A 55,018-nucleotide genomic window follows, 5' to 3' on the forward strand; every position below is an offset into this window, starting at 1 on the left:
TCGCCTCGACCACGGTGAGTTCGGCGACCAACCGAGCAGCCTCGGGCAGGACGGCGTCCGGGGTGGCGCCGGGAGCGAGCGCCCCGACGGCCAGGGTCACGCGGTACGACGGCATGCACCAACGCTAGCGGGGTCAGGGGCAGGATCCGGGGCCCGCCGTGGGCGGAGGGGGCGGCGTCGCACAGGGGAAGCGACGCCCACGCCCACGACGGGTCGCGGGATCCAGCGGGGCACGACGATTCAGGGGGTGCCGTGCCCCGCGCCGGACGCAGATCAGGGGCAGCGTCCGGTCGTCGCACCGTCGGGTCCGCAGGGGGACGGACCCGACGATGCTGGTCCTCAAGGGTGTTCGGTGTCCTCTCGGTACCGGTCGGTCTCGGTCGGTGCGGGCATCGACCGTCGGGCCGCCGCCGGTCGGACCATGGGGAGCAGCGCGCTCCCGATGGTCGCCAGCGCACCGACGACGGCGATCAGCCCGAGCGGGGCGCTGCCGAGGTCGTGCTGTGCGGCGAGGACGAGCGCGACGACCGTCGCGGGTGCGGGGAGGAGCTGGACCGCCCGGAAGTGGTCCTCCTGCCGGACCCGAGTCGTCATCGCGTTTGCCATGTGAACACTCTGACGCAGATCCGCTGTCCGCAGAAGGGGGGACACGACCCCACTCATGGAGTAGAACGTCTAGTACACCTTGAGGCCGGTCAGGCGAGGGATCGCACGGCCGCGACCGAATCCGCGACCGCCCCGACCACGACGGGGACGTCCGCCTCGGTCAGGCTCGCGTCGAAGGTCAGTCGGAGTGCTGTGCGGGCGACCTCGTCGGACAGTCCGAGCGCCGTGAGCACGTGTGACGCCTCCGTGCTGCCGGCGGCGCAGGCGCTCCCCGACGACGAGACGACGTCCCGTTGCTCCAGCTCGAGCAGCACCGTCTCGCCGTTCACGCCGGGGAAGCAGAACGACGCGTGTCCCGGCAGCCTCGCGGCCCGCGACCCGGTGACGAACGCCCCGGGGACGACGGCGAGCACCCCGTCGAGCACGGCGTCCCGGGTCGCGGTGGCGCGCACCGCGGAGTCCGGTCGGGTGGCGGCCAGCAGGCGCAGCGCCGTCGCGACCGCCACGGCACCGGCGACGTCCTCGGTGCCGGACCGTCTCCCCCGCTCCTGGCCGCCGCCGTGCAGGAGCGGCTCGAGCGGAACGCCCGACCGGACCGCCAGCACACCGGTGCCCTTCGGCGCGCCGACCTTGTGCCCCGACAGCGACAGGGCGTCGACACCGAGCACGTCGAGTCCGATCGGGAGCCAGGGCGCCGACTGCACCGCGTCGGTGTGGAACCGGGCGCCGACCTCGTGCGCGACCGCGGCGAGCGCCCGGACGTCCTGCACGGTCCCGATCTCGTTGTCGGCGTGCGCGATCGACACGAGCGTGGTATCGGGTCGGAGGGCGTCGCGCAGGACGTCGGGGTCCACCACGCCGTCGGCGTCGACGGGCAGGATCGTCAGGTCGAACCCGTGGAAGCGCTCGAGGTAGCGGCAGCTCTCGAGCACCGCTTCGTGCTCGATCGCACTCGTCACGACGTGCCGGCCGCGGGGCGCGGCGAGCGCGATGCCCTTCACCGCGGTGTTCGCGCCCTCGGTCCCGCCCGTGGTGAAGACGACCTCGGCCGGTCGGCACCCGAGGACCCGTGCGACGGCGGTCCGCGCGTCGGCGAGCCCCCGAGCAGCCGCGTCGCCGACCCCGTGTGTCGACGACGGGTTGCCGAACGTACCCGTGAGGTACGGCCACATGGCCTCGAGCACCTCGCGGCGCACGGGGGTCGTCGCCGCGCGGTCCAGGTAGAACACGGGGCCGGTCAGACCGCGACGTCGATGTCGAGCCCGAGGTCGAGGGCCCGGGCGGAGTGCGTCAGGGCCCCGACGGAGACGACGTCCACCCCGGTCGCGGCGATCGCGGCGACCGTGTCGAGCGACACACCACCTGATGCTTCGACGAGCGCACGACCGTCGGCGAGCGCGATGCCCTCGACGAGCATCTCCGGCGTGAAGTTGTCGAGCATGATCGTGTCGACGCCGGCCGAGACCACGGGTTCGATCTGGTCGAGGCGGTCCACCTCGACCTCGAGGTGCACGGTGTGCCCGAGGCGCTTCCGGGCCGCCACGATGGCGTCACCGATGGCCGTCCCGCCCGCCAGGAGCACCGCGAGGTGGTTGTCCTTGGCGAGCACGGCGTCCGACAGCGAGGTCCGGTGGTTGTGCCCACCACCGCACCGCACCGCGTACCGCTCGACCGCCCGGAGCCCCGGGGTCGTCTTCCGGGTGTCGACGATCCGCGCACGCGTGCCCGCGACCGCTGCGACGTAGGTGGCCGTCGCGGTCGCGATGCCGGACATCCGCTGCGCCAGGTTCAGCGCGACCCGTTCGGCACGGAGGACGGAGCGTGCCGGACCGCTCACCGTCGCCAGGACGTCCCCGGCGACGAACCGTGTGCCGTCCGCGACGTGCAGCTCCGCCACGATCGACGGGTCGACGGCGTGCATGACCGCCACGAAGACCCCGCCGCCGCTCAGCACGCCCGGCTCCCGCGCCACGAGGGTCGCCGTCGCGGTCGCCTCGGCGGGGATGAGCGTCTCGCTCGTGACGTCGCCCCACGGCGCGTCCTCCTCCAGCGCGGTCTCGATCACCCGGCGGAGGGCGTGCGGCGGGATGGTCCCGGGGTCGATCGGTGCGGTGTCGACGGTCATGCGGGTACCTCCTGCGGGACGGCTGCGTGCTGGGCGACCCACGCGTACGACGCGGGGGCGGTCGGGTCGGTGTCGGGGTGGTCGGTGCGGGCGTGGGCACCGCGGGACTCGGTGCGGGTCTCGGCGGCGAGCGCGACGACCCGCGCGAGGTCGAGGAGTGCCCGGTCCTCGTGGTCGCGCACCCCGGCGGGGTCGGCGACGCGCAGGGCGTCGAGTTCGCGGCGTGCGGTCGCGAGTCCGGTCGCGTCGCGGAGCAGGCCCACGCGGTCCGTCATGACGGACTGGACCGCCTGGCGGACGTCCGTGACGTCGGTGCGGCGATCCGCGCCTCCAGGCAGGGTCGGACTGGGCCCACGCCTGCCGGTTCCGGCGCGCTGCGGAGCCTGCGGAGCGGCGTGACGGCCGAGCAGGTGGGGAGAGGAACGGATCACGTCGGCCGCGCTGCTGACGGTGGTGACGTGGAGGCCTGCGTCACCCCGCAGGCGCAGTCGGCGGGGACGCGTCGCGTCGAGCGCGTCCGCTGCACGGACGGCGAAGACGAGCCCCTCGAGGAGCGAGTTCGAGGCGAGCCGGTTCGCTCCGTGCACCCCCGTGCAGGCGACCTCGCCGACGGCGAGCAGTCCGGGGAGGCTGGTGCGTCCCTCGGCGTCGGTCGCGATGCCACCCATCGAGTAGTGCGCGGCCGGCGAGACGGGCACGCCCTCGCGGGTCCAGTCGAACCCGGCGGCACGGGTGGCGCGGGTGAGCCCGGGGAAGCGTCGGACCAGGAAGCCGGCGTCGAGGCCCGTCGCGTCCAGCAGCACGGGTTCGCCGCCCTGGTCGCGCACCGCGGCGGCGATCCCGCGCGCCACCACGTCCCGCGGGGCGAGCTCGGCGTCCGGGTGCACGTCGGTCATGAACCGCCGGCCACGGGCGTCCCGGAGCACGGCGCCTTCGCCACGGACGGCCTCGGAGACGAGTCCCCCGCCGGACACCGCGAGCCGGGTCGGGTGGAACTGCACGAACTCGAGGTCGGCGAGGACCGCACCGGCACGCCACGCGGCGGCCACGCCGTCGCCCGTCGCGACGAGCGGGTTCGTCGTCTCGCGGTACAGGTGCCCCGCTCCCCCGGAGGCGAGCAGGACCGCGTCGGCGTCGAGCCGCCGCGGCTCGCCGAGCAGGTCGAGCACGTCGACCCCGAACACCGCGCCGTCACGGACGACGAGGTCGGTGAGGCAGGTGCGCTCGAGGATCGTGACGTGGCGCCGGTGCAGCGCGTCGATGAGGGTGCGCTCGATCGCCGCTCCGGTGGCGTCGCCGTCCGCGTGCACCACGCGCCACCGGCCGTGCGCGGCCTCGCGACCGCGGGCGAGGTCGTCGCCGTGCCGGTCGAGGCTCGACGCGTCAGCCGTGCGGTCGAACGGGACGCCGAGGGACAGCAGGTCACGGACGCGTGCCGGGCCGTCCGTGCAGAGCACCTCGACCGCGCGGGCGTCAGCGCTGCCGGCCGCCGCGACGTGCGTGTCGGCCTGGTGGAGCGACGAGGAGTCGTCGGCACCGAGCGCGACCGCGACGCCGCCCTGGGCGTACGCGGTCGCGCTGTCGGCGAGGGCGCCCTTCGTCACCAGGGTGACGTCGTGGCGCGCGCTCGCGCGGATCGCTGCGGTCAGCCCGGCGATGCCGGAACCGACGATGACGACGTGCACGGTCGCTCCGTCTCAGTCTCTCGGCTTCGCGGCGAGCATGCGCTCGAGGGCGACCTTGGCGTCGGCCTGAACGTCGGCGGGGACGACGATCTCGTTGAGGACCTCGCCGTCGACCAGGGCCTCGAGCACCCACGCCAGGTACCCCGGGTGGATCCGGTACATCGTCGAGCAGGGGCACACGACGGGGTCGAGGCAGAAGATCGTGTGCTGCGGGTACTCGGCCGCGAGCCGGTTCACCATGTTGATCTCGGTACCGATCGCGAACGTCGTCGGTTCGGTCGCGGCGGCCACCGTCTTCCGGATGAGGTCCGTGCTGCCGGCTGCGTCCGCCGCGTCGACCACGGCCATCGGGCACTCGGGGTGGACGATCACCTGGACGCCGGGGTGGTCCCGTCGGGCCTGTTCGATCTGGTCGACCGTGAAGCGGCGGTGCACCGAGCAGAAGCCGTGCCAGAGGATCACCTTCGCGTCCTGCAGGGTCTGCGCGTCGTTGCCGCCCAGGGCCTTCCGCGGGTTCCACATCGGCATCAGGTCCGTGCTGATCCCCATGGCCTTGGCGGTGTTCCGCCCGAGGTGCTGGTCCGGGAAGAAGAGGACGCGCTGCCCACGCTCGAACGCCCACTCGAGGACGGTCGCCGCGTTCGACGACGTGCAGACGATGCCGCCGTTCCGACCGCAGAACGCCTTGAGGTCGGCCGCGGAGTTCATGTAGGTGACGGGGATGACCGGCACCCGGCCGTCGGCGTCCGGCTCGGTGCCGTAGACCGCCGTCAGTTCGGCCCACGCGGCCTCGACGCTGTCGATGTCGGCCATGTCCGCCATCGAGCACCCGGCGGCGAGGTTCGGCAGGATGACGCGCTGGTCGTCGCGGGCGAGGATGTCGGCCGTCTCCGCCATGAAGTGCACACCGCAGAACACGATGGCCTCGGCGTCGGGCTTCGTCAGCGCCGCGTTGGCGAGCTGGAACGAGTCGCCGAGGAAGTCCGCGTGCCGCACGACCTCGTCCCGCTGGTAGAAGTGCCCGAGCACCACGACGCGGTCACCAAGGGTCGCCTTCGCCCGCTCGATGCGCTCGTGGAGTTCGTCCACCGGCGCGTTCTTGTACTCGTCCGGGATCACGCCCTGTCGCGGCGCGGAGGTCGGGATGACGTCGGACATCGACGAGCCCGGGCCGTAGCCGGGGCGCGCGTCGAAGTCCCAGGTCGGCATGGCGAGGTCGGGCGTGCAGGTGCTGCCGGCGGCCTGGCCGTTGGAGATGAGTTCGATGGTCGTTGCGATGGACACTGCGGTGTTCCTATCGGTTCTGCGGTCGTGTGCCCTGCTGCAGCGGGCCGTTGTCCGCGTAGGCCAGGTCGGGGTTCGAGCGGTACAGCCGGGCCGGACGGTGCCGTCCTCCGCTCGTGGTCTCGTCGGTCGGCAGGATCGCGTCGGTCTTCTCGACCTGCCGCCGGAAGTTCGCCGGGTCGAGCGCACGCCCGAGCACCGCCTCGTACACCCCGCGGAGCTCGGCGAGGGTGAACCGGTCCCCCAGGAACGCCTGGGCGATCCGGGAGTACGACATCTTGTTGCGCAGTCGCCAGAGGGCGTACTCGACGATGCGGTCGTGGTCGAAGGCGAGCGGTGGGTGCTCGTCCGCCAGGAACCAGCGCACGTTCCAGTCGTCGGGCACCGAGCTCGCCTCGTCCGGGTGCACCAGGGCCCAGTACACGATCGACACGACCCGGCTCGGGGACCGTTCGACGTCGCCGAAGGCGTAGAGCTGCTCGAGGTAGCGCGGCTGGACGTTCGTCGTCTCGCGGAGGCGTGCGGCGGCGGAGTCCTCGAGTCCCTCGGCCGGCTGCACCCACCCGCCCGGCAGCGCCCAGGACCCCTCGAACGGTTCGGCGACCCGGCGGACGAGCGGCATCCAGAGCGCGGGTGCCCCCGTGTCGGGGTGCGGGCGCAGCGCGACGATCACGGTCGAGACCGCGACGCGGATGCGGGGTTCGGAGGGTTCGCTGGTTTGTGTCATCTTGACTCGAAGTGTTCGGGTTGCAATGACACTATCACCGGGTTTCACGAGACGGAAACAGCGACGAAAACTCCTGGTCGGGCCGCGCGCCTACATTGAGGCGCATGACAACGGTGACGAGGATGCACGCCGTGGTGTCGGGGACGGTCCAGGGGGTCGGTTTCCGGTACTGGACCGCGCGGAAGGCCGACGGACTGGAACTCGCCGGGTACGCGCGGAACCTGTTCGACGGGACGGTCGAGGTCGAGGCGGAGGGGCCGGCCCCGGCGGTCGACGCGCTGATGGCCTTCATCCGGACCGGACCGCCCTCGGCGACCGTCACGGACGTGGCGTGCCGGGCGGTCGTGCCGCACGGTGACGTCGACGGGTTCGCCATCCTGCACTGACGGTGCGCGGCGCACGTCCCGGCGCGGATGTCGGTGCGAAGCGGAATAATCGAATCCACTCAGGCGGTTGCCCTGTCTGCGCGTCCTGCGCCACCTCGTTCCACCAGTCGTGATCCACCAGGAGCCCCGCATGTCCCAGGCCGTCGATTCCGCACCCCGCACCGGGAGCGTCGCGCAGCCCTCCCCCGGCGAGACCCGGCTCGTGATCGGGCTGCTCCTCGTCTCGGCGTTCGTGGTCATCCTCAACGAGACGATCATGGGCGTCGCCCTGCCCCGACTCATGGACGACCTCCACATCAGCGCCGCGACCGGTCAGTGGCTGACGACCGGCTTCCTCCTCACCATGGCGGTCGTGATCCCGATCACCGGGTTCCTGCTGCAGCGGTTCAACACCCGGCCGGTGTTCGTCTGGGCGATGAGCCTGTTCTCCGCCGGCACGCTCATCGCGCTGCTCGCGCCCGGGTTCACGATGCTGCTGCTCGGCCGGATCGTGCAGGCGAGCGGGACGGCGATCATGATGCCGCTGCTCATGACGACGGTGCTCACGCTCGTCGAGCCGGCCCACCGCGGCCGCGTGATGGGCAACATCTCGATCGTCATCTCCGTCGCCCCGGCGATCGGTCCGACGATCTCGGGCCTCATCCTCAACGCGTTCTCGTGGCGCTGGCTGTTCGGGTTCGTCCTGCCGATCGCCCTCGCCGCGCTCATCCTCGGCATGGTGAAGGTCGCGAACGTCTCGACCCCGCGCAAGGCACCGCTCGACGTGCTCTCGGTGATCCTGTCGGCCTTCGCGTTCGGCGGGATCGTCTACGGGCTGTCGAGCATCGGCGAGATCGCGACCACCGGTCCCGTCGTGCCGATCACCGCACTGGTCGTCGGCGTGGTCGCCCTCGCGGTGTTCGTCCTCCGCCAGACCCGGCTGCAGCGCAGCGACAGTGCCCTGCTCGACCTGCGCACCTTCCGGACGAAGGGCTTCACCATCCCGATCGTCGCGATGGCACTGAGCTTCATGGCGATGTTCGGCACGCTCATCCTGCTGCCGATCTACCTCGAGCGCGTACTCGGGCTCGAGGTCCTGCAGGTCGGGCTGCTCCTGCTCCCCGGCGGACTGCTGATGGGGCTGCTCTCGCCCGTCGTCGGCCGGATCTACGACCGTCGTGGCCCGCGCGTCCTGCTCATCCCCGGCTCGATCATCGTCAGCGCCGTCCTCTGGGCGCTGTCCACGGTCGGCGTCGACACGAGCGTGTGGTTCGTCCTCGGCGCCCACGTGGTCCTGAGCATCGGGCTCGCCCTGACGTTCACGCCGCTGTTCACGGCGGCGCTCGGCGGGCTCCCCCCGAAGCTCTACTCGCACGGCAGCGCGGTCCTCGGCACGGCGCAGCAGCTCGCCGGGGCCGCGGGGACCGCCCTGTTCGTGACGCTCCTCACCATCGGCGCCTCGGGCGCCGTGGCCGGCAGTGGGGCCGACGGACTGGCGGCCGCGACCGCGTCTGGCGTGAAGACGGCGTTCCTCGTCGGCGCGGTCATCTCGCTGTTCGGCATCGCGACCTCCGCGATGGTCCGGCGTCCGGCGACGCCCGAGGGTGCGCCGGCACCGTCGATGCACTGACCAGCGCACGGCATCGCCCGCGCTCCGGGTCGCCCGCGCTCCGGGTCGCCCGCGCTCCGGTTCGCGCCCCCTTCCGAACATCGCGCCCCGTTCCTCCGGGGCGCGATGTGCATCCGGGGGCGCGATCCGATCCGCGCGTGGCATCGTGGGCGGCATGCGGTCGACGACGAGCGAACTGAACTGGTCCGGCACGGTCACGTACACGGCCGAGCGGGTCCTCCGCCCGTCGTCGATCGACGAAGCAGCCGCGATCGTCGCCCGCGAACCCCGGGTCCACGGGCTCGGGACCCGGCACTCGTTCAACGACTCCGCCGACGCCCCCGGGGTGCTGCTCGACCTGACCGGGATCCCGACGGACCTCGAGGTCGACGCCGCCCACCGCACCGTGACGATGGGGGCGGGCACCCGGTACGGCGCCGTCGCACCCGAGATCGACCGTGCCGGGTTCGGTCTGCACAACATGGGCTCGCTCCCGCACATCTCCCTCGGCGGAGCGATCGCGACCGGCACCCACGGCTCCGGCACGGCCCTCGGGTCGCTCAGCACGGCGGTCCGCTCGTTCGAGGTGCTCGGACCCGACGGCACCGCGCGGAGGATCGACCGCGACGACCCGTCCTTCCCGGGGGCCGTGCTGCACCTCGGACTGCTCGGGATCGTCACCCGCGTCACGCTCGACGTCGAGCCGACCTACGGCATGCGACAGGACTCGTACGGGCCGGTCCCCTGGGACGTCTTCACCGCGAACGTCGCCGCGATTAACGCCGCGGCCACCTCGGTCTGCTCGTACACCGTCTTCGGCGACGAGATCAGCGAGGTCCTGCTGAAGTCCCGCGTCCCCGACGGTGCCGCCGACGTCGCCGTGCCCGAGGAGCTCGTCGGTGCGCCGAAGCTCCCGGGGTCACCGGGCGACGGACACCACACCGCCCGCGACGGCTCGGTCGGGCCGTGGTGGGACCGCCTGCCGCACTTCCCGATCGAGTCGGTCCCGAGCCACGGGTCCGAGGTGCAGAGCGAACACTTCGTCCCGCTCCGGCACGCGGCAGCAGCGCTCGACGCCGTCCGTGGTCTCGCCGACCGCATCCAGCCGCACCTGCACGTGTGCGAGCTCCGGACGATGGCGGCGGACTCGTTCTGGCTCAGCCCGACGCAGGGCGAGGACGTGCTGTGCATCGCCTTCACGTGGAAGAAGCACCCGGCCGAGGTCGCGGCGCTGCTCCCGGACCTCGAGCAGCGGCTCGCACCGTTCGACGGACGACCGCACTGGGGGAAGATGAGCTCCCTGGGACGCGAGGCGATCGACGGCCTGTACCCGCGCCTCCAGGCCTTCCGCGACCTCGTCGCCGCAGCCGACCCGGACCGGAGGTTCGCGTCGGCGTTCGGCGAACGCGTGCTCGGGGTCTGACCCACCCGCGTCTGGCCGAGGCGGGACGCCGCCCCAGCATCGAGACGCCGTCCCGGCTCGCGAGACGCCGCCAGAACCGGCGGCGTCTCGCGAGCCGGGCGGCGTCTCGCGAGCCGGGCGGCGTCTCGCGAGCCGCGCGACCACACCGACCGCCTCAGCCGACCGGCGTCACCGTCCGCGTCTCCCCGTCCCAGTGCCGGACGCCGGCCACCTGCAGGGTCGGCGGCAACGGGCACTCCCGGAGCACCTCGACCGCGCGGGGCAGGTCGGCGTCGCGCACCCGGCGGGCGAACGAGACGTGCGGCGACCACCGGCCGGGCAGTGTGGTGTCGACGGCGTCCGGTGCGGCCCGGTGCACCGCGGCGTGGAAGGCGGCGAGCACCGGGTCCAGCACGACCGACCGGACCAGCACGGACCGGCCCGGGCCGGCGGGGAAGAGCAGCACGCCGCCGAGCAGCAGCGACTCCGGCGCGGGTGCGTCGAACGCCGTGGGCACCGGCACCGTCGGACCCGCCGCGAGTGTCACGTGCGGCGCGTTCGAGGGGGACGGGTGCCGACCGAGGCTCGGGAGGTCGGCGTCGACGAGCGCAGACCACACCGCCCGCACCGCAGCGTCGGACGAGGGCTCGAGGACGAGTTCGATGCTCCGCACGTACCGAGTGAACCAATGAACCGTGTGACAGCGATGTAACACGGCGGAACGGAACTCGCACGGTGCCGGGCGGCCCGTCACACTCGACTGCACGCCGCGGACCACCGCGGTCACGGCCGCGGCCACCGCGGCACCCCCACAGCACTGCCCACGAGGAGCACCCGAATGTCCGCAGCACCCGCACTGCCCGAGAAGCCGAAGGGCAAGCGCCCGATCGGTTGGATCATCGCCGCCGCGGTGGTCGTCGTCGCGATCGTCGTCGCCCTCATCGTCGGAGCCGTCCGTTCGGGCGGCGACGACGACGGAGCCGGCGCTTCCGGTGACGCGCCGAAGACCGTCACGATCGGCGTCGCGGACAAGTCGCTCTCGTACTGGAGCACCTACACGAAGCTCGCGAAGTCGAAGCTCAACGTCACGGTGAAGCTGACCAACTTCGCGGACTACTCGCTGCCGAACCCCGCGCTCAAGGACAAGCAGCTGGACCTCAACCAGTTCCAGCACATCCAGTACCTCGCGGACTACAACGTCACCTCGAACGACGACCTGCAGCCGATCGGCTCGACCGCCGTCTACCCGCTGCCGCTCTACGCGACGAAGTACGACAAGGCATCGGCGATCCCCGAGGGCTCGAAGATCGCCATCCCGAACGACTCGATCAACCAGGCGCGTGCGCTCCTCGTGTTGCAGGGCGCGAAGCTCATCACCCTGAAGGACGGCGGCTCGGCCTTCTCGACCACGTCGGACATCGAGACGAAGAAGGTCGACGTCGAGCCGCTCGAGGCCTCGCAGACCGCGAACGCGCTGCAGCAGGGCTCCGTCGCCGGCGCCGTCGTGAACAACAACTTCGCGACCGCCGCCGGTCTCCCGACGAGCGACGTCGTGTACCAGGACGACCCCTCCAGCGCGAACGCCGCCCCGTACGTGAACGTCTTCGCCGCCCGCAACGCGGACAAGGACGACACGACGTACCTCGCCCTCGCGAAGCTCTTCCAGGACGACGCCGTGCAGAAGGTGTTCCTCAAGGACAACCCCGACGCCGTCGTCCGTGACGAGAGCGCCTCCTCGCTGCAGGACGAGCTCGCCAAGGTCGAGAAGGACGCGAAGGCGGCCAAGCAGTAGTGACCGTCCTCGTCGAACTCCGCGGCGTCTCGAAGCACTACCGCCGCGCCGACACCGGCGAGACCGTGGTGGCCGTCGAGGACGTCTCCCTGGACGTGCACCAGGGAGAGGTCCTCGGCGTCATCGGGTACTCCGGTGCCGGCAAGTCCACCCTGGTCCGCCTCGTGAACGCACTGGAGCTGCCTTCGGCCGGCTCGGTGACGGTGGCGGGCCAGGAGCTCACGGCGATCCCCGAGCGGGACCGCCGTCTGGCGCGTCGGCGCATCGGGATGATCTTCCAACAGTTCAACCTGTTCCGCTCCCGCACCATCGCCGGCAACGTCGCGTACCCGCTCAAGGTCGCGGGTGTGCCGAAGGCCGAGCGCGACCGCCGCGTCGCCGAGCTGCTCGACTTCGTCGGCCTGCTCGACCGGGCGTACGCGTACCCGGAGCAGTTGTCCGGCGGCCAGAAGCAGCGCGTCGGCATCGCCCGCGCGCTCGCCTCGAACCCGGAACTCCTGCTCGCCGACGAGGCCACGAGCGCCCTCGACCCGGAGACAACCTCGGAGGTCCTCGCGCTGCTGCGCCGGGTGAACAAGGAGCTCGGCGTCACCATCATCGTCATCACGCACGAGATGGACGCCGTCCGCCAGATCGCGGACCGGGTGGCCGTGATGGAGCAGGGCCGCGTGGTCGAGGTCGGGGACGTGTACGACGTGTTCTCGACCCCGAAGACCGACGCCGCCCAGCGCTTCGTGCGCACCGCGCTGCACGACCGGCCCTCCCCCGAGACGCTCACGCGTCTGCGGGAGCGGCACCCCGGTCGGCTCGTCACGGTGCAGATCACCGACGAGGCCGGGCTCCAGAACCGCATCGACGCCGCGTTCCGCGCCGCCGGGGTCACCGCCGAGCTCGTCTACGGCGGGGTCGGGGAGATCCGTGAGCGTCGGATCGGCTCGCTGACGTACGAGCTCAGCGCAGCCGACACGACCGCCATCGACCGGGCCGTCGCCGCACTGCGCGCCGACGGCGTCACGACCGACGAGGAGGCAGCGGCGTGAACAACAGCTTCCAGAGCGTGATCGACACGTTCGACGTCTTCCTGTCGTCGATCCGCGACACCATCGTGATGTCGCTGATCTCGCTGGTGATCGCCGGGATCATCGGGCTCGCACTGGGTCTGCTCCTGTACGCGACCCGTCCCGGCAACCTGCTCGGCAACCGGGTGGCGTACACGGTCATCAACGTGGTCGTGAACCTCGTCCGGCCGATCCCGTTCGTGATCTTCCTCGCGGCCATCGCCCCGCTGTCACGGGTCGTCGTGCAGACCACCATCGGCGTGCCCGCGGTGACCTTCGCGATCTCGCTCGCGGCGGCGTTCGCGGTCTCCCGGATCGTCGAGCAGAACCTGCTCGCGATCGACCCCGGCGTCGTCGAGGCGGCTCGGGCGTCGGGCGCACACCCGGTCTCGATCCTGCTGACCGTGCTCATCCCCGAGGGCCTCGGCCCGCTGATCCTCGGCTACACGTTCATCTACATCGGCATCGTCGACATGACGGCGCAGGGTGCGTTGGTCGGTGGCGGTGGCCTCGGCGAGTACGCGATCACGTACGGGTCGCAACGGTACGACTGGTGGATCGTGTACGTGTCGGTGGCGGCGATCGTCGTCATCGTGCAGCTCGGCCAGTTCATCGGCAACCGGTTGGCGCGCGCGACCCTGCGTCGCTGACGCGCGCCGCAGGGCGGCACGTCGTGCGACCGACGCATCCACGACACGGCGCGTCCTGCGACCGCGGCACGTGCCCTGGACGCAACCGCCTGGAGGCCCGGTGCCGGTTCCTGGAACCGGCACCGGGCCTCCCGTGCGTGCGCTGGCGCGGGGCGCACCCATGGTGCCGCGCGACCGACACGGTGAGATCGCTCGTTCTGCCGCGATCCCGCGGCGCGACCGGCACGTCGTGCGACCTCGGCGAGGCGCCCGCGGGCGCGGCGCGTCAGGCCGCGGGAGCCTCGGTCGTGGCGACACTGCCCGTCGCGCCGGGGTGCTCGTAGTGCGCACGGACCAGGATCGGCCGGTGGTCGGAGATGCCCGCCGGCAGGGTCTCGACGCCGGCGATGTGCAGACCGACGCTCGTCGCGAAGTCGAAGTGGCCGGTGAACTTGCGGTAGCGCAGGTACGTCGGCTGGTCGGAGAGGGACAGCGCGAAGCCGTGCTGCTCGATCTTGCGGCGCAGGTTCGTCTGGAACCAGGGGTAGTTGAAGTCGCCGACCATGACCGCTGGGGCCTCGGTCGAGAGGTCCCGGACGAACTGGTGCGCGGCCTCGATCTGCTTGCGGCGCAGGGAGTTCGTCGCGGTCAGGGGCGAGGCGTGGAAGGACGCGACGATGACCTCGGCGTCGGCCTCGGTGTCGCGCAGGTGCATCGCGATGAGCCGCTCGTGCGCGGGTGCGAGGACCCGGTCGTGCAGCGACTTCTGCAGGGAGTGGATCGTGAAGTCCTGGACCTCGAAGCGGTCGTCGCGCTTGTAGATCGCGAGTCCGAGCCGGTTCCCCTGGGTCGACGCGGCGAGGGAGAGGCCGGCGACGGAGGGTGCCAGGTCGTTGCTGTCGCACTCCTGCACGCAGATCACGTCGGCCTGCGAAGCCTCGGCCAACGCGGCGAGTTCGCCGTTCGCGGTGTGCTCGCGGAGGTTGTAACTGACGACACGCAGCCCGGTCGGTTCCACGGCCGTGTCGGCTGCGATCGTCCCCTGCTGCTGTGGCGCGGCCATGCTGCCTTCCTGTTCCGGGTGTTTCCGGTCACCCTGCCGCGGGCAACCGTACTCGGCGATCGCAAACGGATGCTGAGACTGTAGCGCGGCCCGGGTTTCGTGCGTGTGACCGTGTCGAAAACGGACGACGACGCCGGATCGGCGGCCTCAGGCGCGAACGCGGCGCGCGGGTCGGACCGTCTCGCCGGCTGTGCGGCTCATCAGGAGCCCCTCGACGCAGGCGACGATGAGCAGCACCGCGATCACCCAGAACGCCGCGTCGTACGGCCCGGTACCGCCGAGTCCGGCAGCGGCTCGGATGACCACCGCGGCGACCGCGACACCGAAGCCGGCGGCCGTCTGCTGGAGGGTCGACGACAGCGTGTTCGCCGGGGTCATGTCGGCCTGCTCGACGTCCGCGAACGCGATGGTGTTGTACGCCGTGAAGCCGACGGACCGCGCGGCGCCGCTCACGACGAGCAGCACGGCGAGGAGCCAGAACGGGGTGTCCTCGGTCATGAAGACCATCGCGACGACGCTCAGCGCGGCGATCGCACTCGACACGACGATGACCGGGCGGTACCCGAACCAGCGGAGGAACGGCGTCGTCATGGGCTTGATGCCGAGGTTGCCGACGAAGACCCAGAGCACGGCGGACCCGGCGAGCACGGCACTCCAGCCCCAGGCGTCCTGGAAGAGCAGCGGCAGGACGAACGGCACCGCGGACACGGCCAGGCGGAACAGGCTGCCGCCGGCGTGCGACACCCGGAAGGTCTCGAGCCGGAACGAGTCGAGCCCCATGATCGGGTGTGGTGCCCGGCGGAAGTGCCAGACCGCGAGCCAGCAGCACACCGCACCGAGGATCCCGAACAGGACCACGGCGACCACCGGGATCGTGTCGAGCGCGAGCAGGGACGCCATCACGACGAGCGAACCGAGGCCGAAGCAGGCGAGCAGCGAGCCGAACCAGTCGAACGGCACCCGCTCCGCCGCACGCTCCTGCGGGACGAGCACGAGCGCCGCGACGAACGCGATCACGCCGAGCGGGATGTTGATGAGGAAGATCCAGTGCCAGGACAGGGTGTCGACGAGCACGCCACCGACGAACGGCGCGATGATCGGGGCCGCGAGGGCCGGCCAGGTCAGGATGGCGATCGCGGTGACGAGCTGCTCCCGCCCGGCGCTCCGGAGCACGACGAGCCGTCCGACCGGCACCATGAGCGCACCCCCGAGCCCCTGCAGGATGCGCCACAGCGTCAGGTCGACGAGCCCCGTCGACAGTGCGCAGAGGGCCGAGGCGATGGTGAACAGGGCGATCGCGCCCGCGAAGACGGTGCGGGAGCCGATGCGGTCGGTCAGCCAACCGCTCACCGGGATGAACACGGCCAACGTGACCAGGTACGCGGTGATCGCGACACCGACCGCAGCGGAGTCGACCCCGAGGTCGCGTCCCATCGCCGGCGCCGCCGTGGCCAGGATCGTGCCGTCCAGGAGCTCCATGAAGAAGGTACCCGCGACGAGCACGGCCACCGCCGTACTGCCCCGTCGTCGTGTCGTCGTCGTCGTCGCCATGTCAGGCCGAATGCTATGCCCAACCGAGGTTTTGCACTGCAGAATGACGGGGACGCGGACGTTGCCCCACACGACGCGACACCGCGAACGTAGGGGCACCGCACGACGCACAGGAGGTTCGATGACGACCACACCCGGCACGGTCACGACGAAGGGCGCCCCCGACCCGGCGGCCCCGGCGACCCGCCACGTCCTCGACCACGCGCACCTGCCCGTGATGACGCTGCGCGAGTCCGCGTTGGCGAACAACACCGCCGTCATGCAGGCCTACGTCGAGCGGCACGGACTCCTGTTCGCGCCGCACATGAAGACGCACATGGCACCGGCGCTGGCCGCTCGGCAGGTCGACGCCGGCGCCTGGGGCGTCACCGTCGCGTCCGTCCAGCAGGCCATGGTCGCGTGGGAGCACGGCGTGCACCGGATCCTCGTCGCGAACGAGGTCCTCGACCCCGCCGGCCTCGCCTGGCTCGCCTCCCGTCGCGCAGCCGACTCCGTCGCGGACGTCCTCTGCTACGTCGACTCCCCCGCCGGCGTCGAGGCGGCCCGCGCCGCGCAGGCCGAGGTCGCCGGCGACCTGCACGTCCTGGTCGAGGTCGGGTTCCCCGGCGGTCGCACCGGCGTCCGGACCGCGGCCGCGGCGCACGACGTCGCCCGGGCCGCGCACGACGCCGGCCTCTCGCTCCGGGGCGTCTCCGGGTACGAGGGCGGCCTGCCGGGCGTGGACGCCGCGCGCACGTACGTCGAGGGCGTCCTCGCCGTCGCCGCCGCGGTGCGACCGCTCGTCGACGCCCCACGCGCCCTGTTCAGCATGGGCGGGAGCGCCTGGTTCGACGGGGTGGTCGACGCGGTCGCCGCCCGCCCCGACGACCTCGACGTGCTGCTCCGGTCCGGCGCGTACCTCACGCACGACGACGGCTTCTACGCCGAGCGCACGCCCTTCGGCCGCCACCCGGAGGAAGGCTCGCTCGTCCCCGCGATCGAGGTCTGGGGGCGCGTCACGTCCTGCCCCGAACCCGGACTCGCGCTGGTCGCGGTCGGCAAGCGGGACATCTCGTTCGACGAGGGACTCCCTGTGGTCCGTTCCGTCCGCCACACCGGGCCTGGGCCCACGCCGCCGGTTCCGGACCGACGCGCCAGCGGCGGGCCGGCCGTGCCGGTGGGGAGAGGCGCGGGTGACGTCGTCCCCGTCGCTCCGGTTCCCGGGGCGGTCACCGTCGCCCGCCTCGACGACCAGCACTGCTACCTCGCGCTGGCGGACGGGGCGCCGGGGCTGACGCCCGGCGACGTCGTCGTGTTCGGCATCTCGCACCCGTGCACGGTCTTCGACAAGTGGCGGCAGGTGGTCGTCCTGGACGACGACGAGACCGTCCTCGACACGATCGCGACGTGGTTCTGATGCGCGCCACCACGCCGGTCGCACCCGTGACGGACGACGGCGACCCGACGCCGGCCCGCAACGCCGCACTGTCGCTGCGCCGCGGCCTCCGGCTGCTCGACTGCATCGCGGACCGCACCAGGAACGGCGAGCCCGCGGTGTCGCTCACCACGCTCGCGGCGGAGCTCGGCACCTCGAAGTCCACCGTGCTCCGGCTGACCGCCCCGATGGTCGAGAACGACCTGCTGCGCCGGACGCCCGACGCGGGCTTCACGCTCGGCCTCGGCGCCCTGCTGCTCGGGCAGAGCTACCTCGAGGGCATCGACCTCCGCTCGGCGGCCGCACCGTTCCTCCGTCGCACCGCCGAGCAGACGGGGCTGACGTGCCACCTCGTCGTCCCGGACGGCACCGACATCGTCTACGTCGACAAGGTCGAGATGCGCGGGACCGTGCGGATGGGCTCCCGGATCGGCAACCGCCTGCCGATGCGCAACACCGCGTCCGGCAAGGCGATGGTGGCCTTCGGCGAGCCCGAACTGCTCGAGCGGGTGCTCGCGGAGCCGGCGACCGCCATGACCGAGCACTCGATCGTCGACGACGACCGCTGGCGTGCGGAGGTCGACCGGACGCACGGCCGCGGGTACGGCATCGACGACCGCGAGAACGAGCCGGACATCCGGTGCGTCGCCGCGCCGGTGCTCGACCACGCGAACCAGGTCGTCGGCGCGATGAGCATCTCCGGCCTGGCCTCCCGGTTCCCCGCCGCGGCCGTCCGCGAACTCGGCGACGGCGTCGTCCGGACCGCGCTCGAGATCTCCGTGGCGCTCGGGTCGTCCTCGGCGCAGCTCGCCCTGTCGAAGGGCACCCGGTGAGCGGGGACGGCGTCCGTCGCGTCCTGACCTTCGGCGAGACGATGCTGCTCCTGACCGGCCGGGACACGGGTGCCGTTCCCGACCTCGAGCACATGCGCGTGGACACCGGCGGTGCCGAGAGCAACGTCGCGATCGGCCTCGTCCGCGCCGGCGTGCCGACGACGTGGATCGGCCGCGTGGGCACCGACCCCGCCGGCGACCGCGTCACGCGTGACGTCCGGAGCGAGGGCGTCGACGTCGTCGCCGTACCGGACCCCGACCGGTCGACGGGCATCATGATGAAGGAGCGGCTGGCCGACGGACGCACCCGGGTGACCTACCACCGTCGGGGTTCGGCGGGCTCGGCCCTGCGGCCGTCCGACCTGCCGGCGAGCATCGTCGAACAGGCTGCGCTCCTGCACGTCACCGGCATCACGCTCGCACTGTCCGACGAGGCCCGCGCGACCGTCGAGTCGGCGATCGACCGCGCCGACGCCGCCGGGGTGCCGGTGTCCTTCGACGTCAACCACCGGCCGAAGCTCATCGACGCCGACACCGCACGGGAGCGCTACCGGGCCGTCGCCCGGCGGTCGTCGATCGTGTTCGCCGGCGACGACGAGGCCCGGCTCGTCCTCGGGCTCGCCGACGACGAGGGCGACGACGAGAACCTCGCGCACGACCTCGCGGCACTCGCCAGGGGCCGCGCCGTCGTGAAGCTCGGATCGCGCGGCGCGGTGGCGTCCGTCGACGGGGCGTTCCTCCGTCGCCCGGCCACGCCGGTGCGGGTCGTCGACCCCGTCGGCGCCGGGGACGCCTTCGTCGCCGGCTGGCTCGCGGCGACGCTCTCCGGGGCCACCGCGGCCGATGCCCTCGACCGGGCGGCCGACGCCGGCGCGCTCGCGTGCACCGTCGAGAGCGACTGGCGCCGCCCGGACCCGGCCGCCCTGCACGACACCACCATCCCCTCGGACGTCGACCACGGCGTCCACGACCGCGTCGACCGCTGACCGGTCCCGCTGACCACGAGGAACGAGCACATGACGAACACCACCAGCACCGAGCCCGCAGTCCCCGTGCGGCACCGGCACGCCGCCGGCCCGGCGATCGCGATCCTCCGCGGCGGCACCGGCGAGCACGTCGAGGACGTCATCGCCACGCTGGTCGAGGCCGGCGTCCGGGCGATCGAGATCACCACGAACACGCCGCGCTGGCGGGAGGGCATCGCCTGGGCCGCGGAGCGCTACGGCACCGCGGCGTCGATCGGCGTCGGCACCGTGCTCGAACCCCGCCAGCTCGACGAGGCAGCGGCGGCCGGGGCGGTCTTCGCGGTGAGCCCGCACCTCGACGCCGACATCGGGGAACGCGCGCACGAACGCGGCCTCGGGTGGTACCCGGGGGCGGCGACCCCGACCGAGATCGTCCGCGCCTGGCAGCTCGGCGCCCGCGCGGTGAAGGTGTTCCCGGCCGCACAGCTCGGCGGCCCGGCGTTCCTCAAGCAGGTCCTGGCACCGCTCGACTTCGTGGACGTGATCCCCACGGGCGGCATCGGCGTCGACGACGCGTCCGACTACCTCGCGGCCGGAGCGGTCGCGGTCGGGCTCGGCTCCCCGCTCGTCGGCGACGCCCTGACGAGCGGTGACCTCGACGCCCTCCGGACCCGGGCCGAACGACTCGTGGCCGGGCTCGCACGGTGACCGACCCGGCGCAGGTCCTCCTCCGCGGTGGCACCGTCGTCGGTGCCGACGGTGCCGAGCGCGCCGACGTGCTCGTCGCGGACGGTCGGATCGTCGCCGTCGGCACCGACCTCGACGTCCCGACCGACGTCGCCACGATCGACTGCGGCGAGCGCCTCGTGCTCCCCGGGTTCGTGGACGCACACTCGCACGGCGGCTCGCTCGTGTTCGACGACGCCGTGCAGACCGCGCTGCTCCGGCAGGGCGTCACGACGATCGTCACCGGGCAGGACGGCGTCGGCCCCGCTCCGGGCGACGGCGGCTACGCCGACCGGTACTTCGCCGCGATCGACGGACCCCACCCCCGGTACGACGGCGGTGGGGTGGGGGCGCTGCTCGCGACGTACGACGGCACGACGCCGGTGAACGTGGCGACCCTGGTGCCCGCCGGCACGGTCCGGCACGAGGTCATCGGCGACGACGACCGGCCCGCGACCCCGACCGAGCTCGAGGCCATGCGTGCCCTCGTGCGCCGGGGCCTGGCCGAGGGGGCGACGGGCCTCGCCACGGGTCTCGACTACGTGCCGGGGCTGTACGCCGACACCGCGGAGCTCGCGGCGCTCTGCACGGAGGTCGCGGCCGCCGACGGGCTCTACGTCTCGCACATGCGCGGCGGCTACGAGGGGAACGCCCGCGCGGGACTGGACGAGATCGCGGACATCGTGCGGGCCTCCGGCGTGCGGGCACACGTGTCGCACCTGCACGCGCCGGTCGAGCTCGCCGTCGCCGCCCTCGCCGAACTCGCGGCGGCCGGGGCGCCGATGTCGTTCGACGCCTACCCGTACTCCCGCGGCTGCACGATCCTGTCGATGCTGCTGCTGCCCGCCGAGCTCGCGCGGCCCAGCACCGATGACCTCGCCCACGCGCTCGCCGACGACGCCGGCCGCCACCGGGTCCGGGGCGCGGTGCTGGCACGCGTGCTCGGCCGCGCCGACCTCGGGACGGACTGGGCCGACCAGATCACACTGTCGCACGTGCCGGCCGCCGAGTTCCACGCACTGCAGGGCCGGACGCTCGCCGAGGCCGCGGCGGCCACGGGCACCGACCCGGTGGACCTCGCGCTCGACGTGCTCGTCGACTCGGCGCTGCAGGTCACCGTCGTGATGCGGGTCCCCCGGCCCCGGACCGCGGACGAGCTCACGCGGCTCTTCCGGCTCCCCGGGCACACGGCCGGATCGGACGGCATCTTCGTCGGGACGCACCCGCACCCGCGGGCGTACGGCACGTTCGCGCGGTACCTGCAGGAGTACGCCGTGCCCGGACGGCTCGGCTGGTCGGAGACCGTCCGGCACCTGTCCACCACGAGCGTCGAGCGCTACCGACTCGGGGACCGCGGCGTGGTCCGTGCCGGAGCGATCGCGGACCTGGCGGTCGTCGACCCCGACGCGGTCACGGCCGGCTCGTCGTACGCGGAGCCGATGCGGCTGGCCGAGGGCATCGACGACGTCCTCGTCGCAGGGGTCCCGGTGCTCGCCGACGGCGCCCTGACGCACGCGACCCCCGGCGCGGGGCTCCGTCGGGACGGCTCCGGCACCGGGGGTCGGTGAGGCTTCACTCAGTGAACGCGGGCGTCACTCCGCGGTCGGCAGCACCGCGACGACGTCGATCTCGACGAGGATGTTCGCGAGGTGCGACTGCACGGTGGTGCGGACCGGGTACGGCTGCGAGAAGTGCTTCGCGTACTCCTCGTTGAAGGCCGGGAAGTCGCGGTCGGAGTGCTCGAGGTGCACGGTCGACTTCACGACGTCGTCCAGGGTCGCACCGTGCTCGGCGAGGACGGCCGCGACGTTCGCCAGCACCTGGGCGGTCTGGCCGGCGACGTCGTCGGCGATCTCCCCCGTGGCCGGGTCCTGCGGGCCGAAGCCGGCGGTGTAGATGAAGCCGTTCGCGACGATCCCCTGGCTGTACGGGCCGGCGGGCTTCGGGGCGTTGTCGGTCACGATGGCGGTCTTCGGTGCGGTGGTGTCCGGCACGGTGGCTCCTCACGGGTCGGTGGACGTGACCTCCAGGCTAGGCGGCGGCGCGGCGGTGGACCCGGCCACGCGGCCCACCCGTTCCGTCCTGCACAACGCGATCCGTGCCTCCAGGCCGCGTGGTGAGGAACCCGCAAGCATCGCGCGTCTACGCTCGTACCGTGCCCCCTGCCATGCCCGGACATCGCGGAGTGCCGCGGTGAGTCGACTGGACGGGACCCTGACGGAGTCGATCGCGAGCGGCCGTCGTCGGCTGCTCGACCTCGTGACGAGCCTGCCGGCGTGGGCCGCCGTGCTCCTCGTGTGGACCGGCGGGCGCATCGTGTCGACGTTCTGGCTCGCACTCGCCTTCCCGCTCATCGGCCGTGCGCTGCCGGAGAACGCGATCTGGGGCAACGACCACGGCTTCCTCAACTTCTTGACGGCGTGGGACGGCCAGTACTACGAGCAGATCTCGGTGCACGGCTACCCGACGGCCCTCCCGCTCGACGCCGCCGGGCACGTCGCGCAGAACGCGTGGGCGTTCCTCCCGGCGTTCCCGTTCACGATCCGGATGCTCACCGCCTCGACCGGCGTGCCGTTCGACGTCGGCGCACCCGCGATCGCCCTGCTCGCCGGACTCGTCGCGACCTACCTGCTGCACCGGCTGGTCCGCGACCGCGCCGGGTCCTCGGCCGCGATGTGGGCGGTGTTCTTCTTCACATGCGGGCCGTTGTCGTTCCTGCTGCAGGTCGGGTACGCCGAGAGCACGTTCCTCGCACTGACGTTCGGGGCACTCCTCGCGCTCGAGCGTCGACGGTACGGCCTGCTGACCGTCCTCGGGGTGGTCGCCGCGTTCACCCGGCCCGGGGCGCTCGCGATCCCGCTCGTGCTCGGGGTCGTCGCCCTCGTGCGGTGGGTCAGTGCCCGACGGACCGCAGGTGTCCGCTCGCTCGACGTGTTCCCGGTGGCCGAACGCCTCCGCGTCGTCGCGGCCGGCGTGGTCATGGCGGCCGCCGGGTTCGCCTGGCCGGTCATCGCCGCGCACGTGACGGGTTCGCCGAACGCCTACCTCGAGACCGAGATGTCCTGGTGGGTGAACTTCATCGGACGGGTCGACTTCACGCCGCTCACCCCGTGGTTCCTCATCGCCGCACGGTGGCTCGGCGTGGGCGGGGTGCTCATCGTGGTGTTCCTGCTCGTGGCGTACCCGGTGTGGCTGCTGCGCCGGTCCACCCGTCGGCTGGGGTTCACGACCGTGGTGTTCTCGGCGGCGTACGCGCTGTACATCTTCGCGGTGTCGCTGCCGATGGCCTCGACGCCCCGGCTGCTGATGCCGCTCGCGCCGCTGTTCGGTTCACCGGAGCTCGTCGCGAAGCCGTGGATGCGGTGGACGTTCGTGGTCTGCGCCGTGCTCGGGCAGCCGGTGCTCGTCGCGGTGCTGTGGCTGCTCGGCCCGCCGTGACGCACGGGCCGAGCAGCAGACGTCCGAGTTCGGCGCGCGCGAAACACCGCCGCACGCGCGAGACACCGCCGTACCCGCGAGACACCGCCGCACGCGCGAGACACCGCCGGATTCGGCGGCGTCTCGGGCCCGGGGCGGTGTCTCGCGGATCGAGCGGCGTGCTGGCCGCGCGAGACACCGCGCGGCCAGCACTCCCTAGAGCTCGACGGTGCCGTGGTCGCCGGTGTCCGGCTGACTCTGCTTGCCGAGTGCGGCCTTGAGGGTCTGCACGAGGCTCCCCACCGGGCCGGTGTCCTGCGTCCAGTACTCGACCGAGTCACCCTCGACGGTCAGCAGCCGGATCGTCGGGTCCTCGCGGCCGTCCGGGAACCAGGCTTCCGCGAACGGTGACCACAGCTCGTCGATGACCGTGTCGTCCTGGGTGACCGTGGCGGTGCCGGCGATGGACAGGTACCCGCCCTGGGACTCGATCGCGATGTTGACGTGCGGGTTCCGGGCGATGTCCTCGACCTTCTCGCTGCCGTCCTGCACGAGGAAGCGGAGCGTGCCGTGGAACGCCTTGTCCTGCACGGCGAGGGGTCGTGCGTGCAGCTGGCCGTCCTCGCTGACGGTCGTCAGCAGGGCCGTGTGGGCTCCGTGGACGATGTCCGAGATGGCTGCGCGCTGGTCTGCCTCTGTGTCGGTCATGGTGCTCCTCTCGCGTCGTGCGCCCCGTTGTGCTCGACGTGCGGCCGGGTCTCCCCGGGGCGCGGTCCGTTCCCGCCAGTCTGCCCCTCGATGCTGGGCGCGTCCGGGTCGGCGCGGCTGGTGCCCCGCGGTCAGGCCGGTTCGCGGATGGTCGTCTCGACGTCGACGACCTGCGGGATCCGCGGCATCGACGCGAACCCGAAGGCCACGGGCGGGTCGAGCGGCGCCAGGGACCCCAGCGGCTCCCCCGCCCAGGTCCCCCGCACGCCGGTGACGTCGTGCGCCCCGGTCACGCCGTAGTACTCGCGTCGGCCGTTCCCGGCGGAGCCCGCCGTGCCCGACCCCGGTGCCAGCAGCCGCGCCACGGGGTCGATCACCGCGAGCCACCGGGGGTCGCGGGCGATGGGCTTCGGGACGATGCGGAGCACCCGGCCGAGCGGGGAGATCGTGCCGACGTCGATCGAGGCCTGCAGCGCCCCGGCGGAGAGCTCGATGCCGCTGGCGGTCCGACGGGCGGACACGTCGACGACCGAGACCGTGTCGAACCGGTAGGTGCCGGACACGTACGCGGCGACGATCTCGTCCGGGGCGAGCAGGACGCTCGTGCCGTCGGGCAGCTCGAGGAACACGTCGGTGAACGCACCGAACGGCGAGCGCTCCCACATGCCCACGACGATGCGCACGCCGGACGTCGTGCCGACGCCCGTGATCCGGCCACGGAACCGACGCTCGACGGGGGACGGGGCGGGGGTGGGCGACATGCCCTGGACCGTACCCGGCGCCCCCGTGAGCGGCGTCGGTGGGGCGAGGCGCGCCTCCAGGCCGCCCCAGGCGACCACCCGTCGTGCGAAAGCGACAGGTTCCTGCGTCACGACGGCGGGAACCTGTCGCTTTGGCGGAAGCCTCAGGCGACCGGGACGGGCTGCGCCAGCAGCTCCCGCACCCGCGGGGCGACCTGCGTGCCGTACAGCTCGATCGACCGCATCATGTCGTCGTGCGGCAGGCGACCCGTCGCGTACCGCATGTCGAAGCGGGTGACACCGAGGATCCGCATGTTCCGCGCGATCTTCCGTGCGACCGTCTCCGGCGACCCGACGTAGAGCGACCCGCCGGCCGACAGCCCGGCTCGGTACCCGGCGACGTCGAGGGGCGGCCAGCCGCGCTCGGCACCGAGCCGGTCGGTGACGGCCTTGTGGTACGGCCAGTAGCGCTCGGCCGCCTCTTCGTCGGTGGCGGCGACGAACCCGGGCGAGTGCATCGCGATCGGCTGCTGCGGCAGGTCGAGCTGCGCGAGCGCCTGGCGGTACAGGCGCGAGAACGGGGCGAACTGCGCGGGCTGCCCGCCGATGATCGCGAGGAACAGCGGCAGACCGTAGGACGCGGCGCGGATGACGGACTGCGGCGAGCCGCCGACGCCGACCCAGGTGGGGATGGCGCCGTGCTCGAGCTTCGGGAAGACGTCCTGGTCGGTGAGCGGTGCACGCTTCGTGCCGGACCACGTGACCGGGTCGCCGCCGCGGAGTGCGGCGAAGAGCTGGAGCTTCTCCTCGAACAGGACCTCGTAGTCGGCGAGGTCGTAGCCGAACAGCGGGAACGACTCGGTGAAGGACCCACGGCCCAGGATGACCTCGGCGCGGCCGTTCGACAGCGCGTCGACGGTGGCGAACCGCTCGTACACGCGGACCGGGTCGTCGCTCGACAGCACGGTCACCGCGCTGCCCATCCGGATCCGCGAGGTCCGAGCGGCGATCGCGGCGAGGACCACCTCGGGTGCGCTCACGACGAAGTCGGCGCGGTGGTGCTCCCCCACGCCGATGAAGTCGATGCCGACCTGGTCGGCGAGGACGGCCTGGTCGACGACGTCGCGGATGCTCTGCGCGTCCGACTTGACGCTGCCGTCGGGGAGCTCGGTGACGTCGCCGAACGTGTCGAGGCCGAGCTGCACGGGGCCGACCCGCTCGGGTGCGGGCGGCGGGACGTCCGAGGGGCGGTCGGTGCCGAATGCGTTGCTCATGGGTCCTCCTGCTGGCTGCGGGTGTGACCGCCGCCGTTTTCATGCGTTTGCATCAAACTACCACGGGGGTCGCGACACCACCAGGGTCCGCGCGTACGGTCCCCCGCATGCCGCAGATCCCCGACCAGACCGGCCGCCGCATCGTCGTCACGGGCGCGAACAGCGGAACCGGCAAGGAGACCGCCACCCGCCTCGCCGCCGCCGGAGCGTCCGTGGTCCTCGCCGTCCGCACGCCCTCGAAGGGCGAGGACGCAGCCGCCGCCATCCGGTCGGCCCACCCGGACGCCGACGTCGAGGTGCGCGAGCTCGACCTCGCCGACCTCGCGAGTGTCCGGCGGTTCGCCGCCGGCATCCTCGCGGAGGACCGGGCACTCGACGTCCTCGTCAACAACGCCGGCGTGATGGCGCCACCGAAGCGCTTCGAGACCGTCGACGGCTTCGAGCTGCAGTTCGGCACGAACTTCCTCGGGCCGTTCGCCCTGACCAACCTGCTGCTCCCCGCGCTCCTCCGCTCGCCCGACTCCCGCGTCGCGACGATGTCGAGCATCGCCGCCGTCCCCGGACGGATCCGGTTCGACGACCTGCAGTGGGAGCGCGGCTACAACGGCTGGCGCGCCTACGCCCAGTCGAAGCTCGCCGACCTCCTGCTCGCGCTGCACCTGCACCGGCTGTCCGTCGAGCTCGACTGGCCGCTCACGAGCACGGCGGCGCACCCCGGCTACACGCGGACGAACCTGCAGTCGGCCGGCCGGTCGCTGGGGCGGTCGAAGCCCGTGCAGTCCCGCAACCTCGCCCTGCCGTTCACCCAGGACGTGGAGCAGGGGTCGGAGCCGCTGCTGTACGCGGCCGTCGGTCCGAACGCGACCGGAGGGGCGTACTACGGGCCGTCGGGTGCGTTCGGTCTGACCGGTCCGACCACCACGGCGTCCGTCCCGAAGTCGGCTCGGAAGGCCGACCTGGCGCGGTCGCTGTGGGCCGTGGCCGAGGACCTCACGGGGACCGCGCCGCCCGCCTGAGACGCCGCCCTGCGGTCCGTCGGTGTCGGCGGGCGTCGGCCTGGAGGCGCGGGTCGGCTCCGCCCCGCTGCGTCAGAACCGCACGTGGTCGCGTCCGAAGGCCGTGCGCACCGCCGCCGCGATCGCCCGCTGCCCGCGGGCAGTCGGGTGCACGTCGTCCGCCTGCATCCAGTCCGCGTGCCCGCGGAGCGGCTCGCCGACGTCGACCGAGGTCCCGCCGTCCCGCTCGACGGCGGACCGGAGCGCCGCCGAGATCGACGCGAGCTGGGCGGGCGGAGCGTCCTCGTTCCAGATCGCGCTGAGGCCGACGACACGGGCGCGGGGCAGGAGTCGGTGGACCTCGGCGACGAGCTGCTCGGTGGCACCGGCGAGCTCGTCGTCGTCCTGCCCGAGGTCGTTCGAGCTCGCCTGCACCAGGACGACCGCGGGTCGGAGGTCCACGGCGCGCTCGACCAGCTGCTCGTACGTGCTGCCGCAGTCGTCGTCGTCCCCCTCGGTCAGCACGCCGGCGCCGTCGCACGACAGGTTCGTCAGCTGCCACCGCTCGCTCCGGGCGAGGAGCTCGGGCCAGGCCTGCTCGGCGGACAAGCCGTGCCCGCCGCTGATCGAGTCGCCGATCACGACGACGCGGGCACCGGGAGCGTCGTCCCACGACCGGGCAGCGCGCGCGGTCGGCGTCGGGGCCGCGTCCGAGGTCGGGGCCGCGGCGACGGACGCGTCCTCGGAGCACGCGGCCAGTCCGAGCACCGCGACGACCGCCACGACGGCGGTCAGCACGGAACGCGTCCCGGAGAGCACACCCGGACGCTACGCGCGGCGGCCATGACGCGGCCGGTCACCCGCTGTGGGCCGGTTCAGGCGTGGTGCAGCTCCACCGACCCGTCGAGCCGCCCCGGTTCGGTGAGCCGCGCGTGCTGCAGGACCGTGCGCTCGGGTCCCACCGCCGCTGCCACGATCGACAGCGTCGCGAAGTGGCCGTCCCGTTCGTGCGCGTCGCGGAGGATCGCGTCCGGGTCGTCGGCGGGCAGCACGGCCGACTCGGCGAGCAGGCCGAACCACCCGCTCCACCCGTCACCCGCGTCGTCGCCGGCGTCCGCGGTGCGGAGCTCGTCGAACGGCCCGAGCACGGGCGGACCGGTCGGCGCCTCGACGCCCCGGAAGGCCTCGAGCCACCGGCCGATGCGCGGCGCCGCGGGGTCGTCGGGTTCACCGTGCGTGACCATGTGCACGCCCGGTCCGAGCTCGGTCGTGCGGACCCGGGAGCCGTCCCACGTCAGGACCTCGGCGCCCGAGGCCGTCGCGCGCACCAGGTTGAACGCCCGCGTCGTCGGCACCGTGCCGTCGTGCCCCGGGAGCACACCACCGACGGCGTCGAGCGGCACGATCCCGCGCGTCGCCCAGGTGCCGTCGGCGCTCGGGACGTCCTCACCGCGGTTCAGGACGACCGCGAGCCCGGCCCGGTCGGACGCCGCGAGCCACGCACCCCCGGCCGAGCGGTCGCGGACGCCGCGGATCGCCGGGTCGCGCTCCGGCCACCACGCCGCCGGCGGGTCCCACGGACGCTCGGGCGACTCGTCGCGGAGCGCGAGCATCGTGACGGGCCACGCGGACCCCGGGTCGACGCGGACGACGACGGTGCACATGGGATCGATCCTCGCACGCCGCTCCGGGTAGCGTGACGGACGTGAACGCAGCAGCAGCAGAGCGCCGCCTGACCGTCGTCGTGGGGATCACCGGGGGCATCGCCGCCTACAAGGCCGTCGGCGTCGTCCGCGACCTCGTCAAGCGCGGCCACGACGTGCACGTCGTCCCGACCGAGGGCGCGCTGCGGTTCGTCGGCCTGCCCACGCTCGAGGCGCTCAGCCGGAACCCGGTCACCACGAGCGTCTTCGAGGACGTCGCCGAGGTCCGGCACGTGTCGCTCGGCCGGCGTGCGGACCTGATCGTCGTCGCCCCGGCCACCGCCGACACCCTCGCCCGGATGACCGCGGGCCTGGCGGGCGACCTGCTCGGCACGACCCTCCTGGCCACCGAGGCACCCGTCGTCGTCGCACCCGCGATGCACCCGCAGATGTGGGAGCACCCGGCGACGACCGCCAACGTGGCCGTGCTCCGGGACCGCGGCGTCCGGTTCGTCGGACCCGTCGTCGGCGCCCTGACCGGTGACGACGCGGGCATCGGTCGGATGGCGGAGCCTGAGGACATCGTGGACGCCGCGCTCGCCGTGGTCGGAGGCGACCCGGGATCCCCGGCCACCCCCTCCGGCACGGTCGCCCGGGGCGAGCAGGGCGACCTCGCCGGCGTGCGCGTCGTCGTCAGCGCCGGCGGCACCCGGGAACCGTTCGACCCGGTCCGCTTCGTCGGGAACCGCTCGAGCGGACGACAGGGACTCGCGATCGCCGCCGACGCCGCCGAGCGCGGTGCCGCGGTGACCGTGGTCGCGGCCAACGTCGACGCGGGGCTGACCGGGGGTCTCGACGCGACGATCGTGCCCGTCGGGTCGGCGCTCGAGCTCGCCGAGGCGGTGCACGCGGCGGCAGCCGAGGCCGACGTCGTCGTGATGACCGCCGCCGTCGCCGACTACCGTCCGGCCGAGGTCCGCCCGGACAAGCTCAAGAAGGAGGCGCAGGGCGACACCATGACGCTCGAGCTCGTCCGGAACCCCGACGTCCTCGCCGACCTCGTCGCGGCTCGGCGCACCGGGCAGATCATCGTCGGGTTCGCGGCCGAGACGGAGCCCGACCGCGCCGCCCGTCTCGCACTCGGCCGCGCCAAGATCGCCCGGAAGCCGGCCGACCTGCTCGTGGTGAACCACGTCGGCTGGTCGGCGGGCTTCGAACGCGAGGAGAACGCCATCGAGGTGCTCGTACCCGGCGGCGAGGTCGTCCGGGAGACCTCCGGCACGAAGGCCGAGGTGGCGACGGCGATCCTCGACCTCGTCGCGACCGCGCTGACCTGAGCACGCACCGCCCTGAGCGCTCTCCGGACGCGTCGAGCGTCGCACGGGCACGATGGGGGCATGCGACGACGCGAGCGTCAACGACGCGCCACCCGGACCGCCACCCTCCTCGCCGTCGTGCTGGGCGGGGCCGGCGTCACCCACTTCCTGCGGCCGAAGGGCTACGACCGGATCGTGCCGGACACGCTGCCCCCACGGCTGACCACGCTGGCCTCCGGTGCCGCCGAGCTCGGCATCGCGACCGGCCTCGCGATCCCCGCGACGCGTCGGGCAGCGGGGTGGGCCGCGGCGGCGCTGTTCCTGGCGGTCTTCCCCGCGAACGTCAAGATGGCGAACGACCTCCTCGACAGCCCCCGCTCGACACGGGCCGCGCGACTCGTGTCCGTCCTCCGGCTGCCGCTGCAGGCACCCCTCGTCGCCTGGGCCGTGCGCGTCGGCCGCCACGCGCCGAAGCGGTGACCGAGCCGGCGCGTGCCCGGGCCGCGGTGCCGCTGCTGCACCGGCCCGTCACGGTGCACGCCTGGGAGGACATCGTGTTCGCGCACTGGCGGCACGACCCGGAGTCCCTGTCACGACTGGTCCCGCGCGGCACCCGCCCGGACGTGGTCGACGGCAGTGCCTGGGCCGGGCTGTCGGCGTACGTCTTCCGCGAGACGCGCGTGCCGCCGTTCCCGCCCTCGGGTCGGCTCGGCACGATGACCGAGGTCACGATCGAGATCCTGACGATCGACGACCACGGGCGCCGCGGCGTCGTCTACCGCACCGTGGACACCGCGAACGTGCCCGCCATCGTCGCCGCGCACGCGCTGCTCGGGGTTCCGTACACGTTCGCGCACGCCCGTGCCCGCCGTCGTGGGGACACCATCGCGCACCACTCGGTCCGACACCCCGCGCGTGCGCTGCACCCGATCCGCTGGCTGCGCGGTCACGGGACACGGCCGGGAGGAGCGGTGCAGCCCCGCCACGAGGCCACCGTCCGCGTCGTGGCCGGCCCGGCCGTCGACACGCCGCTCGCCACGGAGCTCACGACGCGCGAGGGCATCCACGCACGGCACCTCGCCCAGACCGTCTTCTGGCAGCGCCAGCACCCGCCGCTCGAGATCCGGTCGGCGCGGCTCGAACGACTCGAGGGCGACCTGCCCGACGCGGTCGGCATGCCCGGGCTCCTCGACCGCACCCCGGACTCGCTGGTCGTCGTGGACCGCACCACCGTCCGGTACGGCTGGGGGGACGTGGTCCGGTGACCGACGACCCGCACCACCTCGAACGGTTCGTCCGCGCGCAGGACGGCGTGCACGGGACCGCGCTCGCCGAGCTCCGGCACGGCCGGAAGACCTCGCACTGGATGTGGTTCGTGTTCCCGCAGCTCGCCGGGCTCGGCCGGAGCGCGACGGCGCAGCAGTACGCGCTCGACGGCACCGCCGAGGCGCGCGCGTACCTGGCGCACGCCGTCCTCGGCCCGCGACTCCTCGAGGCGACCGAGGCGGCGGCGACCGCACCCGCACGATCGGCCGACGAACTGCTCGGCGGTGTCGACGCCCTGAAGCTCCGGTCGTCGATGACGCTGTTCGCCCGGTCGGCGGACGACCCCGAGCCGTTCCGCGCCGTCCTGGCACGCTGGTACGCCGGGACCGAGGACCCGGTGACGCTGCGGCTGCTGCGCCTCGACGAGTGACGTCGTCCGACCTCGTGACACTCCCCGATCCGATCGGAACGCCGTTCTTATATCAGGTACGGTGAACCACGCGACCGTACCGAACGGTCGGTCGCCCGACCCGATCCCTTCCGCCACGATCCCGAAGGAACCCGCATGCCGGTCCCCAGCAGCGCACCGACCGAGCACCAGCTGCTCCGCGACACCGTCCGCCAGAAGATCCACGACGCGATCATGGACGGCACGTTGGAGCCCGGTGAGCGTCTCAACGACGACGAGCTCATCTCGTGGCTCGGCGTCTCCCGCACACCCATCCGCGAGGCCCTGAGCCAGCTCGCCCGCGCCGGCCTCATCGAGATGGCGCCGAACCGGTACACGCGCGTCACGACGCCGAACCCGACCGAGGTGGTCGAGGCGCTGCAGACGCTCGGCGTGCTGTTCGGCGGGGTCGTCCGCCTGGCGGTCCCACTGCTGGGCGCGAGCGCGAAGAAGAAGATCCTCGCCCAGCTCGACGCCACCATCAAGGACTACGAGCAGCACGACGTCGCGGCCGTCAACCACGACGCGCTCGGGGTGTTCGCCCTGTACGTCGACGAGTGCGGCAACGAGAACCTGCAGCGCGTCTGCCGGGACACGATGGACGGGCTCGCGTTCCGCCTGCGCCTGCCGAACCTCGACGAGCTCGTCGACTGGGACCAGATGACCGAGGACTTCCGCCGTCTGCGCGAGGCCACGGCCTCCGGCGACAACGTCGCGGCGGAGCTCGCGACCGAGGCGATCCACCTCCTGCCGGGCGAGAAGCGCTGATCAGCTGAACCGCCGTACAGGAACCCGCCCGTCTCGCCCACGCGAGGCGGGCGGTCCTCGTTCCCCGCGCCTCCAGGCAGTCGCCGTCCGCGCCTGCGCGACGCTCCCAGTCATGCGCTCCGGCGAGCCGGTAGCATCGGCGCGACCGCCCGCCAGACCACCCGGAGCACCGCATGAGCAACCGCCGACCGGACCATACCGAGATCGCCGCGCGCCTCGCCGCAGCGGTCGGCCGGATCAACCGACGGGCGCGCACCGACTCGGCCGCGCTCGGCTACGGGATCGTCTCCGCACTCGCCACGATCCAACGAGAGGGTCCCCTGCGTCCCGGCGACCTGTCGCGGATCGAGGTCGTCACGAAGCCGACGATGACGCGGATCCTGACCGAGCTCGAGCAGCGGGGGTTCATCGAGCGCGAGGCCGATCCGCGGGACGGTCGCGCCTTCATGGTCACCGCCACGCCGGAGGGCATCGCCGCCGTCGAGCGTGCGCGGTCCGACCGCACCGGGATCGTCGCGGAACTCATCGCGGAGCTCCCCGAGCCGGACGTCGACGCGATCGCCGCGGCACTCGACGCCCTCGAACGTGTGGCCCAGGGCGACCGCACCCAGGAAGCTCACACCTCCCAGGCCTGATCGGGTCGTTACCGAACCGTTACGAACGGGTGGACGGACGGTTCTGCCAGTCAGTCTGGACGGTGCGTCCAGGATGACGGGTCATCGTTTCGTCTTCGCCCATCGGCGGCCACCCCACGGTCGCCGGCCGGCGGACGGACGGGCCCCACACCACCGTCCGGTCCTCCCCCGGCTCGCGAGCTCCGACGACGGACGTCACACGTCCGACACCCCTGCACGCTCCCATCACCCGCGTGCACCGTCCCGAGCTGCGCACCACGAGCCGGCCGACCACCGGAATCGATGACAGGACGCAACACCGACCTCCCCACCACCACGGCCTCGACCCGACGTGAGGCCCTGAACTCCCCCAACCGGCGGCTCCGCCGTGCGCTCCGTCGCCCCACCACGTTCATCGTGGGCGGCGCAGCGGTCCTCGCCGTCGCCGGCGGCATCGCGACCGTCGGCACACAGCCCGCGATCGGCGAAGCCCTCGGCATGCCGAGCGCCAGCGCCACCACCGCACCGGCACTCGAGGGGACCGCGCTCGACCGGGCCCAGGCCGCCGCGACCATCGCCACCGCGCAGACCATCGTCGAGACCGCGAACGACAAGACCGACACGGCGACCCTCGAGCGGCGCATCGACTCGCTCGACGACTACCGGAAGCTCTCCGGTGCCGCGCTCACGTCGCGGATCGCCTCGACGGTCGACGCCACCACCGACGTCGCGAACGCCAGCGCCACCCAGGACAAGCGCGACGCCGACGCGAAGGCCGCCGCCGAAGCCGCAGCGCGGAAGGCAGCGGCCGAGCGCGCAGCGGCAGCCGAAGCGGCGCGCAAGCAGGCCGCCGCGAACACCGTCGAGGGTGCGAAGGCCACGGCCAGCTCCCTCGCGGCGTCGAAGTACGGCTGGGGTTCCGACCAGTTCCAGTGCCTCGACAACCTGTGGACCAAGGAGTCCGGCTGGAACTACCAGGCCGTCAACGCGAACGGCGGCGCGACCGGCATCCCGCAGGCCCTGCCCGGCTCGAAGATGGCGACCATCGCCGCGGACTGGCGCACCAACGCCACGACGCAGATCACGTGGGGGCTGCAGTACATCAGCGCCTCCTACGGCACGCCCTGCGCAGCGTGGGCGCACTCGCAGGCGTCGAACTTCTACTGACGCTCCGCCTGAGCAGCACACACAGGACGGCCCCGGGATCGCTCCCGGGGCCGTTCGTCGTGTAGGCATACCGGGTGACCACCATCGGACTCCGCCGCATGGCGCCCCGGGACCCCACCGAGGGACACCGCGCCGCAAGCCCCCTCGAGCTCCTCTTCGACCTGGTGTTCGTCGTCGCCGTGGGGTTCGCCGCCTCGAACCTGCACGAGATCGAGGCGGAGGGGCACGTCTCCTCTGCCGTGGTCTCGTACGCCTTCGTGTTCTTCGCCATCTGGTGGGCCTGGATCAACTTCACGTGGTTCGCCACGTCGTTCGACACGGACGACTGGCTCTACCGCGTGATGACGTTCGTGCAGATGGCCGGCGTGCTCGTGCTCGCCGCCGGGGTCCACGCGGCGATGGTCGAGGGCTCGACCACGATCGTCGTCCTCGGGTACGTGGTGATGCGGCTCGCCCTGGTCGGTCAGTGGCTCCGCGCTGCTGCGTCCTCGCCCGAGTACCGACGCACGGCCCTGCGGTACGCCGCGGGGATCGTGGTCGTCCAGATCCTCTGGGTGGTCGCGCTCCTGCTGCCGCACGACGTGGGGTGGGCGGTGGTCCCGGTGCTCATCCTGCTCGAGGTCCTCGTCCCGCCGTTCGCCGAGGCCGGCACCCGCACGACCCCCTGGCACACGCGGCACATCGCCGAGCGCTACTCGCTCTTCACGCTCATCGTGCTCGGTGAGGGACTCGTCGCCTCGGCCAACGCGGTCATCGACGGGATCGCCCACGCCGACCACCTGGCGTCGCTCCTCGTCCTCGCCGCGTGCGGGCTGGTGATCGTCGCCGGTCTCTGGTGGATCTACTTCTCGCGGGAGCAGCACGACCACATCCGCTCGCTGCCGACGGCGCTCGTCTTCGGCTACGGCCACTACCTCGTGTTCGCCGCCGCCGGTGCGCTGCCAGCCGGCATCGAGGTCGCCGTCAGCGCCGACGCGGGCGAGGCGGACCTGTCCCACGCGACCGTCGCGGCCACCATCGCGGTGCCGGTCGCGCTCTTCGTGCTCGCGATCTGGGCACTCGCGCTGCGACCGTCGCTGCCCACCGGGTGGAACGTCGTCGTCGTCGTGCTCGCGCTCGCGGTGCTCGCGAGCATCGCAGTGCCCGCGATCTCGCTGGTCGCGACGGCCGTGCTCGTCGCGGCGATCGTGGTGGTCCTGGAGGTCGCGGACCGCGGACGGTGACCCGATGTCGGACTGTGCCCACGCCGCCGGTTCCGGACTGCCGCGCCAGCGGCAGGTCGGCCGTGCCAGCGGCAGGTCGGCCGTGCCAGCGGCAGGTCGGCCGTGCCAGCGGCAGGTCGGCCGTGCCGGTGGCGAGAGGCGCGGTGCCAGGCCGCCCCGCGCCTCCAGTCCGACGGGTGGTGACGTCAGCCGACGCGCGCGACCCGGACGTCCACGCGGCTGAGCGGGAGACCGTGCGCGGTCGCCGCCGCGAGCGCCGCGAGGTGCGCCGCACGCGCCGTCTCCGGCGCGGGGACCGAGCCGTCGGTGCCGATCACGATGCGGAGGACGTCGTCGTCGAGGACGACCCGCGCGATCGTCGACCGGGTCGCGAGGTTCTTGGCCGCGGTCACGGTGCTCCCGAGGGTCGGGCGGGCGCGGTAGAGGTCGGCCACACCGGGGACGGCCAGGACGGCTTCCTCGACGGCTGCGAAGGTCTCGTCGTGGTCGCTCATGCCCGGTCCTCCTCGGTGTCCTCTGGTGCGACGGTGTGCTCTGGTGCGACGGTGTGCTCTGGTGCGACGGTGTCCTCTGGTGCGACGGTGTCGTCACTCGTCGGTGGTGGGAGCAGGTCGCGGACGACCACGTCGACGGCCTCCACCAGCAGGTCGGTCTGGGTGGCGAGCACCTGCCCGACGGTCTCGCGGACGTCGGCGGCGACCCGCTGGATCGTCGAGCCGGCACGCACCGCGATCTCGACGACGATCCGGACCGGTGCGCCGAGCTCGGTGACGTCGCCCTCGAGCGTGCACCGCGCGACGAGCGCATCGGGGACGGCGTCGCCGGCGGTCCGGACGAGGGAGCGGATGGCACCCTCGGTCATCACGGGCCGCTCGGTCGGCGCCGCCGGGCGGAGCGGGACGTCGCGACCGGCGCGGGCCTCGAGCGAGATGTTCGCGAGCACCCCGCTGATCCAGGACTCGTCGGCCGGTGCTTCCTGCTCGGCTGCGGCCTCGAGCGAGCCGAGCGAGGAGTGCCGGAGCCGCACGATCGCGGCGAGGGCGTTCTGGCAGGCTGCGGAGTCGTCGATGCTCGGGTCGGCCGGCTGCATGCCGGCGTCGAGGTAGTCGGCGAGCTCGTCGATCGTGTGCCCGTCGAGGTCGTCGGGCTCGAGCGACTCGAGCCCGACGGTGTCGCGGTCGGTCATCGCCATCCCTCCATCAGACGGATCATGTTCTTCCTCGCCCGGGACAGGAGTCCGCGGACCGTCGAGGCGGGGAGGTCCAGTTCCTCCGCTATCGCCTCGTAGGAGTACTCGAGCACTTCCTTCATCACCCAGCACCGTCGTTGCGCCTCCGGCAGTTCGGCGAGCGCCGTCTCCACCGCCTCTTCGCGGGAGCGTGCCTCGGCCACGCGTTCCGGGGCGTCGGCCGCCGGTGCGGCGACCTCGAGCTCGGTGACGTCGTCGTGGAACCGGCGAGCCCGGATCCGGTCGATACACTTCCGGCTGAGGATGCGCATGAGCCACGCCTTGACGCGTGCGCCGTCGTCGAGCCGGTCGAGCCGGTTCCAGGCGGTGATGAAGGTCTCCTGCACGACGTCGTCGAGTTCGTCGGTCGAGCCGAGGGTCCGTCGCGCGTAGGCGCGCAACAGCGGTGTGTACCGGCGGATGAGGACCTCGAACGCCCGGACGTCGCCGTCGGACGAGCGACCTGCGAGGACGGCGTCGTCGAGATCGGTGAGGGGCTGGTGGTGCACGCTTTCCCTTCTACTGGTGGTGGATGGGGTTCAGCTGGGCACGGACGACCTTCATCGGTCCGACGGGCCTCGCCGAGAGCGCACGGACCCGGGCCTGTGCGAGCAGGTGCTGTGGCGCGATCCGTCCGTGGGACGTCGCGTGGCGCGCATCGGTGTCGGTGTCGGGCATCTGGGCTCCTCGGGTGGACCGCGCGTTCGGGGTCCGTCACCGATGAGACGTGTGTCGGAGGTGGATCGTCACACTTCTGCGCCCGCCGATTCTGCGGCAGGCTGGGGGCATATCGCTCGTCACCGCCGTCTGCCGCGTCGACCGCCTGCTGCCCGACTCGGGCACGATCGGGATCACCGCGATCGACAAGCGTCCCGTCGACGGCGCGGTCCGCGTGCGTCCGCTCGGGCTGTACGCCGACGTGCAGGCCGACCGGAAGCACCACGGCGGCGAGGACCAGGCGGTGTACGCCTACGCCGACGAGGACGCCGCGTACTTCGCCGAGCTGCTCGACCGCGAGGTCCCACCCGGGCTGTTCGGCGAGAACCTGCGGACCTCGGGAATCGACGTCACCGGCGCCGTCACGGGCGAGCGCTGGCGGATCGGAGAGACCCTCGAGCTCGAGGTCACGATCCCGCGGAACCCGTGCGGCACGTTCGCCCGGCGCATGCGGGTCGACAAGTGGGTCAAGCGGTTCACCGAGGAGGGGCGTCCCGGCGCGTACCTCAGGGTGCTGCGCTCCGGACCGGTGTCCGCCGGGGACCCGATCGTCGTCACGCACCGGCCGGACCACGGCGTCACGATCGGGCAGATCTTCAGCGGGTTGACGCCCGAGCAGGCGCAGGCGGTGCTGTCGTCCGGCCGTGGGTCCGGCGGCGGGCCCGGGACGGGTGGACTCGCCCCGAAGGTGGTCCGGGACGTGTCGAAGGTGCTTGCGCGCACCCGCATCGGCGCCTGATCGACGCGCCCTGGCGCTCGCGTGTGTGGGCGGGTCAGTCGGCCTGTGCGCGGCGGAACGGATCGATCGGACGCTTCGCCCTCGGGAGCCCCGCCACCACCAGTTCCCAGGCGTTGGCCACGAGGTCCTCCACCAGGGTCTCGTCGATACCGGCCCCGGGCGACAGCGTGATCCAGTGCTGCTTGTTCATGTGCCAGCCCGGCGTGATCTCGTCGTGGTCGCGCACGAGCGAGGCACCGTGTGGCGGCGCGCACTTCAGGTTGACGATCGGCACACCCCGCAGCTCGGACGTCATCACGAACATCTTCCCGACGACCTTGTAGACGAACGCGCCCTCCCCGAAGGGCTGCGTCTCCGCCACCGCGGGCAGGCCCATCGCGGTGCGGGCCGCGACCTCGTGCAGGGTCTCGCCGTCCATGCGTCCAGCATGCCTCGTTCTGGGGTGGGAGGAGCCGCGCCTTGCTGACGTACCCTCAGGCCGTGAACCTCACCCGAACCCGTCTCGTCCGCTCGCTCGGCATCGCCGCCGCGGCGACCGCCCTCGCCGCCTCCGTCGTCGTCGGCGGAGCCGCCACCGCGCAGGCCGCTCCGACCGTCTACAAGAACTGCACCGCCGTGCAGAAGGTGTACTCGGGCGGGATCGCGAAGAAGTCGGTCACGAAGAACAAGGTGACCTCGAAGGGGAAGACCACCTACCGCGCGCTCAAGGGCACCGTGAAGAAGGACGACGCGCTCTACAACGCGAACAAGAAGATGGACGCGGACGCCGACGGGATCGCCTGCGAGAAGAGCTGACCGCCGCGGTCCGGACTGCTCCGCGCCGGGCCGCGCCGGCCCGCCCGCGCGCCCGTCAGAGGGTGGGAACGCCCTCGTGCCCCGAGCGCGGGCGCGCCGTCCCGGCCACACCGGTGACGACCGAGCCCGCGGGCACGTCCTTCGTCACCACGGTGTTCGCACCGACGACCGAGTCCGCGCCGACCGTGATCGCGCCGATCAGGGACGACCCCGCTCCGAGCACGACCCGGTCCCCCACCGCGGGGTGCCGACGAGCGCCCGGTCCGTGGTCGCCACCACGGCCGCCCAGCGTCACGCCGTGGAAGAGCACGACGTCGTCGCCGACCACCGCGGTCTCCCCGATCACGACCCCCATGCCGTGGTCGATGAAGAAGCGTCGGCCGATCCGGGCACCGGGGTGGATCTCGATGCCCGTCACCGACCGCGCGACCTGACCGATGACCCGCGCCGCGAACCGGGACCCTGGGAGCCCCCGCGCGATCCACAGCCGGTGCGTCAACCGGTAGGTCCAGATGGCGTGCAGCCCCGAGTACACGATCGCGTTCTCGAGGTCACCGCGGGATGCGGGATCACCGCGGCGCGCTGCGGCCAGGTCCTCCCGGACAGAACGCAGCACGCCTCGTCGGACGGGACGGCTCACGCAGTGAGTCCCTCGAAGAGCACGGTCGACAGGTAGCGCTCACCGGTGTCGCACACGATCGCGACGACGCGCTTGCCCGCGTTCTCGGGGCGTGCGGCGATCTCGATCGCGGCGTGGATGATCGCGCCGGAGGAGATGCCCGCGAGGATGCCCTCCTGCGTGCCGAGGTCACGGGCGACGCGGAGTGCGTCGTCGAGCTCGACGTCGAACACCTCGTCGATGACCGACTGGTCGAGGACCTCGGGGATGAAGTTCGCGCCGATGCCCTGGATCTTGTGCGGGCCGGCCTTGCCCTCGGTCAGCAGTGGGGAGTCCTTCGGCTCGACGGCGACGATCTGCACGCCGGGCACCCGCTCCTTGAGCACCTGACCGACACCGGTGATCGTGCCGCCGGTGCCGACACCGGCGACGAACACGTCGACGTGCTCCTCGGTGTCACGGAGGATCTCCTCCGCCGTGGTCTTCCGGTGGATCGCCGCGTTCGCCGGCGTCTCGAACTGGTGTGCCAGGATCGCACCCGGCGTCTCGGCGACGATCTGCTCGGCCTTCGAGACGGCGCCCTTCATGCCCTCCGACCCCGGCGTGAGGACGATCTCCGCCCCGTACGCGCGGATCAGGGCCCGACGCTCGACGCTCATCGTCTCGGGCATCGTGATGACGACCCGGTACCCGCGCGCTGCGCCGACCAGTGCGAGCGCGATGCCCGTGTTACCGGAGGACCCCTCGACGATGGTCCCGCCGGCCTGCAGCTCGCCGGACTCCTCGGCCGCGTCGATGATCGCGACGCCGAGGCGGTCCTTCACGCTCGCGCCCGGGTTGTAGAACTCGAGCTTCGCCAGGACCTCGGCCCCGCCCGCCTTCGGCAGGCGGTTCAGCCGCACCAACGGCGTGTTCCCGAACGCCTGCGAGATGTTGTCGTGGATCGTGCCGCTCATCGGTACCGTCCTCTTCGGGTCAGGTCGCGTGCCTCCCCCACTGGAGGCACGGCGTGCGCTGTGATCCTAGCGATCCGACCCGGCGTGTCCCTGTCCGGTGACGCACGCGCGTTCCGCGCGTACCGTGCTCCGCAACGACGAGGAGGTCGTCATGTCCAAGGAACAGCAACCCGACGTCGCCCCACCGGTCGTCGACCGCGCTGCGTTCGACGAGGCGCTCGCGGCACAGGTGCAGGACGAGAAGGAACTCACGCGCCACGGCGACCGTGTCGCAGCTGCCCGACGGCGGCTGCCGATGGTCCGCGTCGACGACTACGAGTTCGCCGGCCCCGACGGCCCCGTGCGGCTCACCGAGCTGTTCGGGGACAAGTACCTGCTCCTCGTCCAGAACGTCATGTACGGACGGGACTGGGACGCCGGGTGCCCGAGCTGCACCTGGGCCGTGGACAACCTGCCCGCCGACATGGGCCGACTCGACGACGAGGGGATCGCGTTCGCGATGGTCTCCGAGGGGCCGGTCGAGAAGCTCGAGGCCTGGCGGGAACAGCACGGATGGCCGCACACGTGGGTGTCCTCGGCCGCGACGACCTACCACGACGACTGGGGCTGGACCGTGCACAGCGACGACTGGGACGGCCCGGTGCCCGGCTACTCGTACTACCTGCTGCGGGACGGCGTGCCGTACCTGACGTACGCGACCGGTTCGCGCGGCACGGAGGCGATCCTCCCCGTGGCGCACATCATGGACCGCACGGCGTACGGGCGGCAGCAGGACTGGGAGGACAGCCCCGACGGCTGGCCGCAGTACCCCACCTACGGTTGACGACACGACCGCTCACTGCGGGCCGAGGATCGCGCGCTGGAGCTGCGCCTCCGTCGGCAGGGCATGTCGGAGCTCCGCTGGCAGGAGTTCGTACGATGCGACGCCGACGGGTGCGTTCGACGTCGCCAGTGAGTACCGGACCACAGCCTCGTTCTTGCCCGCGACCATGAGGAGCCCGACCGTGTCAGCGTGCTGCTGACGGCGCAGGTTCGCGTCCACGAGGGCGACGTAGAACGAGAGCTGACCGACGTTGTCCGGTCGGAACTCTCCCGTCTTCAGTTCGATGACGACGTACCGCAGTTGCTCGACGTGGAAGAAGAGCAGGTCGACGAAGAAGTCGCTCCCCTCCACCGCGAAGTGCACCTGCCGACCGACGAATGCGAACCCCGTGCCGAGTTCACGGAGGGTGTCGGCGATCCGGTCCACCATCGCCTGCTCGATGGCGCGTTCGTCCCGGTCGCCGTCGACAGCGAGGAAGTCGAGGACGTACGGGTCCCGGGTGATCTGCTGCGCGAGGTCGGCGCCGTCGTCGTCGAGCAGGCGACTGAAGTTCGTCGGCGCGATGGCGTGACGTTCGGCAGCGCGGCTGCGGATGTTGTGCCGCAAGACGTTCCGCGACCAACCACCGTCGACTGCGTGACGCACGTACCAGGCGCGATGCCCGCCGTCAGCGAGTCCGATGAGGACGGTGATGTGTCCCCACGGCAATTGGTCAACAGCTTGTTGACCAATTGATTCTTCCTCAGGCCACGCCGCCGCGAACTGCCGCATGTACTTCAAGTTCGTTGCCGAGAAGCCCTTCATCGACGGGAACTCAGCACGCAGATCGGCTGCGAGGCGACTCAGAACGCCGGTCCCCCAGGCTCCGGTCCGCGATCGCTCCAGCAAGATCGACCCGATCGACCAGTACAGGTGGACGAGGTGCCCGTTGGCGGCGAGCTGGGCGCGAGATCGGGTCACCGTGACGCGGTCCCGGATGGATCGGAGCGTGTCGGCGTACTCGTTCGGCAGGTCGGGCTGATCGGTCATCCGCAGATGATGCGTGCCGGGCCGACGCTGCGTCCACGTATTCGTATGCACGGCACCCGCAAGGAGCTCCCACGCGTGCTGCGACCCGGGCCGAAGCTCGCGCTGAGCGACAGCTCTCGCAGTCGGGGGCCCGAGAAGTGTCGCTCCGCGCGAGACTCGGCCAGCGCGTCAGCGCACGAACGCCGTGCGCGCGAACCGCTCGTCGGTCGCCTCGAGCACCCGCAGCACGTTGCCGCCCGCCAGCGCCCGGAGATCCGCCGGACCCCACCCGCGCCGCTGGAGCTCCGCCGCGAGCACCGGGTACCGCGACACGTCCCGCAGGTCCGGCGGCAGCACCGGGGTGCCGTCGTAGTCCCCACCGAGGCCGACGTGCGCCGCGCCGGCCACGTCGCGCGCGTGCTCGACGTGGTCCGCGACGTCGGAGACGGTGACGGGCGGCGCGTCCTCCGACGACCCGGCGGCGAACCACTCCGCGTACGCGGCGGAGACGAACTGCGGCACGAACGTGATCATCACGACGCCGCCGTTGTCCGCCAGGCGGCCGAGCACGTCGTCGGGCACGTTCCGCGGGTGGTCGTTCACGGCGACGGTCGAGGAGTGGCTGAAGACCACGGGCTGCGTCGCGACGTCGAGGGTGTCGCGCATCGTGGTCTGCGCGGTGTGGGACAGGTCGACGAGCATGCCGATGCGCTCCATCTCGGCGACGACCTCGCGCCCGCGGTCCGTGAGTCCGCCGTGCGGGTGCGCCCCGGTCGCCGAGTCGGCCCAGGGGGTGTCGTCGTTGTGCGTCAGGGTCATGTACCGGACGCCGAGCCGGGCGAGGTCGCGCAGGACGGCGATGTCGTCACCGATCGAGTGCCCGCCCTCGGCGCCGAGGAGCGAGGCGATCCGGCCGGAGTCGATCGCTGCACGCACCTCGGCGGCGGTGCGTGCGAGCACGAGGGTGTCCGGGTAGCGGTCGATGATCCGGTGCGCGACGTCGACCTGCTGCAGGGTCGCGCGCACCGGATCGGGTTCGTCGCACGGGACGAACACCGACCAGAACTGTCCGACGACGCCGCCGGCACGGAGCTTCGGCAGGTCGGTGTGGAGCGAGCCCGCTTCGGAGTCGATGCCCTCCACCCCGGAGCCGTGGGTCTCGCGGCGTTCCCAGGGCAGGTCGTTGTGGCCGTCGATGACCGGGAACGGGAGCGCGTCGAACGTCATCCCCCGACGGTACCGTCCGTCCTCGTTAGGCTCGGCAGATGGACCCCGTGACGCTCCGCACCGAACGGCTCGTGCTCTCGGTACCGGAACCCTCCGACGCCGAGGACGTCGTGGCCTACGCGAACGACCCGGACGTCATCGCGTACACCCCTGTGCCGGTTCCCTACGGCCACGCCGAGGCCCGGCAGTGGATCACCGAGGTGGTCCGCACGGGCTGGGCGGCCGACACCCGGTACGACTTCGGGATCCGCCGGGCGGACGACCTGCGGCTGCTCGGCACGATCGGCTTGTTCGGCTTCGTCGACGGCGCCGCGGAGATCGGGTACGCGATGCACCCGGACGGGCGCGGCCACGGGTTCGTGACCGAGGCCGCGGCAGCCGTCCTGGAGTGGGCGTTCGCACCGGAGCCCGACGGCCTCGGGCTCGTGCGCGTGCAGTGGCGTGCGATCGCGACGAACACGCCGTCGGCCGCGATCGCGCGGCGGCTCGGCCTCCGCTACGAGGGACGGCTCCGGTCCGGCGTGTTCCACCGCGGACAGCGCCACGACCAGCTCATCGCCGCCGCCCTGCGCGACGACGACCGGTCCACGCCCACGGTCTGGCCGACGTCGTGACGGTGTCCTTCCGGGTCGTCACCGAACTGGACGCCCCGCCGGAGCGCGCGTTCGCGCTGTCGCTCGACATCGGCGCGCACGAACGCTCGATGGCCGCCACCGACGAGCGCGCCGTGGCCGGCACGACCAGCGGCACGATCGGGCTCGGTGAGAGCGTCACCTGGCGTGCGCGGCACTTCGGGATCGTCTGGCGGATGACGAGTCGGATCACCGCCCTGGAGGCGCCCCACCGGTTCGTCGACGAACAGGTGCGTGGGCCGTTCACTCGCTTCCACCACCTCCATCGCTTCGAGCCGTCGGCTCGCGGCACACGGATGGTCGACGAGATCGAGTTCCGCGCCCCGCTCGGGCCGCTCGGCGTACTCGCCGAACGGATCGCGCTCGCGCGGTACCTGCCCCGGCTCATCGCCGAGCGGAACGCCTCGCTCGCGGCCGAGCTCCGTGCGGACGGGCACGACGCCGACGGCGGTCAGGGCGCGGCGAGCTCGCCCAGCGCCTCGTAGGCCTTCGCGACCGCGTCGACCCGCGTCCGTCCACCCGGACCGGACGCCTCGTAGACGTCGTTCGCGATCGCCGCGACCACCGCGAAGAGCGCCGCCATCGAGTCGAACGCCGACGGCGAGTCGACCGGGCACAGGATCGCGGTGTTGGCCGGCGCCGCGATGACGGCGGCGGTCGGGTCCCCGAGGACGACCACGTCGGCACCCGTCGAGACGCAGTGCCGCACGGCCCGGGCCACGCCGGCCGCGTGCCGCCGCACCGTGACGAGGACGACGAGGTCGCGGCGGTCGAGGTCCGCCACCTCCTCGCCGAGTCGCTGGCCCGGAGACGGCCCGACCCGGACGTCCGGTCGGACCTGGGCGAGCTGCGCGCGGAGCTGCAGGGCGACCGGGTACGCACCACGCTCCCCGATCACGAGCACGCGACGGGCGCGGACGATGCGCCGCGCGAGCCGGGGTCGATCGGCGCGGGCGAGGGAGGCGAACGCGGCGTCGAGGTTCCGCGACTCGACGGCCCGCTGGTCGACGTGGGAGGCGTCCTCGGCGGCCCAGGGCAGTCCGCTTCCCCGCGCCGACATGAGGTTCTGCCGGACCTCGGCGGCGTCCTGGAACCCCAGGGAGCGGACGAGCCGCGAGACCGTGGCCTTCGAGGTGCCGGACTCTGCGGCGAGTTCGGCCGAGGTCCCGACGAGCAGGAGCTCCGGGTCGTGGCGCACCATCGCGGCGACGCGGCGCTCGGCGGGCGAGAGCTGCTCCCAGACCGAGTCGATGCGCGCTCGGACGTCGGTGCCGACGGTGCTCACGCCCGGGCCACCCGTTCGACCGCGACGGCGAGCGCGTCGAGTCCGAGGGCGATGTCCGCGGTGGAGACGAACTCGTCGGGGTGGTGGCTGATGCCGTCCGGGTTGCGGAGGAACAGCATGGCGACGTCGGTGACCAGCCCGAGCGACATCGCGTCGTGGCCGGCACGCGAGAACAGCTCCATCGGGGCTGCTTCGCCCGTCGACTCGATGCCCGCGCGGACGGCGTCCATCAGCCGCGGCGCACAGAACACGGCGGGCGCCCGGTGCACCTCGGTGGGCTCGACGCTCACCCCGCGGCGCTCCCCGATGAGGGCGAACGCCTTGGTGATCTCGTCCCAGACCTCGTCGCGGCCTTCGTCGAACTCCCCGCGGAGGTCGACCGAGAACCGTGCGAGCCCCGGGACGACGTTGACCGCACCGGGTTCGACGGTCATGGTGCCGACCGTCCCGACGTGCTGGGACGCCCGGCAGATCCGCTCCACGGCGAGCGCGGCCTCGGCCGCGGCGAGCAGTGCGTCGTGCCGTCGCTCGTAGGGGGTGCCGCCGGCGTGCCGGGCCTCGCCCACGGCCTCGACCGTGAAGCGCCGGGCGCTCGCGATGCTCGTGACGACGCCGAGTGCCTGCCCGGCCTGCTCGAGGTACGGCCCCTGCTCGATGTGCGCCTCGAGGTACCCCACGAGTGCGGCCGGGTCCGCCGCGGCGTCGCCGACCCGCGACGGGTCGAGCCCGAAGTCCTCGAACGCCCGGCGGAGGGTGACCCCCTCGCCGTCGGCCAGGTCCCACCACGACTCGTCCCAGACGCCCGCGACGGCCGAGGACCCGAGCAGCGCCTTGCCGAACCGCGTGCCCTCCTCGTCGGAGAACGCGATGACCTCGAGCGCGACAGGCAGCGGCCCGGCGGCGGTCAGTCGGGCGACGGTGCGGACGGCCATCAGGACCCCGACGATCCCGTCGTAGCGTCCGGCGTCGACCACGGTGTCGAGGTGCGAGCCGAGCAGGAGCACCGGGGCGTCGGCCGTGGCACCGTCGACGCGGCCGTGCAGGTTGCCGGCGGCGTCCTGCCAGGTCGTGAGCCCGGCGTCCTGCATCCACCCGGCGACGATCACGTTCACCCGGGCGTGCTCGGGCGACAGGTAGACGCGGGTGATGCGGCCGGTCTCCTCGGTGACCAGGGCGAGTTCGTCGCACCAGCGCGCGACGAGCTCGGCGTCGGCGGTGGCCTGCTCGGTGGCGTGCACCGCGGCCGCGGCGCTCACGCGGGCACCCCGACGGCCGAGCCCGCGTAGACGTCCAGCGCCGCGTCGACGCCACCGCCCTGCGGCACCGCGTGGCCGGCCCGGCGCAGCGCGTGCTCGAGCGCGGCGAGCGTCGTCACGACGGCGTCCTTCCGGGCGTTGTAACCCATGGTGCCGATCCGCCAGACCTTGCCGTGCAGCGGTCCGAACGACGTCCCGATCTCGATGCCGTGGTCGTCGAGCATCGATGCCCGGACCTGGTCGCCGACGACGTCCGACGGGATCTCGACGGCGACGACGTTGTGCATCTTGTGCCCGAGGTCCCCGAAGACCCCGAGTCCGAGGGCCCGCACGCCGGCGAGCATGGCGCTGCCGGCGGTCTCGTGCCGGGCGATGACGGCGTCGCGGCCTTCCTCGAGCAGGATGCGGGCGCACTCGTTCGCGGCGTAGAGCATCGACGCCGCCTCGGTGTGGTGGTTGAGCCGGCGCGGGCCCCAGTAGTCGAGGATCATCGCCAGGTCGAGGTAGTTCGAGCGGATCGGTTCGTCGGACACGTCGTCACCGGGTTCACGGATGCCGGCCTCGACGCTGCGGCGCTGGTCGAGGACCGCCACCGCGCGCGGTGACACCGTGAGCGGCGCGCTGCCGGACGGGCCGCCGAGGCACTTCTGCAGCCCGGCGCTCACCGCGTCGATCCCCCAGGCGTCGACCTCGAGCGGGTTGCCCCCGATGGTCGCGGTGGCGTCGGTGTAGAACAGGACGCCGTGCCGGTCGCAGATCGCACCGAGCTCGTCGAGCGGCTGGTTCATCGTCGTCGAGGTGTCACCCTGCACGATCGCCAGGACCTTCGGACGGACCCGGACGATCGCGTCCTCGATCGCGGTCGGCGTGAACACCTGGCCCCAGTCGGTCTCGATCGTGTGGACCTCGGCCCCGGCGCGCCCGGCGATCTCGGCGAGCAGGTGTCCGAAGCGGCCGAACACCGGCACGAGCACGCGGTCCCCAGGGGCCAGCAGCGACACCAGTGCCGCCTCGATCCCGGCGCGCGAGGTCCCGTCGACGAGGACGGTCGCCTCGTTCGCGGTGCCGAACACCCGCCGGTACAGCTCCTGCGTCTCGTTCATCGTGGTGGTCATCCACGGGTCGTACTGCCCGACGAGCGGGGTGGACAGGGCGCGGAGCACCCGCGGGTCGGCGGTGATCGGCCCCGGCCCCATGAGCAGACGGGCGGGCGGGTTCACAGGGAGCATGTTCGGTCCTCTCGTTCCGGTGGAGATCGTATCGGAACGATCGTTACAGCGGTGTTTCGGCGGGTGCGGTGACCGGACGCGTGACGAGCCGACCCGCGACGGACGTGACGCCGGCGTCCGACGACGCGACCAGCTGCCCGCGCAACCAGGTCTCGGTGACGCGGCCCCGCGCCTCCAGGCCGGCGAACGCGGAGACCGGGTTGCGGTGTTCGAGCCCGGCCACGTCGATGACGGCCGTGGCGGACGGGTCGAACACCGCGAAGTGGGCGAGCGCACCGGGTGCGATGCGGCCGCGGTCGGCGAAGCCGGCGAGCGCCGCCGGTCCGGTGGTGAACAGTGGCAGCAGCTCGCCGAGCGCGACGCCGCGGCGGATCCCTTCCGTCCAGACCGCGCGGAACCCGACCTGCAGACCCGCGATCCCGCCCCACGCGAGCCCCCAGTCGTCGGTCTTCAGGTCCGCCGTGGAGGGCGAGTGGTCGGACACGATCATGTCGATCGTGCCGTCGAGCACGCCCTGCCAGAGGGCGTCGCGGTTCGCGTCGTCACGGATCGGCGGGCAGCACTTGTACTCGGTCGCGCCGTCCGGGATCGTGCCCGCCTCGAACGCGAGGTAGTGCGGACAGGTCTCGACCGTGATCCGGACCCCGTCCGCCTTGGCCGCGCGGATCATCGGCAGGGCCCCGGCATCGGACAGGTGCAGGATGTGGACGCGCGCGCCGGTCGCCCGTGCGCCCTCGATGACCCGCGCGATCGCCGACCGCTCGGCGTCGACCGGTCGGGTGGCGAGGAAGTCCTCGTAGTGGCCGCCGAGCGCGTCGTGGTCGACCAGGAACTCCGGGTCCTCGGCGTGCACGATGAGGAGCGCGTCGATGCGGGCGACCTCCTCGATCGCGGCACGCAGCTGCGGACCGTCGAGGTGCGGGAACTCGTCGACACCGGACGGCGCCGTGAAGCACTTGAACCCGAAGACGCCGGCGTCGTGCAGCTGGTCGAGGGATCCGAGGCTCGCGGGGATGGCTCCGCCCCAGAAGCCCACGTCGACGGCGACCCGCCCCTCGGCGCTCGCGCGCTTGACGTCGAGTGCCTCGACGGTCGTCGTCGCCGGGATGGAGTTGAGCGGCATGTCGATGACGGTCGTCACGCCGCCGAGCGCGGCGGCCCGGGTGGCGGAGGCGAAGCCCTCCCACTCGGTGCGTCCGGGTTCGTTGACGTGCACGTGGGTGTCGACCAGGCCCGGGAGCAGCACCTGCCCGTCGGGTACGCGACGGTCGTCGCGGGCGGCGACGTCCGCGTCGAGCGGGAGGAGGTCGGCGACGCGGCCGTCGCGGACGACGACCGCGGCCGGGCGGAAGGCGCCGTCGATCCAGGTGCGCTCGGCGCGGAGGACGAGGTCGGCGCGGTCGGCGCTTTCAGCGCGGTCGGTCTGGAGGCGCGTCATGCGTCCGCCCCGACCGTCGCGTCCGCCGCCGGCTGGCGTTCGAACCCCGCGAGCAGTCCCGACATCGGCTTCGCGGGCGGGGCGGCGTACTCCCCGTGCTTCCCCGTCGTCAGACCGAGCCGCACGAGCGACTCGGCGAGCACCGTGGCCGCGGCCACCCCGTCGACCGCGGGCGCACCGATCGCCCGGGACACCTCGGCGCAGAAGTCCGCCATCCCGGCGCACCCGAGCACGACCGCGTCCGCGCCGCCCGCGATGACGGCCCGGCACTCCTCGATCACCAGGGCGCGGGCGTCCGAGGTCGGGTCCTCCAGGCGGAGCACCGGCACCTCGCACGCCCGGATCTCGGTGACGAGCGAGGCGAAGCCGTACCGCTCGGCGAGCTCGTGCGCCCGCCCGACGGTCCGGCCGAGGGTGGTGACGACGCCGAAGCGCCGTCCGAGCAGCGCCGCCGCGTGGAAGCCCGCCTCGGCGATCCCGATGACGGGTCCGGAGGCGGCCTCCCGCGCGGCGTCGAGGCCGGGGTCCCCGAAGCAGGCGACGACGTACGCGTCCACCCCCTGCTGCTCGCCGATCGCGATCTGCTCGAGGAGCCCCGGCACGGCCAGGGCCTCCTCGTAGTGGCTCTCGATGGACGCCGGCCCCATGGAGGGCGTGACGGCCTCGACGATCGTGCCGGGCCCGGCGACCGCGGCGGCGGCGGTGCCGATCGCCGCGGTCATCGAGCTCGTGGTGTTGGGGTTGACGACGCGGATGCGCATCGGGGTCCTTCCGGTGGTGCGGGTGGTGCGGGTGGTGCGGGTGGTTCAGGCGCGGCCGGCTGCTGCCCCGTCGTCGACCGTGGGGTCGTCGGCGGCGAGCTCCGGCATGCTCGGACGAACACGCTCCAGGCCCCAGAAGACCACGAGTCCGAGTGCGCACCCGATGAACCAGCTGTAGTTCGACAGCCACGGGACGACGCCGAGGGCCGAGGGCAGGACCGCGCTCGCGACCGAGACCACCCCGGTGACGACGAGCGTCCAGATCGCGTTCGGGTTGAAGCCCTTCGCGTACCAGTACCGCGCGCTCGGGTCCTTCGTGTACATGTCGTCGACCGCCACGCGCTGCTTCGCGACGATGTAGTAGCCGGCGATGAGGATGCCGAACAGGGGGCCGATCAGGGCGCCGAGCACCCCGAGCGTGTAGAGGATCGCCTGGTCGTTGCCGTACCAGTTCCACGGGGTGAGCAGCACGGAACCGACCGCCGCGATCATGCCGCCGGCACGCCAGCTGATCTTCCGCGGTGCCACGTTCGAGAAGTCGAAGGCGGGGCTGATGAAGTTCGCGACGATGTTGATGCCGACGGTGGCGGTGACGAACGTCAGGCCGCCGAGCAGGATGGCGAACGGGGCGCCGATCGCCTGCACGGTCTCGATGGGGTCGGTGATGAGCTTGCCGAACACCGGCACCGTGGCGCTGGCGCAGAGCACGGTGAGCACCGAGAAGAACAGGAAGTTGATCGGCAGGCCCCAGAGGTTGCCGCGCTTGACCGCACCGTACGACTTCGCGTACCGGGAGAAGTCGCCGAAGTTCAGCATCGGGCCGGAGAAGTAGCTCACGACGAGCGCGATCGCCGACAGCATCACGGGGATGCTCGCGCCGAACGAGAGCGGCTCCCCCGCGGACAGCGTGAACGAGATGTTCCCGATGCCCGCCTGGCTGACCAGGTACACGGCGAGCGCGATCATCACGACGTAGACGGCGGGTCCCGCCCAGTCGATGAACTTCTTGATCGCGTCCATGCCCATCCAGAACAGCGCGCCCTGGGCCACCCAGAGGATCGCGTACGAGATCCAGCCGAGCGCGGACAACCCGAGGAACGAGTGCTCGAGCAGGCCGGCCGACGCCGGGATGAACTTGAGGAAGATGATGTTGAGGGACTGGGCCGCGAGGAACGTCTGCACCCCGTACCACGCCATCGCGATGAGGCCGCGGATGATCGCGGGGACGTTCGCACCGAGGACACCGAACACCGCGCGGTTGATCACCGGGTACGGCACCCCGGTGCGCTGGGACGGCTTGGCGACGAGGTTCGCGAACACCTGCACGATGAGGATGCCGACCACCAGGGCGATGAGCACCTGCCAGCTGGCGATGCCGAGGGCGAAGAGCGACCCGGCGGTGACGTACCCGCCGACCGAGTGCACGTCGGACATCCAGAAGGCGAAGATGTTGTAGCTCGTCCAGGTCTGCTTGCGCAGCGGGGCGAGGTCCTCGTTGGTGAGTGCCGGGTCGTACCCGGGCTTGACGACGCCGGCACCCGCTGGGGCTGCCGTCGTGAGGGGGGCGTGGGGCGCGGCGACCGGGGTCGCGATCTCTGTAGCCATGGCGTCCTCCGAAGGAGTGGGAAGGGCGAGCGGTGCCCGCCTCTGCCACGAAGCTACGGAGCCTCTTCGAGCCGCCCGTTTCCCCTGTGTAACGGTCGTGTGACACGCCACCCGTCCTGGAACGGTCGTTCCAGGACGGGTGCGCGGTGCGGGCTGCGGCTTGCCGCACGGAAGGCGCACGCGCTGCCGAGCGCCTTCCGCGGCAGGCTCGGCCGGTGGTACCAATCACCCATGACCAGGGGAATCAGGATCGATCACGTGGGCGTCACGGTGCCGGACATCGACGCAGCCACGGCGTTCTTCGTGGCGGCGTTCGACGCCGTCGTCCTGTACGACATGCGCTGCCGCACCGAGGCACCGAACAGCTCGCCGGAGGCACACCGCTACCTCGGCATCCCACCGACCATGGCGCAGGGGGCGATGCGGATGCTCGCCCTCCCCGAGGGCCCCGGACTCGAGCTGTTCGAGTACCTCGGCCCCGACCAGCACGGCGCCGCACACCCGTCCGACCTCGGATGGCAGCACCTGGCGATCTACGCCGACGACCTCGACGAGGCCCTCGCCCGGGTCGAGGCGGCCGGGGGCACGCGCAACTCGGACCCGCGCGACCTCCGCGGGCTCGAGGCGGGCGACGGCAACCGGTTCGTCTACACCCGCACGCCGTGGGGGTCGACGCTCGAGCTCGTCAGCTACCCGTCGCCGCAGCCGTACCTGCTGAGCGCGCCCCGGGCGAAGTGGGCGCCGTGGCCGATCGCTGCGGACGCCCTCCCGATGCCGCTGTGACCCACGCCCGGGTGGGGCGGCCGCTCACGGCGTGCGGGAACGCCGCGCCCACCGGCTGGAACCCGGCACTGCGGTAGAGCAGGAGGGCCGGCGCGTTGTCGTCGAGCGCGTGCAGCAGACACCGCCGGTGCCCGGCGCGCTCGGCAGCGTCGACCGCGGCGCCGATCAACGACCGGCCGAGCCCCCGCCCCTGTGCACGCGGGTCCACGGCGAGCAGCGAGAGGTACGCGGCGTCGAGGTCGCCGGTCACGCCGGAGCCCGGATCGGTCACGAGCGCGAAGCCACCCAGGCCGGCATCGTCGACCGCGACGACCAGGGCCACGCGCGGCACGGTGAACTTGGCGGCCGCCCGCTGCCGGACCGCCTCCGACTCCCGCACGCCGTCACGCGCCGCGACCGCCGCCACCCAGAGGTCGACACACGCCGGTACCTCGTCCTCGGTCGCGGCTCGCACGACGACGGACGCTCCACTCACCCGGTCAGCCCACGGCGGAGCGCTGGCCGATCCGGAACGATGCGCCCCGGTGCTCGTCCGGCAGGCGGTCGCCGCGGCCGTGCAGCTTGTGGCGGAGCGACCCCTGCTCGTAGCCCTCGGGGTAGACACCCCGAGCGCGGAGCTCCGGGATCACGAACTCGATGACGTCCTCCCACGTGCCCGGGGTCACCGCGTACGCCAGGTTGAACCCGTCGACGTCGGTCAGCTCCTGGATCTCCTGCAGCCGGTCGGCGATCGTGGCTCCGCCACCGACGGCCACCGGCCCGAGTCCGCCGATCGCCGTGTGCCGGGCCAGGTCGCGGATCGTCCACGAGCTGCCGTCCTCGCCGGTCGCCGCAGCGATGTTCGCCGCCGCCGACTGGATCGCGTTCGACTCGACGTCCCCGAGGGGCTCGTCGAGGTCCCACTGCGACAGGTCGACACCCATCCACCCGGAGTTGAGCACGAGCGCCCCGAGCTCGGAGGCGTACGACAGGTAGTCCTCGTACTTCGCCTGGGCCAGCTCGTCGGTGGCGTCCGTGATCACGGTGAGCAGCGTGTAGACGCGAGCGGCGTACCGGTCGCGACCAGCCGCCTCCAGGGCGTCACGGACCTTCGCGACGGTCGACGCGAGCTGGTCGACGGTCGGTGCGCCCACGAAGACGGCTTCGGCGTTCTCCGCTGCGAAGCGGATGCCGCGCGGCGACGCGCCGGCCTGGTAGATGACGGGCGACCGCTGCACCGACGGCTCGGACAGGTGGATGCCCGGCACGTCGAAGTGCTCGCCGTGGTGCTCGATCGGGTGCACCTTCGTCGGGTCGGTGAAGACGCCGGTCTCGCGGTCCTCGACGACGGCGTCGTCCTCCCACGAGCCCTCCCACAGCTTGTAGAGGACCTCGAGGTACTCGTCCGCGACGTCGTAGCGGTCGTCGTGCGACAGCTGGTCCGTCTGCCCCATGTTCCGCGCCGCACTCGGCAGGTAGCCGGTCACGACGTTCCAGCCGACACGGCCCTTCGTGAGGTGGTCGAGCGTCGAGATGCGGCGGGCGAACGGGTACGGGTGCTCGTAGGCGGTACCGGCCGTGATGCCGAAGCCGAGGTGCTCGGTCACCGATGCCATCGCGGAGACGAGCAGGATCGGGTCGTTCACCGGCACCTGCGAGCCGGTCCGGAGCGCGGCCTCGTTCGAGTCGCCGTACACGTCGTACGTCCCGAGGACGTCCGCGATGAAGATCCCGTCGAAGTTCCCCCGCTCGAGCAGCTGCGCCAGATCGGTCCAGTACGACAGGTCGTTGTAGTGGCGCGACCGGTCACGCGGGTGCCGCCAGAGCCCGGAGGACTGGTGCGCCACGCAGTTCATGTCGAACGCGTTGAACCGGATCTGCCGCTTGCCGCTGCTGGAGGTCACGGGCGCGACGTTACGTGCCGACGACCCCGTGGTCACGCACCGTGACGAAGCGTGACGCGCGACCGGTCAGTGGGCCGCGGTCGCCTCGCGGACGGCGGCCTCGGCCGCGACCCACGCGAGCATGCCGCACTTGACGCGCATCACGAACTTCGAGACGCCGTGGAAGGCGACGAGGTCCTCGAGGACGTCCTCGTCGGGTTCACCGGCGCCGCGGGACCGCATCATCGTGCGGAAGTCCTCGGTGAGCGCCAGGAGCTCCGGGGCCGTCCGACCGACGGCCATGTCGGTGAGCACCGAGGCCGAGGCCATCGAGATGGAGCAGCCGTCGCCCTGCCAGGCGAGGTCCGCGATGCGGTCCGTGCCGGGCTCGAGCCGGACGCGCACGGTGATCTCGTCGCCGCACGTGGGGTTCCGTTCGAAGTGCTCGGCGTCGGCGGCGTCGAGCGGACGATCGCCGTGCCGGGCCTTCGCGTGGTCGAGGATGACCTGCTGGTACAGCGAGTCGAGGGCGCTCACGACACTGCTCCTTCGGCGCCGAAGTAGGCGCGGATCTCGCCGACGGCGGTCAGGAACCGGCCGACGTCCTGCTCCGTCGTGTACACGTAGGTGCTCGCACGGCTG

General features: G+C 72.5%; 62 protein-coding genes (2 of these 62 cut by a window edge). 27 read left to right on the forward strand and 35 right to left on the reverse strand.

Annotated features, from left to right (window positions below; translation table 11 throughout):
• From CRP27_RS06580 to CRP27_RS06610, 7 genes are all read right to left on the reverse strand, one after another.
• Positions 1 to 115, reverse strand: the start of a protein-coding gene (locus tag CRP27_RS06580) for a hypothetical protein (protein WP_097179915.1). The gene continues 176 nt to the left of window position 1, outside the view; only the first 115 of its 291 coding nucleotides appear in the window; its start codon is at positions 113 to 115; the stop codon falls past the left edge of the window.
• A 224-nt stretch (positions 116 to 339) separates the two neighbouring features.
• Positions 340 to 606 carry a hypothetical protein gene (locus tag CRP27_RS06585; RefSeq protein WP_141399707.1) on the reverse strand — a complete coding sequence of 89 codons (267 nt, stop codon included), beginning with the start codon at positions 604 to 606 and terminating at the stop codon, positions 340 to 342.
• 89 nt (positions 607 to 695) lie between these two features.
• Positions 696 to 1,835, reverse strand: coding sequence for a cysteine desulfurase family protein (locus CRP27_RS06590; RefSeq protein WP_097179917.1), 1,140 nt, complete (start codon positions 1,833 to 1,835; stop codon positions 696 to 698).
• Positions 1,836 to 1,843: 8 nt separating this feature from the next.
• Positions 1,844 to 2,731, reverse strand: coding sequence for a carboxylating nicotinate-nucleotide diphosphorylase (nadC, locus tag CRP27_RS06595; protein WP_097179918.1), 888 nt, complete (start codon positions 2,729 to 2,731; stop codon positions 1,844 to 1,846).
• Entirely contained in the window at positions 2,728 to 4,416 is a 1,689-nt protein-coding gene (locus CRP27_RS06600) for an L-aspartate oxidase (protein WP_097179919.1), read from the reverse strand. Before CRP27_RS06600 ends, nadC begins: the two co-directional genes overlap by 4 nt.
• Before the next feature lie 12 nt (positions 4,417 to 4,428).
• Entirely contained in the window at positions 4,429 to 5,700 is a 1,272-nt protein-coding gene (nadA, locus tag CRP27_RS06605) for a quinolinate synthase NadA (RefSeq protein ID WP_097179920.1), read from the reverse strand.
• A 10-nt stretch (positions 5,701 to 5,710) separates the two neighbouring features.
• The gene (locus CRP27_RS06610) at positions 5,711 to 6,427 is read right to left on the reverse strand and encodes an NUDIX domain-containing protein (protein WP_097179921.1); all 717 of its coding nucleotides are present in this window, start codon (positions 6,425 to 6,427) and stop codon (positions 5,711 to 5,713) included.
• Between the two features lie 104 nt (positions 6,428 to 6,531).
• On the opposite strand from CRP27_RS06610, the gene CRP27_RS06615 reads away from it, so the two are divergent.
• From CRP27_RS06615 to CRP27_RS06625, 3 genes are all read left to right on the forward strand, one after another.
• Positions 6,532 to 6,813, forward strand: coding sequence for an acylphosphatase (locus tag CRP27_RS06615; protein ID WP_176505491.1), 282 nt, complete (start codon positions 6,532 to 6,534; stop codon positions 6,811 to 6,813).
• Positions 6,814 to 6,943: 130 nt separating this feature from the next.
• On the forward strand, positions 6,944 to 8,422 hold the full coding sequence (locus CRP27_RS06620) for an MDR family MFS transporter (RefSeq protein ID WP_097179923.1): 1,479 nt from the start codon (positions 6,944 to 6,946) through the stop codon (positions 8,420 to 8,422).
• 154 nt (positions 8,423 to 8,576) lie between these two features.
• Positions 8,577 to 9,824, forward strand: coding sequence for a D-arabinono-1,4-lactone oxidase (locus CRP27_RS06625; RefSeq protein ID WP_097179924.1), 1,248 nt, complete (start codon positions 8,577 to 8,579; stop codon positions 9,822 to 9,824).
• 154 nt (positions 9,825 to 9,978) lie between these two features.
• Here CRP27_RS06625 and CRP27_RS06630 read toward each other — a convergent pair whose 3' ends face one another.
• Positions 9,979 to 10,476, reverse strand: a complete 498-nt coding sequence (locus CRP27_RS06630; RefSeq protein ID WP_097179925.1) for a 2'-5' RNA ligase family protein — start codon at positions 10,474 to 10,476, stop codon at positions 9,979 to 9,981.
• Between the two features lie 165 nt (positions 10,477 to 10,641).
• Here CRP27_RS06630 and CRP27_RS06635 point away from each other — a divergent pair, with 165 nt between their 5' ends.
• The 3 genes from CRP27_RS06635 to CRP27_RS06645 are packed head-to-tail and all read left to right on the forward strand — an operon-like array spanning position 10,642 to position 13,303.
• Positions 10,642 to 11,595, forward strand: a complete 954-nt coding sequence (locus tag CRP27_RS06635) for a MetQ/NlpA family ABC transporter substrate-binding protein (RefSeq protein ID WP_097179926.1) — start codon at positions 10,642 to 10,644, stop codon at positions 11,593 to 11,595.
• The gene (locus tag CRP27_RS06640) at positions 11,595 to 12,635 is read left to right on the forward strand and encodes a methionine ABC transporter ATP-binding protein (protein WP_097179927.1); all 1,041 of its coding nucleotides are present in this window, start codon (positions 11,595 to 11,597) and stop codon (positions 12,633 to 12,635) included. Before CRP27_RS06635 ends, CRP27_RS06640 begins: the two co-directional genes overlap by 1 nt.
• Positions 12,632 to 13,303, forward strand: a complete 672-nt coding sequence (locus tag CRP27_RS06645) for a methionine ABC transporter permease (RefSeq protein ID WP_079236674.1) — start codon at positions 12,632 to 12,634, stop codon at positions 13,301 to 13,303. The genes CRP27_RS06640 and CRP27_RS06645 overlap by 4 nt, the downstream gene beginning before the upstream one ends.
• Before the next feature lie 265 nt (positions 13,304 to 13,568).
• Here CRP27_RS06645 and CRP27_RS06650 read toward each other — a convergent pair whose 3' ends face one another.
• Together CRP27_RS06650 and CRP27_RS06655 are read right to left on the reverse strand one after the other, a co-directional pair.
• Positions 13,569 to 14,345, reverse strand: coding sequence for an endonuclease/exonuclease/phosphatase family protein (locus CRP27_RS06650; RefSeq protein ID WP_097179928.1), 777 nt, complete (start codon positions 14,343 to 14,345; stop codon positions 13,569 to 13,571).
• Positions 14,346 to 14,492: 147 nt separating this feature from the next.
• Positions 14,493 to 15,896 carry an MFS transporter gene (locus tag CRP27_RS06655; protein WP_097179929.1) on the reverse strand — a complete coding sequence of 468 codons (1,404 nt, stop codon included), beginning with the start codon at positions 15,894 to 15,896 and terminating at the stop codon, positions 14,493 to 14,495.
• 121 nt (positions 15,897 to 16,017) lie between these two features.
• Here CRP27_RS06655 and CRP27_RS17950 point away from each other — a divergent pair, with 121 nt between their 5' ends.
• The 5 genes from CRP27_RS17950 to CRP27_RS06680 are packed head-to-tail and all read left to right on the forward strand — an operon-like array spanning position 16,018 to position 21,402.
• Positions 16,018 to 17,292 carry an alanine racemase gene (locus tag CRP27_RS17950; RefSeq protein WP_176505492.1) on the forward strand — a complete coding sequence of 425 codons (1,275 nt, stop codon included), beginning with the start codon at positions 16,018 to 16,020 and terminating at the stop codon, positions 17,290 to 17,292.
• Complete coding sequence (locus CRP27_RS06665; RefSeq protein WP_097179930.1) at positions 17,292 to 18,143, forward strand: IclR family transcriptional regulator; 852 nt, start codon at positions 17,292 to 17,294, stop codon at positions 18,141 to 18,143. The genes CRP27_RS17950 and CRP27_RS06665 overlap by 1 nt, the downstream gene beginning before the upstream one ends.
• The gene (locus tag CRP27_RS06670) at positions 18,140 to 19,129 is read left to right on the forward strand and encodes a sugar kinase (RefSeq protein WP_097179931.1); all 990 of its coding nucleotides are present in this window, start codon (positions 18,140 to 18,142) and stop codon (positions 19,127 to 19,129) included. Before CRP27_RS06665 ends, CRP27_RS06670 begins: the two co-directional genes overlap by 4 nt.
• A gap of 30 nt (positions 19,130 to 19,159) precedes the next feature.
• Complete coding sequence (locus CRP27_RS06675) at positions 19,160 to 19,816, forward strand: bifunctional 4-hydroxy-2-oxoglutarate aldolase/2-dehydro-3-deoxy-phosphogluconate aldolase (protein ID WP_097179932.1); 657 nt, start codon at positions 19,160 to 19,162, stop codon at positions 19,814 to 19,816.
• A complete protein-coding gene (locus tag CRP27_RS06680) occupies positions 19,813 to 21,402 on the forward strand; it encodes an amidohydrolase family protein (RefSeq protein WP_097179933.1) in 1,590 nt (529 codons plus the stop codon). The genes CRP27_RS06675 and CRP27_RS06680 overlap by 4 nt, the downstream gene beginning before the upstream one ends.
• Positions 21,403 to 21,426: 24 nt before the next feature.
• On the opposite strand, the gene CRP27_RS06685 is transcribed toward CRP27_RS06680, so the two are convergent.
• Positions 21,427 to 21,828, reverse strand: coding sequence for a RidA family protein (locus CRP27_RS06685; protein ID WP_097179934.1), 402 nt, complete (start codon positions 21,826 to 21,828; stop codon positions 21,427 to 21,429).
• Between the two features lie 199 nt (positions 21,829 to 22,027).
• Between CRP27_RS06685 and CRP27_RS06690 the strand changes: the two genes are divergently transcribed.
• A complete protein-coding gene (locus tag CRP27_RS06690; protein ID WP_255257462.1) occupies positions 22,028 to 23,272 on the forward strand; it encodes a hypothetical protein in 1,245 nt (414 codons plus the stop codon).
• Positions 23,273 to 23,467: 195 nt separating this feature from the next.
• Here CRP27_RS06690 and CRP27_RS06695 read toward each other — a convergent pair whose 3' ends face one another.
• From CRP27_RS06695 to CRP27_RS06705, 3 genes are all read right to left on the reverse strand, one after another.
• The gene (locus tag CRP27_RS06695; RefSeq protein ID WP_097179935.1) at positions 23,468 to 23,959 is read right to left on the reverse strand and encodes a pyridoxamine 5'-phosphate oxidase family protein; all 492 of its coding nucleotides are present in this window, start codon (positions 23,957 to 23,959) and stop codon (positions 23,468 to 23,470) included.
• Between the two features lie 131 nt (positions 23,960 to 24,090).
• The gene (locus CRP27_RS06700) at positions 24,091 to 24,720 is read right to left on the reverse strand and encodes a hypothetical protein (RefSeq protein ID WP_097180322.1); all 630 of its coding nucleotides are present in this window, start codon (positions 24,718 to 24,720) and stop codon (positions 24,091 to 24,093) included.
• 143 nt (positions 24,721 to 24,863) lie between these two features.
• Positions 24,864 to 25,973 carry an LLM class flavin-dependent oxidoreductase gene (locus CRP27_RS06705; RefSeq protein WP_255257463.1) on the reverse strand — a complete coding sequence of 370 codons (1,110 nt, stop codon included), beginning with the start codon at positions 25,971 to 25,973 and terminating at the stop codon, positions 24,864 to 24,866.
• A gap of 107 nt (positions 25,974 to 26,080) precedes the next feature.
• On the opposite strand from CRP27_RS06705, the gene CRP27_RS06710 reads away from it, so the two are divergent.
• Positions 26,081 to 26,989: an SDR family oxidoreductase gene (locus CRP27_RS06710; protein WP_097179936.1), complete on the forward strand. Its 909-nt coding sequence runs from the start codon at positions 26,081 to 26,083 to the stop codon at positions 26,987 to 26,989.
• Positions 26,990 to 27,061: 72 nt separating this feature from the next.
• Here CRP27_RS06710 and CRP27_RS06715 read toward each other — a convergent pair whose 3' ends face one another.
• Entirely contained in the window at positions 27,062 to 27,787 is a 726-nt protein-coding gene (locus CRP27_RS06715) for an SGNH/GDSL hydrolase family protein (protein ID WP_097179937.1), read from the reverse strand.
• A gap of 56 nt (positions 27,788 to 27,843) precedes the next feature.
• Positions 27,844 to 28,632, reverse strand: coding sequence for an NRDE family protein (locus tag CRP27_RS06720; RefSeq protein ID WP_097179938.1), 789 nt, complete (start codon positions 28,630 to 28,632; stop codon positions 27,844 to 27,846).
• A gap of 68 nt (positions 28,633 to 28,700) precedes the next feature.
• Between CRP27_RS06720 and coaBC the strand changes: the two genes are divergently transcribed.
• From coaBC to CRP27_RS06760, 8 genes are all read left to right on the forward strand, one after another.
• A complete protein-coding gene (coaBC, locus tag CRP27_RS06725) occupies positions 28,701 to 29,948 on the forward strand; it encodes a bifunctional phosphopantothenoylcysteine decarboxylase/phosphopantothenate--cysteine ligase CoaBC (RefSeq protein ID WP_097180324.1) in 1,248 nt (415 codons plus the stop codon).
• Between the two features lie 60 nt (positions 29,949 to 30,008).
• Entirely contained in the window at positions 30,009 to 30,407 is a 399-nt protein-coding gene (locus CRP27_RS06730; protein WP_097179939.1) for a hypothetical protein, read from the forward strand.
• Positions 30,404 to 31,192 carry a YqjF family protein gene (locus CRP27_RS06735; protein WP_176505493.1) on the forward strand — a complete coding sequence of 263 codons (789 nt, stop codon included), beginning with the start codon at positions 30,404 to 30,406 and terminating at the stop codon, positions 31,190 to 31,192. The genes CRP27_RS06730 and CRP27_RS06735 overlap by 4 nt, the downstream gene beginning before the upstream one ends.
• Positions 31,189 to 31,623, forward strand: coding sequence for a DUF1810 domain-containing protein (locus CRP27_RS06740; RefSeq protein WP_097179941.1), 435 nt, complete (start codon positions 31,189 to 31,191; stop codon positions 31,621 to 31,623). Before CRP27_RS06735 ends, CRP27_RS06740 begins: the two co-directional genes overlap by 4 nt.
• A gap of 135 nt (positions 31,624 to 31,758) precedes the next feature.
• The gene (locus tag CRP27_RS06745; RefSeq protein WP_097179942.1) at positions 31,759 to 32,409 is read left to right on the forward strand and encodes a GntR family transcriptional regulator; all 651 of its coding nucleotides are present in this window, start codon (positions 31,759 to 31,761) and stop codon (positions 32,407 to 32,409) included.
• A gap of 173 nt (positions 32,410 to 32,582) precedes the next feature.
• Entirely contained in the window at positions 32,583 to 33,044 is a 462-nt protein-coding gene (locus CRP27_RS06750; RefSeq protein ID WP_097179943.1) for a MarR family winged helix-turn-helix transcriptional regulator, read from the forward strand.
• 282 nt (positions 33,045 to 33,326) lie between these two features.
• Positions 33,327 to 34,190 (forward strand): phospholipase, encoded by an 864-nt coding sequence (locus CRP27_RS06755; protein ID WP_097179944.1) that lies wholly within the window; start codon positions 33,327 to 33,329, stop codon positions 34,188 to 34,190.
• A gap of 74 nt (positions 34,191 to 34,264) precedes the next feature.
• The gene (locus tag CRP27_RS06760; RefSeq protein ID WP_255257464.1) at positions 34,265 to 35,413 is read left to right on the forward strand and encodes a low temperature requirement protein A; all 1,149 of its coding nucleotides are present in this window, start codon (positions 34,265 to 34,267) and stop codon (positions 35,411 to 35,413) included.
• A 185-nt stretch (positions 35,414 to 35,598) separates the two neighbouring features.
• Here CRP27_RS06760 and CRP27_RS06765 read toward each other — a convergent pair whose 3' ends face one another.
• From CRP27_RS06765 to CRP27_RS18180, 4 genes are read right to left on the reverse strand one after another with little or no spacing between them, the layout of a single operon-like run.
• Complete coding sequence (locus CRP27_RS06765; protein WP_097179945.1) at positions 35,599 to 35,907, reverse strand: hypothetical protein; 309 nt, start codon at positions 35,905 to 35,907, stop codon at positions 35,599 to 35,601.
• A complete protein-coding gene (locus CRP27_RS06770; RefSeq protein WP_097179946.1) occupies positions 35,904 to 36,605 on the reverse strand; it encodes a hypothetical protein in 702 nt (233 codons plus the stop codon). Before CRP27_RS06770 ends, CRP27_RS06765 begins: the two co-directional genes overlap by 4 nt.
• Positions 36,596 to 37,150 (reverse strand): RNA polymerase sigma factor, encoded by a 555-nt coding sequence (locus CRP27_RS06775; protein WP_079236696.1) that lies wholly within the window; start codon positions 37,148 to 37,150, stop codon positions 36,596 to 36,598. The genes CRP27_RS06770 and CRP27_RS06775 overlap by 10 nt, the downstream gene beginning before the upstream one ends.
• A 10-nt stretch (positions 37,151 to 37,160) precedes the next feature.
• Complete coding sequence (locus tag CRP27_RS18180) at positions 37,161 to 37,319, reverse strand: hypothetical protein (protein ID WP_176505494.1); 159 nt, start codon at positions 37,317 to 37,319, stop codon at positions 37,161 to 37,163.
• Between the two features lie 109 nt (positions 37,320 to 37,428).
• Between CRP27_RS18180 and CRP27_RS06780 the strand changes: the two genes are divergently transcribed.
• Positions 37,429 to 38,097, forward strand: coding sequence for an MOSC domain-containing protein (locus tag CRP27_RS06780; RefSeq protein WP_097180326.1), 669 nt, complete (start codon positions 37,429 to 37,431; stop codon positions 38,095 to 38,097).
• 34 nt (positions 38,098 to 38,131) lie between these two features.
• Here the strand turns inward: CRP27_RS06780 and CRP27_RS06785 are convergent, their stop codons facing one another.
• A complete protein-coding gene (locus CRP27_RS06785) occupies positions 38,132 to 38,515 on the reverse strand; it encodes an MmcQ/YjbR family DNA-binding protein (RefSeq protein ID WP_097179947.1) in 384 nt (127 codons plus the stop codon).
• A gap of 62 nt (positions 38,516 to 38,577) precedes the next feature.
• On the opposite strand from CRP27_RS06785, the gene CRP27_RS06790 reads away from it, so the two are divergent.
• Positions 38,578 to 38,892 carry an excalibur calcium-binding domain-containing protein gene (locus CRP27_RS06790; protein ID WP_217990698.1) on the forward strand — a complete coding sequence of 105 codons (315 nt, stop codon included), beginning with the start codon at positions 38,578 to 38,580 and terminating at the stop codon, positions 38,890 to 38,892.
• A gap of 55 nt (positions 38,893 to 38,947) precedes the next feature.
• Here the strand turns inward: CRP27_RS06790 and epsC are convergent, their stop codons facing one another.
• Both epsC and cysK read right to left on the reverse strand, forming a co-directional pair.
• On the reverse strand, positions 38,948 to 39,532 hold the full coding sequence (gene epsC, locus CRP27_RS06795; protein WP_255257465.1) for a serine O-acetyltransferase EpsC: 585 nt from the start codon (positions 39,530 to 39,532) through the stop codon (positions 38,948 to 38,950).
• On the reverse strand, positions 39,529 to 40,467 hold the full coding sequence (gene cysK / locus CRP27_RS06800) for a cysteine synthase A (protein WP_097179948.1): 939 nt from the start codon (positions 40,465 to 40,467) through the stop codon (positions 39,529 to 39,531). The genes epsC and cysK overlap by 4 nt, the downstream gene beginning before the upstream one ends.
• A 151-nt stretch (positions 40,468 to 40,618) precedes the next feature.
• Here cysK and CRP27_RS06805 point away from each other — a divergent pair, with 151 nt between their 5' ends.
• Positions 40,619 to 41,290 carry a DUF899 family protein gene (locus CRP27_RS06805; protein ID WP_097180328.1) on the forward strand — a complete coding sequence of 224 codons (672 nt, stop codon included), beginning with the start codon at positions 40,619 to 40,621 and terminating at the stop codon, positions 41,288 to 41,290.
• 12 nt (positions 41,291 to 41,302) lie between these two features.
• Here the strand turns inward: CRP27_RS06805 and CRP27_RS06810 are convergent, their stop codons facing one another.
• Positions 41,303 to 42,319, reverse strand: a complete 1,017-nt coding sequence (locus CRP27_RS06810; RefSeq protein WP_097179949.1) for a YhcG family protein — start codon at positions 42,317 to 42,319, stop codon at positions 41,303 to 41,305.
• Between the two features lie 168 nt (positions 42,320 to 42,487).
• Positions 42,488 to 43,525: a dipeptidase gene (locus tag CRP27_RS06815; RefSeq protein WP_097179950.1), complete on the reverse strand. Its 1,038-nt coding sequence runs from the start codon at positions 43,523 to 43,525 to the stop codon at positions 42,488 to 42,490.
• 38 nt (positions 43,526 to 43,563) lie between these two features.
• On the opposite strand from CRP27_RS06815, the gene CRP27_RS06820 reads away from it, so the two are divergent.
• Entirely contained in the window at positions 43,564 to 44,139 is a 576-nt protein-coding gene (locus tag CRP27_RS06820) for a GNAT family N-acetyltransferase (RefSeq protein WP_097179951.1), read from the forward strand.
• The gene (locus CRP27_RS06825) at positions 44,136 to 44,642 is read left to right on the forward strand and encodes an SRPBCC family protein (RefSeq protein WP_097179952.1); all 507 of its coding nucleotides are present in this window, start codon (positions 44,136 to 44,138) and stop codon (positions 44,640 to 44,642) included. The genes CRP27_RS06820 and CRP27_RS06825 overlap by 4 nt, the downstream gene beginning before the upstream one ends.
• Here the strand turns inward: CRP27_RS06825 and CRP27_RS06830 are convergent.
• Genes CRP27_RS06830 through CRP27_RS06855 form a run of 6 tightly spaced genes read right to left on the reverse strand, consistent with a single transcriptional unit; the run spans position 44,609 to position 51,731 of the window.
• On the reverse strand, positions 44,609 to 45,442 hold the full coding sequence (locus CRP27_RS06830) for a MurR/RpiR family transcriptional regulator (protein WP_097179953.1): 834 nt from the start codon (positions 45,440 to 45,442) through the stop codon (positions 44,609 to 44,611). The genes CRP27_RS06825 and CRP27_RS06830 overlap by 34 nt on opposite strands.
• On the reverse strand, positions 45,439 to 46,698 hold the full coding sequence (locus CRP27_RS06835) for an allantoate amidohydrolase (RefSeq protein WP_097179954.1): 1,260 nt from the start codon (positions 46,696 to 46,698) through the stop codon (positions 45,439 to 45,441). The genes CRP27_RS06830 and CRP27_RS06835 overlap by 4 nt, the downstream gene beginning before the upstream one ends.
• Complete coding sequence (locus tag CRP27_RS06840; RefSeq protein WP_097179955.1) at positions 46,695 to 47,927, reverse strand: alanine--glyoxylate aminotransferase family protein; 1,233 nt, start codon at positions 47,925 to 47,927, stop codon at positions 46,695 to 46,697. Before CRP27_RS06840 ends, CRP27_RS06835 begins: the two co-directional genes overlap by 4 nt.
• Before the next feature lie 43 nt (positions 47,928 to 47,970).
• Positions 47,971 to 49,365 carry an allantoinase AllB gene (gene allB / locus CRP27_RS06845; protein WP_097179956.1) on the reverse strand — a complete coding sequence of 465 codons (1,395 nt, stop codon included), beginning with the start codon at positions 49,363 to 49,365 and terminating at the stop codon, positions 47,971 to 47,973.
• Positions 49,362 to 50,126, reverse strand: coding sequence for an aspartate/glutamate racemase family protein (locus CRP27_RS06850; protein WP_097179957.1), 765 nt, complete (start codon positions 50,124 to 50,126; stop codon positions 49,362 to 49,364). The genes allB and CRP27_RS06850 overlap by 4 nt, the downstream gene beginning before the upstream one ends.
• A 45-nt stretch (positions 50,127 to 50,171) precedes the next feature.
• Positions 50,172 to 51,731, reverse strand: a complete 1,560-nt coding sequence (locus CRP27_RS06855; RefSeq protein WP_097179958.1) for an NCS1 family nucleobase:cation symporter-1 — start codon at positions 51,729 to 51,731, stop codon at positions 50,172 to 50,174.
• A 231-nt stretch (positions 51,732 to 51,962) separates the two neighbouring features.
• Here CRP27_RS06855 and CRP27_RS06860 point away from each other — a divergent pair, with 231 nt between their 5' ends.
• Positions 51,963 to 52,514, forward strand: coding sequence for a VOC family protein (locus CRP27_RS06860; RefSeq protein ID WP_097179959.1), 552 nt, complete (start codon positions 51,963 to 51,965; stop codon positions 52,512 to 52,514).
• Here CRP27_RS06860 and CRP27_RS06865 read toward each other — a convergent pair.
• The 4 genes from CRP27_RS06865 to CRP27_RS06880 all read right to left on the reverse strand — a co-directional run.
• Complete coding sequence (locus CRP27_RS06865; RefSeq protein ID WP_097179960.1) at positions 52,417 to 52,989, reverse strand: GNAT family N-acetyltransferase; 573 nt, start codon at positions 52,987 to 52,989, stop codon at positions 52,417 to 52,419. The two genes, CRP27_RS06860 and CRP27_RS06865, sit on opposite strands and share 98 nt — an antisense overlap.
• Before the next feature lie 4 nt (positions 52,990 to 52,993).
• Positions 52,994 to 54,397 (reverse strand): LLM class flavin-dependent oxidoreductase, encoded by a 1,404-nt coding sequence (locus tag CRP27_RS06870; RefSeq protein WP_217990700.1) that lies wholly within the window; start codon positions 54,395 to 54,397, stop codon positions 52,994 to 52,996.
• Positions 54,398 to 54,463: 66 nt separating this feature from the next.
• The gene (gene sufU / locus CRP27_RS06875) at positions 54,464 to 54,913 is read right to left on the reverse strand and encodes a Fe-S cluster assembly sulfur transfer protein SufU (RefSeq protein ID WP_097179961.1); all 450 of its coding nucleotides are present in this window, start codon (positions 54,911 to 54,913) and stop codon (positions 54,464 to 54,466) included.
• A protein-coding gene (locus CRP27_RS06880; protein ID WP_255257511.1) for a SufS family cysteine desulfurase crosses the window boundary here: on the reverse strand, positions 54,910 to 55,018 show its final stretch. The gene runs 1,193 nt beyond the window's last position; the window shows 109 of its 1,302 coding nt (coding positions 1,194–1,302); its start codon lies off the right edge, out of view — the gene reads right to left on this strand; the stop codon is at positions 54,910 to 54,912. Before CRP27_RS06880 ends, sufU begins: the two co-directional genes overlap by 4 nt.

The sequence above is a fragment of the Curtobacterium sp. 314Chir4.1 genome (assembly GCF_900215175.1).
GTDB classification, from domain to species: domain Bacteria; phylum Actinomycetota; class Actinomycetes; order Actinomycetales; family Microbacteriaceae; genus Curtobacterium; species Curtobacterium pusillum_A.

Bases quoted from the DNA above. Each gene is read 5' to 3' on its own strand.
- CRP27_RS06585 (WP_141399707.1), bottom strand. From the start codon at position 606: ATGGCAAACGCGATGACGACTCGGGTCCGGCAGGAGGACCACTTCCGG.
- CRP27_RS06635 (WP_097179926.1), top strand. From the start codon at position 10,642: ATGTCCGCAGCACCCGCACTGCCCGAGAAGCCGAAGGGCAAGCGCCCG.
- CRP27_RS06820 (WP_097179951.1), top strand. From the start codon at position 43,564: ATGGACCCCGTGACGCTCCGCACCGAACGGCTCGTGCTCTCGGTACCG.
- CRP27_RS06840 (WP_097179955.1), bottom strand. From the start codon at position 47,927: ATGCTCCCTGTGAACCCGCCCGCCCGTCTGCTCATGGGGCCGGGGCCG.
- CRP27_RS06855 (WP_097179958.1), bottom strand. From the start codon at position 51,731: ATGGCTACAGAGATCGCGACCCCGGTCGCCGCGCCCCACGCCCCCCTC.
- CRP27_RS06810 (WP_097179949.1), bottom strand. From the start codon at position 42,319: ATGACCGATCAGCCCGACCTGCCGAACGAGTACGCCGACACGCTCCGA.
- CRP27_RS06695 (WP_097179935.1), bottom strand. From the start codon at position 23,959: ATGACCGACACAGAGGCAGACCAGCGCGCAGCCATCTCGGACATCGTC.
- CRP27_RS06710 (WP_097179936.1), top strand. From the start codon at position 26,081: ATGCCGCAGATCCCCGACCAGACCGGCCGCCGCATCGTCGTCACGGGC.
- CRP27_RS06860 (WP_097179959.1), top strand. From the start codon at position 51,963: ATGACCAGGGGAATCAGGATCGATCACGTGGGCGTCACGGTGCCGGAC.
- CRP27_RS06625 (WP_097179924.1), top strand. From the start codon at position 8,577: ATGCGGTCGACGACGAGCGAACTGAACTGGTCCGGCACGGTCACGTAC.
- CRP27_RS06655 (WP_097179929.1), bottom strand. From the start codon at position 15,896: ATGGCGACGACGACGACGACACGACGACGGGGCAGTACGGCGGTGGCC.
- CRP27_RS06815 (WP_097179950.1), bottom strand. From the start codon at position 43,525: ATGACGTTCGACGCGCTCCCGTTCCCGGTCATCGACGGCCACAACGAC.
- CRP27_RS06720 (WP_097179938.1), bottom strand. From the start codon at position 28,632: ATGTGCACCGTCGTCGTCCGCGTCGACCCGGGGTCCGCGTGGCCCGTC.
- CRP27_RS06745 (WP_097179942.1), top strand. From the start codon at position 31,759: ATGCCGGTCCCCAGCAGCGCACCGACCGAGCACCAGCTGCTCCGCGAC.
- nadC (WP_097179918.1), bottom strand. From the start codon at position 2,731: ATGACCGTCGACACCGCACCGATCGACCCCGGGACCATCCCGCCGCAC.
- CRP27_RS06675 (WP_097179932.1), top strand. From the start codon at position 19,160: ATGACGAACACCACCAGCACCGAGCCCGCAGTCCCCGTGCGGCACCGG.
- CRP27_RS06850 (WP_097179957.1), bottom strand. From the start codon at position 50,126: ATGCGCATCCGCGTCGTCAACCCCAACACCACGAGCTCGATGACCGCG.
- cysK (WP_097179948.1), bottom strand. From the start codon at position 40,467: ATGAGCGGCACGATCCACGACAACATCTCGCAGGCGTTCGGGAACACG.
- CRP27_RS06620 (WP_097179923.1), top strand. From the start codon at position 6,944: ATGTCCCAGGCCGTCGATTCCGCACCCCGCACCGGGAGCGTCGCGCAG.
- CRP27_RS06705 (WP_255257463.1), bottom strand. From the start codon at position 25,973: ATGAGCAACGCATTCGGCACCGACCGCCCCTCGGACGTCCCGCCGCCC.
- CRP27_RS06700 (WP_097180322.1), bottom strand. From the start codon at position 24,720: ATGTCGCCCACCCCCGCCCCGTCCCCCGTCGAGCGTCGGTTCCGTGGC.
- CRP27_RS06765 (WP_097179945.1), bottom strand. From the start codon at position 35,907: ATGAGCGACCACGACGAGACCTTCGCAGCCGTCGAGGAAGCCGTCCTG.
- allB (WP_097179956.1), bottom strand. From the start codon at position 49,365: ATGACGCGCCTCCAGACCGACCGCGCTGAAAGCGCCGACCGCGCCGAC.
- CRP27_RS06665 (WP_097179930.1), top strand. From the start codon at position 17,292: ATGCGCGCCACCACGCCGGTCGCACCCGTGACGGACGACGGCGACCCG.
- CRP27_RS06615 (WP_176505491.1), top strand. From the start codon at position 6,532: ATGACAACGGTGACGAGGATGCACGCCGTGGTGTCGGGGACGGTCCAG.
- CRP27_RS06785 (WP_097179947.1), bottom strand. From the start codon at position 38,515: ATGGACGGCGAGACCCTGCACGAGGTCGCGGCCCGCACCGCGATGGGC.
- CRP27_RS18180 (WP_176505494.1), bottom strand. From the start codon at position 37,319: ATGCCCGACACCGACACCGATGCGCGCCACGCGACGTCCCACGGACGG.
- CRP27_RS06755 (WP_097179944.1), top strand. From the start codon at position 33,327: ATGACAGGACGCAACACCGACCTCCCCACCACCACGGCCTCGACCCGA.
- CRP27_RS06770 (WP_097179946.1), bottom strand. From the start codon at position 36,605: ATGGCGATGACCGACCGCGACACCGTCGGGCTCGAGTCGCTCGAGCCC.
- CRP27_RS06750 (WP_097179943.1), top strand. From the start codon at position 32,583: ATGAGCAACCGCCGACCGGACCATACCGAGATCGCCGCGCGCCTCGCC.
- CRP27_RS06650 (WP_097179928.1), bottom strand. From the start codon at position 14,345: ATGGCCGCGCCACAGCAGCAGGGGACGATCGCAGCCGACACGGCCGTG.
- CRP27_RS06610 (WP_097179921.1), bottom strand. From the start codon at position 6,427: ATGACACAAACCAGCGAACCCTCCGAACCCCGCATCCGCGTCGCGGTC.
- CRP27_RS06730 (WP_097179939.1), top strand. From the start codon at position 30,009: ATGCGACGACGCGAGCGTCAACGACGCGCCACCCGGACCGCCACCCTC.
- CRP27_RS06805 (WP_097180328.1), top strand. From the start codon at position 40,619: ATGTCCAAGGAACAGCAACCCGACGTCGCCCCACCGGTCGTCGACCGC.
- CRP27_RS17950 (WP_176505492.1), top strand. From the start codon at position 16,018: ATGACGACCACACCCGGCACGGTCACGACGAAGGGCGCCCCCGACCCG.